The 57,671-nt window shown below is 49.7% G+C and carries 44 protein-coding genes and 1 tRNA gene (1 of these 45 running past the window's edge); 13 read left to right on the top strand and 32 right to left on the bottom strand.

From position 1 onward, the window contains the following. Together G441_RS0113160 and dinB are read right to left on the bottom strand one after the other, a co-directional pair. On the bottom strand, positions 1–610 hold the 5' portion of the coding sequence (locus tag G441_RS0113160; protein ID WP_026376787.1) for a M17 family metallopeptidase. It extends 938 nt beyond the left edge of the window; the window shows 610 of its 1,548 coding nt (coding positions 1–610); it begins with the start codon at positions 608–610; its stop codon lies beyond the left edge, outside the window. 44 nt (positions 611–654) lie between these two features. Continuing rightward, the gene (dinB, locus tag G441_RS0113155) at positions 655–1,731 is read right to left on the bottom strand and encodes a DNA polymerase IV (RefSeq protein ID WP_084407369.1); all 1,077 of its coding nucleotides are present in this window, start codon (positions 1,729–1,731) and stop codon (positions 655–657) included. 153 nt (positions 1,732–1,884) lie between these two features. Here dinB and G441_RS0113150 point away from each other — a divergent pair, with 153 nt between their 5' ends. Further along, the gene (locus tag G441_RS0113150) at positions 1,885–2,340 is read left to right on the top strand and encodes a hypothetical protein (RefSeq protein WP_026376785.1); all 456 of its coding nucleotides are present in this window, start codon (positions 1,885–1,887) and stop codon (positions 2,338–2,340) included. On the opposite strand, the gene nqrM is transcribed toward G441_RS0113150, so the two are convergent. The 13 genes from nqrM to G441_RS0113085 form a co-directional block, all read right to left on the bottom strand. Further along, entirely contained in the window at positions 2,341–2,574 is a 234-nt protein-coding gene (gene nqrM / locus G441_RS0113145; RefSeq protein ID WP_026376784.1) for a (Na+)-NQR maturation NqrM, read from the bottom strand. A gap of 10 nt (positions 2,575–2,584) precedes the next feature. After that, entirely contained in the window at positions 2,585–3,604 is a 1,020-nt protein-coding gene (locus G441_RS0113140) for an FAD:protein FMN transferase (RefSeq protein WP_026376783.1), read from the bottom strand. Positions 3,605–3,796: 192 nt separating this feature from the next. Further along, the gene (gene nqrF / locus G441_RS0113135; RefSeq protein WP_026376782.1) at positions 3,797–5,023 is read right to left on the bottom strand and encodes an NADH:ubiquinone reductase (Na(+)-transporting) subunit F; all 1,227 of its coding nucleotides are present in this window, start codon (positions 5,021–5,023) and stop codon (positions 3,797–3,799) included. Between the two features lie 25 nt (positions 5,024–5,048). Then, complete coding sequence (gene nqrE, locus G441_RS0113130) at positions 5,049–5,657, bottom strand: NADH:ubiquinone reductase (Na(+)-transporting) subunit E (RefSeq protein WP_026376781.1); 609 nt, start codon at positions 5,655–5,657, stop codon at positions 5,049–5,051. A gap of 5 nt (positions 5,658–5,662) precedes the next feature. After that, positions 5,663–6,295, bottom strand: a complete 633-nt coding sequence (locus tag G441_RS0113125; protein WP_026376780.1) for an NADH:ubiquinone reductase (Na(+)-transporting) subunit D — start codon at positions 6,293–6,295, stop codon at positions 5,663–5,665. Between the two features lie 12 nt (positions 6,296–6,307). Next, positions 6,308–7,069 carry a Na(+)-translocating NADH-quinone reductase subunit C gene (locus tag G441_RS0113120; protein WP_026376779.1) on the bottom strand — a complete coding sequence of 254 codons (762 nt, stop codon included), beginning with the start codon at positions 7,067–7,069 and terminating at the stop codon, positions 6,308–6,310. Beyond that, positions 7,059–8,267, bottom strand: coding sequence for an NADH:ubiquinone reductase (Na(+)-transporting) subunit B (locus G441_RS0113115; protein WP_026376778.1), 1,209 nt, complete (start codon positions 8,265–8,267; stop codon positions 7,059–7,061). Before G441_RS0113115 ends, G441_RS0113120 begins: the two co-directional genes overlap by 11 nt. Positions 8,268–8,271: 4 nt before the next feature. Further along, positions 8,272–9,612 carry a Na(+)-translocating NADH-quinone reductase subunit A gene (locus G441_RS0113110; protein ID WP_026376777.1) on the bottom strand — a complete coding sequence of 447 codons (1,341 nt, stop codon included), beginning with the start codon at positions 9,610–9,612 and terminating at the stop codon, positions 8,272–8,274. 408 nt (positions 9,613–10,020) lie between these two features. Further along, the gene (gene fabV / locus G441_RS0113105; protein WP_026376776.1) at positions 10,021–11,199 is read right to left on the bottom strand and encodes an enoyl-ACP reductase FabV; all 1,179 of its coding nucleotides are present in this window, start codon (positions 11,197–11,199) and stop codon (positions 10,021–10,023) included. A gap of 103 nt (positions 11,200–11,302) precedes the next feature. After that, a complete protein-coding gene (locus tag G441_RS0113100; protein ID WP_034475168.1) occupies positions 11,303–12,406 on the bottom strand; it encodes a TRAP transporter substrate-binding protein in 1,104 nt (367 codons plus the stop codon). A gap of 13 nt (positions 12,407–12,419) precedes the next feature. Then, entirely contained in the window at positions 12,420–13,787 is a 1,368-nt protein-coding gene (locus tag G441_RS0113095) for a TRAP transporter large permease (RefSeq protein WP_026376774.1), read from the bottom strand. Beyond that, positions 13,787–14,293, bottom strand: a complete 507-nt coding sequence (locus G441_RS18660; RefSeq protein ID WP_034475140.1) for a TRAP transporter small permease subunit — start codon at positions 14,291–14,293, stop codon at positions 13,787–13,789. The genes G441_RS0113095 and G441_RS18660 overlap by 1 nt, the downstream gene beginning before the upstream one ends. A gap of 135 nt (positions 14,294–14,428) precedes the next feature. Further along, positions 14,429–15,046, bottom strand: coding sequence for a BamJ family beta-barrel-assembly machinery protein (locus tag G441_RS0113085; protein ID WP_026376773.1), 618 nt, complete (start codon positions 15,044–15,046; stop codon positions 14,429–14,431). 182 nt (positions 15,047–15,228) lie between these two features. Between G441_RS0113085 and ppc the strand changes: the two genes are divergently transcribed. Together ppc and G441_RS0113075 are read left to right on the top strand one after the other, a co-directional pair. Further along, on the top strand, positions 15,229–17,847 hold the full coding sequence (ppc, locus tag G441_RS0113080) for a phosphoenolpyruvate carboxylase (RefSeq protein ID WP_026376772.1): 2,619 nt from the start codon (positions 15,229–15,231) through the stop codon (positions 17,845–17,847). Positions 17,848–17,933: 86 nt separating this feature from the next. Beyond that, positions 17,934–18,341: a hypothetical protein gene (locus G441_RS0113075; protein ID WP_026376771.1), complete on the top strand. Its 408-nt coding sequence runs from the start codon at positions 17,934–17,936 to the stop codon at positions 18,339–18,341. Positions 18,342–18,384: 43 nt separating this feature from the next. On the opposite strand, the gene mdh is transcribed toward G441_RS0113075, so the two are convergent. Then, complete coding sequence (gene mdh, locus G441_RS0113070) at positions 18,385–19,320, bottom strand: malate dehydrogenase (RefSeq protein ID WP_026376770.1); 936 nt, start codon at positions 19,318–19,320, stop codon at positions 18,385–18,387. 165 nt (positions 19,321–19,485) lie between these two features. Between mdh and argR the strand changes: the two genes are divergently transcribed. Then, entirely contained in the window at positions 19,486–19,950 is a 465-nt protein-coding gene (gene argR, locus G441_RS0113065) for a transcriptional regulator ArgR (protein ID WP_026376769.1), read from the top strand. 98 nt (positions 19,951–20,048) lie between these two features. Here the strand turns inward: argR and G441_RS0113060 are convergent, their stop codons facing one another. Further along, complete coding sequence (locus tag G441_RS0113060) at positions 20,049–23,177, bottom strand: TonB-dependent receptor (RefSeq protein ID WP_026376768.1); 3,129 nt, start codon at positions 23,175–23,177, stop codon at positions 20,049–20,051. 361 nt (positions 23,178–23,538) lie between these two features. Between G441_RS0113060 and udk the strand changes: the two genes are divergently transcribed. From udk to G441_RS0113045, 3 genes are all read left to right on the top strand, one after another. Beyond that, positions 23,539–24,162, top strand: a complete 624-nt coding sequence (gene udk / locus G441_RS0113055) for a uridine kinase (protein WP_026376767.1) — start codon at positions 23,539–23,541, stop codon at positions 24,160–24,162. Between the two features lie 36 nt (positions 24,163–24,198). Then, positions 24,199–25,410: a NupC/NupG family nucleoside CNT transporter gene (locus G441_RS0113050; protein WP_026376766.1), complete on the top strand. Its 1,212-nt coding sequence runs from the start codon at positions 24,199–24,201 to the stop codon at positions 25,408–25,410. A 110-nt stretch (positions 25,411–25,520) separates the two neighbouring features. Beyond that, positions 25,521–26,360 (top strand): isopenicillin N synthase family dioxygenase, encoded by an 840-nt coding sequence (locus G441_RS0113045; protein WP_026376765.1) that lies wholly within the window; start codon positions 25,521–25,523, stop codon positions 26,358–26,360. On the opposite strand, the gene G441_RS18655 is transcribed toward G441_RS0113045, so the two are convergent. Both G441_RS18655 and G441_RS0113035 read right to left on the bottom strand, forming a co-directional pair. Then, the gene (locus G441_RS18655) at positions 26,326–27,186 is read right to left on the bottom strand and encodes a M20/M25/M40 family metallo-hydrolase (RefSeq protein ID WP_169726084.1); all 861 of its coding nucleotides are present in this window, start codon (positions 27,184–27,186) and stop codon (positions 26,326–26,328) included. The two genes, G441_RS0113045 and G441_RS18655, sit on opposite strands and share 35 nt — an antisense overlap. Before the next feature lie 89 nt (positions 27,187–27,275). Next, on the bottom strand, positions 27,276–28,469 hold the full coding sequence (locus G441_RS0113035; RefSeq protein ID WP_026376764.1) for a transglutaminase-like domain-containing protein: 1,194 nt from the start codon (positions 28,467–28,469) through the stop codon (positions 27,276–27,278). Between the two features lie 212 nt (positions 28,470–28,681). On the opposite strand from G441_RS0113035, the gene G441_RS0113030 reads away from it, so the two are divergent. Next, the gene (locus G441_RS0113030) at positions 28,682–29,977 is read left to right on the top strand and encodes a M24 family metallopeptidase (protein WP_026376763.1); all 1,296 of its coding nucleotides are present in this window, start codon (positions 28,682–28,684) and stop codon (positions 29,975–29,977) included. A 334-nt stretch (positions 29,978–30,311) separates the two neighbouring features. Here G441_RS0113030 and G441_RS0113025 read toward each other — a convergent pair whose 3' ends face one another. Then, positions 30,312–31,277, bottom strand: a complete 966-nt coding sequence (locus G441_RS0113025; RefSeq protein WP_169726083.1) for a PAS domain-containing protein — start codon at positions 31,275–31,277, stop codon at positions 30,312–30,314. Between the two features lie 197 nt (positions 31,278–31,474). Further along, entirely contained in the window at positions 31,475–33,760 is a 2,286-nt protein-coding gene (gene katG, locus G441_RS0113020) for a catalase/peroxidase HPI (RefSeq protein WP_026376761.1), read from the bottom strand. A 293-nt stretch (positions 33,761–34,053) separates the two neighbouring features. Between katG and G441_RS0113015 the strand changes: the two genes are divergently transcribed. Continuing rightward, on the top strand, positions 34,054–35,052 hold the full coding sequence (locus G441_RS0113015; protein WP_026376760.1) for an aldo/keto reductase: 999 nt from the start codon (positions 34,054–34,056) through the stop codon (positions 35,050–35,052). A gap of 84 nt (positions 35,053–35,136) precedes the next feature. On the opposite strand, the gene putA is transcribed toward G441_RS0113015, so the two are convergent. The 7 genes from putA to G441_RS0112975 form a co-directional block, all read right to left on the bottom strand. Further along, the gene (gene putA, locus G441_RS0113010) at positions 35,137–38,940 is read right to left on the bottom strand and encodes a bifunctional proline dehydrogenase/L-glutamate gamma-semialdehyde dehydrogenase PutA (protein ID WP_026376759.1); all 3,804 of its coding nucleotides are present in this window, start codon (positions 38,938–38,940) and stop codon (positions 35,137–35,139) included. 382 nt (positions 38,941–39,322) lie between these two features. Further along, positions 39,323–39,859: a PEP-CTERM sorting domain-containing protein gene (locus G441_RS19935; RefSeq protein WP_240485141.1), complete on the bottom strand. Its 537-nt coding sequence runs from the start codon at positions 39,857–39,859 to the stop codon at positions 39,323–39,325. Between the two features lie 743 nt (positions 39,860–40,602). Beyond that, positions 40,603–40,689 (bottom strand) — tRNA-Leu (locus G441_RS0112995). Between the two features lie 143 nt (positions 40,690–40,832). After that, positions 40,833–41,510: a 3'-5' exonuclease gene (locus G441_RS0112990; RefSeq protein WP_034475135.1), complete on the bottom strand. Its 678-nt coding sequence runs from the start codon at positions 41,508–41,510 to the stop codon at positions 40,833–40,835. Next, the gene (locus G441_RS0112985; RefSeq protein WP_026376756.1) at positions 41,507–43,345 is read right to left on the bottom strand and encodes a DUF294 nucleotidyltransferase-like domain-containing protein; all 1,839 of its coding nucleotides are present in this window, start codon (positions 43,343–43,345) and stop codon (positions 41,507–41,509) included. The genes G441_RS0112990 and G441_RS0112985 overlap by 4 nt, the downstream gene beginning before the upstream one ends. Positions 43,346–43,423: 78 nt before the next feature. After that, positions 43,424–45,130 carry a sodium:solute symporter family protein gene (locus G441_RS0112980; protein ID WP_026376755.1) on the bottom strand — a complete coding sequence of 569 codons (1,707 nt, stop codon included), beginning with the start codon at positions 45,128–45,130 and terminating at the stop codon, positions 43,424–43,426. A gap of 4 nt (positions 45,131–45,134) precedes the next feature. Further along, entirely contained in the window at positions 45,135–45,401 is a 267-nt protein-coding gene (locus tag G441_RS0112975) for a DUF4212 domain-containing protein (RefSeq protein WP_026376754.1), read from the bottom strand. Positions 45,402–45,658: 257 nt separating this feature from the next. Here G441_RS0112975 and G441_RS0112965 point away from each other — a divergent pair, with 257 nt between their 5' ends. Then, positions 45,659–49,096, top strand: a complete 3,438-nt coding sequence (locus tag G441_RS0112965; protein WP_026376753.1) for a PAS domain-containing hybrid sensor histidine kinase/response regulator — start codon at positions 45,659–45,661, stop codon at positions 49,094–49,096. Positions 49,097–49,371: 275 nt separating this feature from the next. Here the strand turns inward: G441_RS0112965 and G441_RS0112960 are convergent, their stop codons facing one another. Beyond that, positions 49,372–50,019, bottom strand: coding sequence for a response regulator transcription factor (locus G441_RS0112960; RefSeq protein WP_026376752.1), 648 nt, complete (start codon positions 50,017–50,019; stop codon positions 49,372–49,374). A gap of 13 nt (positions 50,020–50,032) precedes the next feature. After that, positions 50,033–51,976, bottom strand: a complete 1,944-nt coding sequence (acs, locus tag G441_RS0112955; protein ID WP_026376751.1) for an acetate--CoA ligase — start codon at positions 51,974–51,976, stop codon at positions 50,033–50,035. A gap of 284 nt (positions 51,977–52,260) precedes the next feature. On the opposite strand from acs, the gene G441_RS0112950 reads away from it, so the two are divergent. Then, positions 52,261–53,433 carry a DcaP family trimeric outer membrane transporter gene (locus G441_RS0112950; RefSeq protein ID WP_026376750.1) on the top strand — a complete coding sequence of 391 codons (1,173 nt, stop codon included), beginning with the start codon at positions 52,261–52,263 and terminating at the stop codon, positions 53,431–53,433. A gap of 59 nt (positions 53,434–53,492) precedes the next feature. Here G441_RS0112950 and G441_RS0112945 read toward each other — a convergent pair whose 3' ends face one another. Further along, positions 53,493–54,545: an aldo/keto reductase gene (locus G441_RS0112945; RefSeq protein ID WP_026376749.1), complete on the bottom strand. Its 1,053-nt coding sequence runs from the start codon at positions 54,543–54,545 to the stop codon at positions 53,493–53,495. A gap of 69 nt (positions 54,546–54,614) precedes the next feature. Here G441_RS0112945 and G441_RS0112940 point away from each other — a divergent pair, with 69 nt between their 5' ends. Both G441_RS0112940 and G441_RS18650 read left to right on the top strand, forming a co-directional pair. Next, positions 54,615–55,484 carry a putative RNA methyltransferase gene (locus G441_RS0112940; protein WP_026376748.1) on the top strand — a complete coding sequence of 290 codons (870 nt, stop codon included), beginning with the start codon at positions 54,615–54,617 and terminating at the stop codon, positions 55,482–55,484. Continuing rightward, positions 55,481–56,293, top strand: a complete 813-nt coding sequence (locus G441_RS18650; protein ID WP_051275592.1) for an MBL fold metallo-hydrolase — start codon at positions 55,481–55,483, stop codon at positions 56,291–56,293. The genes G441_RS0112940 and G441_RS18650 overlap by 4 nt, the downstream gene beginning before the upstream one ends. 509 nt (positions 56,294–56,802) lie before the next feature. Here the strand turns inward: G441_RS18650 and tuf are convergent. Continuing rightward, positions 56,803–57,671 (bottom strand): elongation factor Tu (tuf, locus tag G441_RS0112930; RefSeq protein ID WP_026376747.1); only part of this gene is annotated, 869 nt, incomplete at its 5' end.

The raw sequence follows: 57,671 nt of genomic DNA, 5'->3' as shown, positions 1-57,671 counted from the left end.
CGGCAAACGCGGTTGCACAATAATCAGCAAATCCAGGCGGCGCCATTCGTTCAGGCTCAGTGCCGCATAAATCACGGGCTACCCTGCGCCCGGCCTCAAGCGCACTCAGCCAGTCCGTATCTACATTTCTCTCGCTGATAAGCCCTATCGCAACCACTGGCTCGGTTTTTTCTTCGCCAATAACTTCTCTTGCTTCCAGCGGCTGCCAAAGCGCCTGACAGGCGCCTAAATAAGCCACTTCGTCGGCGTACATATAGGCATCATCGCTATTATTGACCGACGTCATAATCAGGATGCGGGTTGCCCCGGCCTGTTTGGCCATATCGGCACCGTCACGGGCGGCATCATAGATGCGACGTACATCGTCCACGTCGTTGCTAAGATCGCCGCAGGGCGCGTGAATAATCCGTTTACATGATAGTGAAGGGGCCGCAAGCAGTAAGGTGTGCTGATTAAAGCGTGCATCTACGGCCTGATAGTCGGCAAACAGCGTATCCAGTTGAGGATGAATACCGGTGTCGCTGTCGCTGATCACAATCAGCGCATCCCAGGCATCATCCTGTAAGGCAACATCTAATGATGCGTAATGTGTAGGTATAGGGTATGACATAACTGTCTCGTTATTGTTTTAAGTGTTGTGTATTGTGCCCACGTTTAGCAGCTTGACTCAAGCTCTGGAAAAGGAAGTGACAGTTGTTCGGTGTCACGCTGGGTTGGCAACCCTACATGTAGCCCAATCAGACGAATACCTCTGTTGTTACGACGGGCCATCGCCTCGTCTAGTAGCTGCTGGAAGTAGTGCTTATCCAGCAATGGGAACCGGTGCTCAACAGTGGTCAACTGAAAGTCGCTAAACTTTAACTTTATCCCCTGAGTGTGGATACGCTGCGATGGCGAGGCTTTGCGTAGCCGCTCCTGAAGTTTGGGAAACAATGAGTCAATCATACTGAGGCATTCATCAGGTGTTTGAATGTCTTGCGATAGCGTTCGCTCTACCCCTACCGACTTACGCTCTCGGGTAAGGTTTAATGAGCGTGGGTCTATAGCATGGCTGCGGTCCCAGATGACCGGACCGAACTTACCAAAACGCTTCACTAGTTGATCGAATGGGTAGCGACGTACGTCGTCACAGGTAAATAAGCCAAGATGATTAAGCTTCTGCAGCGTCACTTTCCCAACGCCGGGGATCTTGCCAAGAGGAAGCTCACGTACAAATTCATCAAGGTGCTGTGGGGAAACCACGCACAAGCCATTAGGTTTATTTTCATCGCTGGCAATTTTTGCGACAAATTTACAGGGTGCTACACCCGCAGAAGCTGTAAGACCGGTCTCATTGAAAATCGCTTTACGGATATCGTTTGCGATCAGCGTGGCACTACCATGCATCATGTCGCTGTCTGAAACGTCCAGATAGGCTTCATCTAGAGAAAGGGGTTCGATTTTGTCGGTATAGCGTGCAAATATACCCCGAATTTGCTTAGAAATGTCTGCATAGACTGGCATTCGTCCTGGTACCAACACTAACTCAGGACACAGTCTTTTTGCATGAGCCGTCGGCATCGCAGAGCGAACACCGTACTTCCGTGCGATATAGTTACAGGTGGACACCACCCCCCTATATTCGGACCGTCCACCAATAGCGATAGGCACATTCCGATAGGCAGGATTGTCTCGCATTTCCACAGCGGCATAGAAGCAGTCCATGTCAATATGGATGAATTTACGGGCCATGTGACAGAATACTGTGTAAAGATACAGTTATCTTATCCCTATCGTTCAATAAATCAAGCAATGAAGCGGCCTGTCACTCCTTAAAACGCGTGTTTATTTTGCACTTTGTTAAATTTCTGTTAGCTTAAGCGAGTTAGAGACACTGGACCGATTATGCAGGTTCTCAATAAAAAGCAGCTTCAGGTGGAGCAAGTCAAAAATATTATCAGGCGACATCAATACGATGACGTTGATGCTATTTTTACAGAATGCTCTTCTGTAAACCTACCCGTCGAACGTGAGAACCTCCCACGATTTTGTCTGAAACTCAAAGAGATCGATGAAGCCAGTCGTGTGCCGAGAGGCAAGCTCAACCCTCAGAAGAGCGAGCATGTGGTGAGTAATGAGATGCACTTCAATGACAGTCTGGAACAGGCCAGTGCCATTGTGAGTGGTGAAGGTCTGGAGGCCGACGAACGTTCGAAGCATCTAGCCCACCGCATCATCCGTTTATCGGATATGCTGAGCACACTTCAGGAAAGACAGTCGCAGATTGTAGACAGAATTTCCCGTTTGAGTAAGGAAATGGGGGCCTTTGAGCCCCGCACCGTGAAATCCGACAAAGAGTAACTACAGGATCCTGTCCTGCTGCCACTCCTTCAACTTTTCTTGTCTCGCCTGCTCCCGTTCCAAACGAGCTTTTTTACGGTCACAAGGTTCAGGACAATCACAGGCTTTTTCAATGCCTAATGCGCCCAGACCGCCGCAGCTGCCAGAAATGGTTTTGCGCTGCACCAGATAGCCCACCGCCATGGCTGCGACCATGACCAGGAAAAATAAAAATGCCAGTAAAAACGTTTCCACCGTTTATCACCTAATTTAATACGTTAACCGTGCGCGTGAATGCGTCGCTAGTATACTCTTTAAAGTCATCGTTTTCGCGGGTAATCAGCAATATTGCCAGGTTATTTTGCTGCGCGATCTGCATCGCTTTCTCTTTCCCCATCACTATAAATGCTGTCGCCAATCCATCAGCCGTCATCGAAGACGGGTGCACGACGGTCACCGCAACCAGGTTGTGTTGAATAGGCTGCCCGCTTTGCGGATCTATAAGATGTGAATAACGCACACCGTCTTCTTCATAGTAATTGCGATAATCCCCTGACGTCGCAATGGCGTTGTTACCGACCGTGACCACTCTCTGAATCGCTCTTTCGTTCGTCACGGGCTTTTCAATGGCAATGCGCCAATCGTCTCCGTTAGTTTTGATGCCTGACAAACGCATTTCGCCACCAATCTCAACCAGATAATTGTTCTCTCCGCGGGACTCAAGCAGTTCTGCAATCTCATCTACAGCGTAGCCCTTGGCGATAGTCGACAAATCGACATACAGCGAAGGAATATGCTTCACAGCGCTTTCCGGACCAAGCTCAAGTGCATGTAATCCGGTCCTGGCCATCGCGTTATCTATCTCGACTGCCGTTGGCACCCGTTTAGGCCGTCCTTGCGGACCAAAGCCCCACAGATTAACTAACGGTCCGATGGTGACATCCAATGCGCCTTCGCTTAACTCTCCTAAGCGGATAGCCTCGCGCATCACGTCGAGCGTCTGCGCAGATAGCGGAAAGGGATCAGAGCTTTGGTGCTGATTAAATCGTGAGAGCTCGGAATCTGCCTGATAGGTCGACATCAGATCATTGATATGCACCAGCAATGCATCGATTTCAGCCTGCAACGCCTGCGGGTCAATGGTTCCAGCCGGATTAACCTTAACATTGTAGGTCGTGCCCATCGTTCGGCCTGTCAGATGCAGCTCCCCTGCAGGCTGTGGCACGCAGCCAACCAGCACGAAAAAGACCACACTCACGGTTACATATTGCCAAAATCGCTTCACATTCACTCTCTTTCATCACCTACAAAAAAAGGGCCGAAGCCCTTTTTGAAAATCTGGTTACGTATATTTCTAAGTGGTTAGTTGGCTCGCTGACAAGGCTTTACGTGTGTTTAAGCGCGGAGTGTACAAGCAGTACATGAGCACTTAAACACACATTATAACGCCGCCAGCGGGCCAAAGAGACCCTAAAAATTAGCCGCCGAAATCATCCAGCATAATATTGTCATCTTCTACACCCAAATCCTTGAGCATATTGATAACCGCGGCATTCATCATCGGTGGTCCACACATGTAGAACTCACAGTCTTCTGGTGCCGGGTGATCTTTCAGGTAGTTCTCTAGCAGTACCTGGTGAATAAACCCTGTGTAGCCTTCCCAGTTATCCTCTGGCTGAGGATCAGAAAGCGCGACGTACCAGTTGAAGTTTTCATTCTCTTCCTGCAGTTCGTTGAAGTCTTCTTCGTAGAACATTTCACGCAGTGAACGGGCACCGTACCAGAAGGTGATCTTACGATCGGTTTTGATACGACGGAGCTGGTCGAAGATGTGTGAACGCATAGGCGCCATACCTGCACCACCACCAACGAAAACCATCTCGGCATCGGTATCTTTCGCGAAAAATTCACCAAACGGACCAGAGATCGTCACCTTGTCACCTTCTTTCAGGCTCCAGATGTATGAAGACATCTTACCGGCTGGCAGGCTCAGGTTATTTGGCGGAGGCGTTGCGATCCGCACGTTGAGCATGATGATGCCTTCTTCTTCCGGATAGTTTGCCATTGAATAGGCTCGGATGGTTTCTTCATCCACTTTTGACTCAATGTCAAAGAATCCAAAGCGCTCCCAATCTGGCTTGTATTCATCGTCCATAATGAAGTCTTTATACTTCACATGGTGAGGCGGTGCCTCAATCTGAATATAACCACCGGCACGGAACGGTACGCTCTCGCCGTCTGGAATTCTCAGCTTCAGTTCTTTAATGAAGGTGGCTTTATTATCGTTAGAGATAACTTCGCAATCCCACTTCTTGATGCCGAACACCTCTTCAGGCAGCTCGATATCCATGTCCTGCTTGATAGCAACCTGACAGGATAAGCGACAACCCTGCTTCGCTTCACGTTTAGTAATGTGATCCAGCTCTGTTGGCAAGATTTCACCGCCACCAGATTTGATGTCAACGCGACACTGGCCGCATGAGCCGCCTCCACCGCACGCAGAGGATACGAAAATACCCGAGTCAGCCAATGCGCCAAGTAACTTACCACCTGGTGATGCCGTAATTGCTTTCTCTGGATTACCGTTAATAGTGATTTTAACGTCGCCACTTGGCACCAGTTTTGACTTGGCAAACATAATGATAAACACCAGCGCCAAAACGATGATGATAAACATGCCTACGCCAAGGTAAATGTCAGTCATTCTTTAACTCCTACCTTAACCAAATTTAAAGTGCGACACCGGAGAAGGACTGGAAGCCCAGCGCCATCAAACCAGCAATCATAAATACTGAACCCAAACCGCGTACGCCATCAGGCATGTCTGCATACTTGAGTTTCTCACGCACTGCAGCAAGCAATACGATTGCTATTGCCCAGCCTACACCTGAACCCACTCCATAGAAGATACTCTCGGAGAAGTTATAGTTACGCTGTACGGCAAACGCGACACCACCAAAGATGGCACAGTTCACCGTAATCAGCGGCAGGAAGATCCCCAATGCGTTGTAAAGTGCCGGGAAAAACTTATCCAGCGTCATTTCCAGAATCTGTACCAGTGCTGCGATAACACCGATAAACGTCAGGAAGCTCAGGAAGCTCAGATCTGACTCCGGAAAGCCTGCCCAACCGAGCGCACCAGGTGCTAATACGTTGGCATACACCAACTGGTTTACCGGAACCGAGATACCCAGTACCACGATTACTGCAACACCCAGACCCATCGCTGTTTTGACTTTCTTCGATACGGCCAGGAAGGTACACATACCAAAGAAGTAAAACAGTGCCATATTCTCCAGGAATACAGAACGAACAAAAATATTCAGAAAATGTTCCACGTGTCTTACTCCTTAGGCTCTACTTGCTCAGGGCGAATGGTACGGATATACCAAATCAAACCACCGATCAGGAAGAATGAGCTGAATGGCAAAATTAACAGGCCGTTACCCTGATACCAGCCACCGTTCTGCACCAAAGGCAGGATCTCAAATCCAAGGATGGTCCCGAAACCACCTAGTTCTTTGATGGTGCCGATAACGATCAATACGAATGAGTACCCTAAACCATTACCAATACCGTCCAGGAAGCTCATCATTGGCGGACTCTTCATCGCATAGGCTTCTGCGCGTCCCATTACGATACAGTTTGTAATGATCAGACCCACGAAAACAGATAGCTGTTTTGAGATTTCGTAGGAATAGGCTTTTAACACCTGGTCTACCACGATAACCAGCGAAGCGATAATGGTCATCTGAATGATGATCCGCACGCTCGACGGAATATGATTGCGAATCGTCGAGATAAACAGGTTGGAGAACGACACTACGAAGGTTAATGCCAGTGACATTACCAACGCGGTTTCCAGTTTGGTTGTTACCGCAAGTGCTGAGCAAATGCCCAATACATGCAATGCAATCGGGTTGCTGTCCAGAATCGGACCAAACAACACCTTTTTCATTTCTTTAGTATCTGCCATTGTTTGGTCCTTTTACGATTTCCACGGTTGCTTTTGCAGGTATGGCCCAAAGCCTTCCTGCCCTAACCAGTACTCCAATGTTGCTTGCACACCATTGCTAGTTAGCGTCGCACCAGACAGGGCATCTACCGTGTAAGGATTGCTTGCAGAAGCATTCTTGGTTACCTGGATGGCAACTTCGCCATCGTCATATAACTTTTTACCGTCCCACAGAGCCTGCCACTGAGGGTTCTGCACTTCGCCACCTAACCCGGGAGTCTCTTTGTGGTCGTAATAGACCAGTTCTCTGACCGTATTGCCATCTGAGTCTACTGCCAAGAAGGCGTACATCAGATTCCACAGTCCAGAGCCATGAACTGGCAAAATAATACGGCTGACTTCACCAGCATCATCTTTTATGAGATAAACGCTGGCGACATTTGCACGACGCTGGATGCCTGCAGAGTCAGGCTGAGGTTTGATGCTCTGCTCCGGATCGCGAGCTGCCCTGTACATATCGTAGTCAGCATCGCGTTCAACATATTGACCTGATTCCAGGTCGACAAAGCGCTGCTCAACAAACGTATTGTACTTTTCGCGGATCTGGTTAGGCGTAGCACCCGCATCCAGCATACCTGCAGCTTGCAGAATATTGGTCTGTTTATCGAGCAGAGCATTGGCGTTTTGCTGTGAACGCAGGCCAACGGCCGCTGTAGACACAACAATAGAGCACACCAAACATACCGCAACGACGATACCTACCGTTTTGCCTAGGGTTTCCTTCTTAGCCGACACGGGCGACCCTCCTCTTAATATTGCTCTGCGCAACGAAATAATCGAACAGCGGTGCCCAAAGGTTCGCGAACAGGATGGCCAGCATGATGCCCTCCGGGAACGCCGGATTGACCACACGAATCATCACTGTCATCAGACCGATGAGGAAGCCATAAGCCCACTTGCCTTGATTGGTAAATGACGCAGATACAGGATCGGTTGCCATAAAGAAGGCACCAAATGCCAGACCACCAATTACCATGTGCCAGTACCACGGCATAGCAAACATTGGGTTAGTATCGCTACCGATCATATTCAGCAGCAGACTGAAGAATGCTACGCCGAGGATCACACCAGCAACAATTCGCCACGACGCGATACCTAAATAGATAATGAACAAACCACCGATAAGAATGGCTAGCGTTGAGACTTCACCTGCAGAGCCTGGAATGTTACCCAGGAATGAGTTCATCCACAGGGTCATGTCCGAGTAATCCATGTTGCCGGCTGCAGCCTGACTCAGCCAGGTCGCACCCGAGTAACCATCGGCGGCTACCCACACCTGATCACCTGAAATTTGCGCAGGGTAAGCAAAGTAAAGGAACGCTCGTCCAGACAATGCTGGGTTGAGGAAGTTACGACCTGTGCCACCAAAGATCTCTTTAGCAATCACGACACCGAAGGTAATACCCAGGGCAACCTGCCATAACGGAATAGTCGCTGGCAGTGTCAGTGCAAATAACACCGACGTCACGAAGAAGCCTTCGTTTACCTCGTGCTTACGCACAGACGCGAACAAGACTTCCCAGAAACCACCAACAACGAACGTTGTGGCATAGATTGGTAACCAGAAACAAGCACCGTAAAGCATCAATGTGCCCCAGCCAATGCCTTCTACGCCAAGTTGACCGCCTAACGCCGTAAACAGGCCTGCCTGCCACATGTCAGGCAACGTACCAGCGCCAGCCAGAATCGCTTCGTGCGCCTGTGCGCCTATGTTGTACATACCGTAAAACATGGCTGGAAAAGTAGCCATCCACACCATGATCATGATGCGTTTCAGATCGATGCTGTCTTTCACATGGGTGGTAGATTTGTTGACCTTGCCAGGGGTATAAAAAATGGTTGCCGCTGCTTCATACAGCGCATACCACTTTTCGTATTTGCCACCCGGTTCAAAATCAGGTTCGATTTTTTCGAGATACGCTTTTAAGCCCATGATTTTACCCCTCTTGCTCAATCTTGGTCAGACACTCACGTAGCACTGGACCATAGTTATATTTGCCAGGACATACGTAAGTGCACAACGCCAAATCTTCTTCATCCAGCTCCAGACACCCTAAGGTCTGCGCGCTGTCGGTGTCGCCTGACAGGATATCTCGCAGCAATAGCGTTGGCAGGATATCCAGCGGCATGATGCGTTCATAGTTACCGATTGGCACCATTGAGCGATCAGAACCGTTGGTCGTTGTGGTCATATCAAATAGCTTTTTAGGGCTTAGGTGTCCCAGATAAGCGCGCGTCACCGAGTGCTTGTCAGAGCCAGGTGTCAGCCAGCCAAAGAATTTCTTCTCGCGACCTTCCAGCAGCACTGATACCTGGGTGTGGAAACGTCCCAGATAACCATGAACACCGTGAGCGTTGGTTCCGTTTAACACCGAACCCGACACAGTACGCACTTCGCCGTCTTTCAATTCACCTTCGGTCAATTGCTCTATGCTAGCGCCTAAGACAGTGCGCAACAGACGAGGATTTTTGGCCGCAGGGCCTGCAAGTGAGATAACACGGCGGTTATCGAGCTCACCGGTGGTGAACAACGCGCCGATCGCAATGACATCCTGCGCGCCGATGTGCCACACCTTCTTAGTTGCACCCACTGGGTCCAGATGATGAATATGAGTACCCACCAAACCTGCAGGGTGTGGACCGGCGAAGTCGTGGACTTCTGCGCCCGAGTCGCCTGTCGCAACCACTGCGTCAGGTGCTTTACAGACGAAAAGTTTGCCATCAGTCAGACGTTTCAGCACCTTCAGACCATTGATGAAGTCATCACCACGCTCGGCAATAATCATCGCAGGGTCCGCCGCTAACGGATTGGTATCCATTGCGTTCACAAATATGCTGTGCGGCTTACTGTCCAGCGCTGGCGCTTTGCTGTAAGGGCGGGTTCTTAATGCCACCCACATACCAGACTCAACGAGGTTATGTTGTACTTTGTCGCGATCCAGTGATGACAGCTCAGCAGCATCGAATTTATCGAAGGTGACCTGTTCGTCACCTGACACTTCAATTACGACTGATTGCAGAACACGTTTGGCACCACGATTTACCTCAACTACTTTTCCGGCAGCAGGCGCAGTGAATTTCACACCAGGGTTCTTTTTGTCTTCAAAAAGAATCTGGCCCTTTTTCACTGTGTCCTCTACCTGAACATGCATGGTAGGTCGCATACCAACGTACTCTTCACCGAGAACGGCAACACGGGTGACAGCAGCTCCATCGTGGATTTGCTGCTGCGGCGCTCCCGCTATGGGGAGGTCAAGACCTTTCTTGATTTTTATCATACGCTATTGCACTACTCTTAAAGACTAAGTCAGATCACGGCTGTACGCTCGGACGCTGTCTCGCATATGCTAAAAGACAGCTAAACGCTGTCTAAACACATAGCCGTGATATCACTCAAATTATAATTAATGCCCGCGAAAACATACTGATTGACCGCTTGTGATGCTGTGTTTCTCGGTCTTTATTATCGGAATTATGTCGAGTATGCCTGCCGGCGGCACAAAACGCGCTCACCTAACTTCGGGATTTTAGCATTAACCGCCAGCTCTGTTCCACGCCAAAGGACGCTAAACCCCTTTTTTTATTCATTATTTGCAAAATTTTTTACGACAGGGTGACAGCTGCACTTTACAGTGCAGGCCGAGAATAGGTCAGCTGACGGCATCGGCGCCGCCAGCTCAGGTTATTTACCAACCAACCTGTGGGTCAACGTCAGCGTCATAGTCGACACCGTCGATATCAAACCCGAATAGCTTAAGGAACTCATGGTGGTATCCGGCATAGTCGCTAAGCTCGTGGAAGTTTTCTTGTGTTACCTGGTCCCACAGCGCTTTAATCTTGGCCTGAGTGGCGTCGTTGGTCTCTTTACCATCCATACGCAATCTGCCGGCTTCATCCAACTCTGGCTGCTCGGCGAACAGTCTCGACGTAAACAAGCCGTGGATTTGCTCAATACACCCTTCGTGGGTGCCCTCCTGCTTCATTACTTTGTAGATGAGCGAGATATAAAGCGGCATGACCGGAATAGCCGAACTTGCCTGAGTGACCAGTGCTTTAAGTGATGAGACATAGGCTTCAGCGCGCTTGTCCTTGTGTTTAGTGCGGATAGCCTGTGCGGCTCTATCCAAATCCTCTTTCGCTTTACCGATGGTGGCATGACCGTAAATAGGCCAGGTCAGCTCTTTGCCAATATACGTGTAGGCAGTGGTTTTGCAGTCATCAGCAAGTACGCCAGCCTCACCGAGTGCGTCCATCCACAGTTCCCAGTCTTCGCCGCCCATGACTTTGACGGTGTTAAAGATCTCTTCATCGTTGGCAGGTTCAAGCTCTACCTCATGGACAAGATCTTTATCCGTATCATAGGTTTTCGTTTTATATGCCTGGCCTACTGGTTTCAGGGTAGATTTATACACTTCACCGGTTTCAGGATCGGTGCGGCGCGGGGCTGCCAGACTGTAGATCACCAAATCTACCTGCCCGAGATCCTGCTTGATGACGTCAATCACCTGCTGTTTCATCTCGGTCGAGAAAGCGTCCCCATTCAACGTCCTGGCATACAGACCTTGTTCCTGAGCTTGCTGATGGAACGCCGCTGTATTATACCAGCCTGCCGTCGCAGTCTTACGCTCTGTCGGTGCTTTTTCGAAACACACGCCCAGCGTGCTCGCACCATAGCCAAACGCACTGACAATTCGCGATGCCAGGCCATAGCCGGTTGAGCAGCCGAGTACCAGCACATTTTTCGGGCCGCTGTCGTAGCCACCTTGCTGTTTTACGTACTGAATTTGTTCTGATACTGACGCAGCACACCCCATTGGATGGGCATTGGTGCAGATAAAGCCTCGTACTTTCGGCTTGATAACCATAGGACTCTCAATTGTTTAGATAAATTGCCCTTATTGTAGTGAGCAGCTGCCAGATAACAACTCTGAGCAGCTGCCTGAAGGTCGGATGATGTAGACAACATCCCTAGCGATTTTTGAAATATTCCTGTTCGGAAAGTCGATGGTATTCTTTTACGCCGGTGTAAAACTTCATGTATGACTTGTAGATCTTGGCAAACATGGGGTCGGCTGCAGACTCTTCCGCCAGCACCTCTTCCGTTGCCACTCTGAGCGCTGCCATCACATCATCAGGCAAAGGCAGCACCTCTATCTGCGGGTTGTCGATAAGCTTTTGCATCGCCGTAAAATTGCGTGCGGTGTACTCGTTATGCATATCCTGATTCACTGCCCGTGTTGCCACTTCAACAATCGCCTTTAAGTCATCCGGCAAGCTGTTATAAGCCTCTTCATTGACGATGAACTCAAGCTGAGTGGCAGGCTCGTGCCAGCCGGAATAATAGTAATATTGCGCGGCTTTATCCAACCCAAACGCCACATCATTGTATGGTCCAACCCACTCTGTGGCGTCAATCGCACCGGTTTGCAGGGCGGTGAAGATTTCTCCGCCAGTCAGCGCCACTGGAAGTCCACCTACTTTTTCCAGTACTTCGCCACCGAGGCCAGGTATGCGCATTTTCAGGCCCTGTAAATCATCAACAGTATCAATACGCTTTTTAAACCATCCGGCCATTTGCACACCGGTATTGCCACCGGCAAAAGGGATAACGCCAAAAGGTTGATACAGCTCACGCCATAATTTCAGGCCATCTCCATAATGTAACCAGGCATTCATTTCCGTCGAGTTCATGCCAAATGGAATGGCGGAAAAGATTGGCGCTGCTGGCATTTTGCCTTTCCAGTAGTAAGAGCCAGCGTGGCCCATTTGTACCGTGCCTTGTGACACGGCATCGAATACTTCAAATCCGGGTACCAACTCGCCAGCGCCATACACTTTAACCTGCAAACGGCCATTGGACATGCGCTGAACCATTTCAGCGAAGACTTCAGGTCCACGACCTAGTCCGGGGAAATTTTTCGGCCACGAGGTGACCAGTTTCCATTTATAGGTTTGTTGAGCGACTGGCGCAGTGTCATCAGACGTGCTTTGTGGCTGACCGCCGCAGGCAGACACCAGCAGAATCATCACAGCGAGCGCAATGCGCGTCACAATACGAGAAAACGAAGTCATCATAATAAAACTCTCAACCATATAGCGTTGTAGGAAGCCATGTCACCAAGTTAGGCCATATTGCTAACGCAATCAATAACATGGCCTGGATGACGATAAACGGTATAACACCTTTATAGATATGTGAGGTATGCACCGATGATGGTGCAACACCGCGCAAATAAAACAGGGCAAAGCCGAATGGTGGGGTTAAAAATGAGGTTTGCAGGTTGACGGCAATCATAATGCCTAACCAAATTGGATCGACGCCCATCGCCAGCAGTACTGGGGCAACCAGCGGCACCACCACGAAGGTGATTTCGATAAAGTCGAGGATGAAACCGAGCAGGAAAATGACCACCATGACAACCAGCATGGCACCAAATACGCCACCCGGTAAATTCGCAAACAGCTCTGCGATCAACTCCTCGCCGCCATAGCCTCGAAATACCAGCGAAAATACCGAAGCACCAATAAGGATGAGGAACACCATGGATGTGACCTTCATGGTATTGCCCATTACATCCGAAAGGCGTGACCAATCCAGCTGCTTTCGACTTAACGCAATCAGAATAGCGCCCATCGCGCCCACTCCGGCTGCCTCCGTCGGAGTCGCGAAACCTGCCAGAATTGAGCCTAACACCACAATAATTAATAACAATGGCGGAGCCAGTGCGGTCAACAATGCTGATAATGCGATGTTATCGGCAGTATCTGCGCGCTCAGGAAATAGCGATGGTTTCACTTTCGAAAGAACAAGGACATACATCAGATAAAGGGCAACCAGTAGCATACCCGGCACAATGGCGCCGACAAAAAGATCGCCTACAGACACGGACTCAGGTGAAAAAATCCCCATACTCAGCTGTGCTTTTTGGTACGCACTCGACAGCACATCGCCCAGCAAAACCAATGCGATAGAAGGCGGAATAATCTGTCCCAGGGTACCGGTCGCACATATTGAACCCGTTGCTAAAGAGGGCGCATAGCCACGTTTTAGCATAGTGGGTAAAGATAATAAGCCCATAGTGACGACCGTCGCGCCAACGATGCCCGTACTTGCTGCAAGCAGCATACCCACAACGATAACCGATATGGCCAGTCCGGCGCGAAAACGACCGAACACCTGCGCCATGGCAGTGAGCAGGTCTTCTGCTACTCGCGACTTCTCCAGCATCACTCCCATAAATACAAATAGCGGCACGGCAATCAACGTCTGATTGGTGATGATGCCATACAGGCGACTGGGTAAAGCGTATAAATAAGCAGCTTCAAAATGCCCACTCAGAATACCGGCTCCGGCAAATAGCAGTGCGGTGCCGGCCAGAGACAGCGCAACAGGGTAGCCTGCCAGCAGCACAATGCATACGGCGGCGAACATGACCAGTGAGATGTATTCCATCAGCCCTGCTCCCCGTTGCTACGATACTGGATAGCTTGAGTAATGATTTCAGCAACACCCTGCAAAAACATGCTTATTGCAAATAATGGGATCAGACTTTTCAGGATGAAGACTAAAGGCAAACCTCCTGCTTCCTGCGAAGACTCCAGAAGCGACCATGATGTTGCCACATAATCCCAGCTAAGAAAGATAATCACGGCATTCAGTGGCAGTAAAAATAGTACGGTGCCTGCGATATTCACCAGCGCCTTGCGTTTGGCACTGAAACGGCGATAAAAGATATCCACTCGCACATGCTCATCCACTTTTAATGTATGCGCCGCACCTAGTAAAAACACCATGGCATGCAAATACATGACAGATTCCTGCATGGCGATCCAGCCTAGATTAAAGCCATAGCGGAGCACCACTATGGTAAACATGATCAACACCATCAACAGTGTGAACATACTGACGAGCTTCGACAGACCGTCATTGATCGAATGAATAATGGACGCGATGGGCATAGTAAGACACCGACCAGGACTTGGTTTTCTTGTTGTGGGCTGAATTATTCACAAAAACGTTACAATTGAAAACCGATTCCGGCCCACAGGTAATAAAAAGCCCCGACTTCGCGGGGCTTTCTAAACTCGCTTTGTTTACAATATGTCAAGCAACTCAACATCAAACACCAGCGTGCTGTAAGGACCAATGGCCGCGCCCGCGCCCTGCTCGCCATACGCAAGTTGGTGAGGCACATAGAGACGCCACTTTGAGCCAACAGGCATCATTTGCAGCGCTTCAGTCCAGCCCTTGATCACGCCGTTAACCGGAAATTCAGCAGGCTCTCCTCGCTGATAGGAACTATCGAACACCTGTCCATCAATCAGGGTACCATGATAGTGAGTACGTACTGTTGACGTCGCACCTGGTTTTTCACCATCACCAGCTTGTAATACTTCATATTGCAGGCCTGATTCCGTAACAGTCACTTCATCACGTTTGGCATTGTCCTGTAAAAATGCCATGCCCTGCTCGATTGTTTCTTTATGCTGCTCTGCTTTAGCAGCCTGCATGCGCTGGTGAATTTCATTAAACGCCGTGCGCAGTTCGTCATTGGTCACCTGCGGCGCCTGCCCGGTGAAGGCATCGGTAATACCGTCCAATACCGCGTCAATATCAAGCCCATCAAAAGGGTTTGAGGCCAGTTGCTGGCCCATTTGCATGCCGATGCCGTAGCTGGCCTGTTGCTCGATTGTGGAAAACTTTTTAGTCACTTCACTCTCATTTCTGTCGTTATGGTGGCCGGCGAGTATAGCACAGCCGCATCACTCCGTTTTAACTCTTTAGGAAACCCATTGAATGATTTATAGCAAACTGATTTAGACAAAGCGCGCCCTGATCCAGTAGCCTGTAGGATAAATTTCAGGACATCACATCTCTAAACGAGGAACATGCAATGGCAGACAACCTGGATGCTGAATTCAAAGAAACGGTTCGCTACTTGGGTACGGTGCTAGGAGAGACGATTAAGGCCCAGTTAGGTGAGGAATGGCTGCAAAAGATCGAAGATATCCGCTTGAACGGACGCGCGTCACACCAAGGCGATGATAACAGCGCCGCGCATCTTAAGGCTCTGTTTGCTGACATGTCAGATCAGGATCTGCTCACCGTTGGCAGGGCCTTTGCGCAGTTTCTTAATCTGGCCAATATCGCCGAGCAGGAATATAACAGCAGCACTGAAATCGATCAGTCGCTGGCTGATGTGCTTGACCACTTTGACCGGGCGCAGACCTCTGTTGAAGAAATCAAACAGGCCATTAATAAGTTGAATATCGATCTGGTGCTCACCGCCCACCCGACGGAGGTGACGCGTCGCACTCTGATCCACAAACATGGTGAGCTGGCGCGCTGCTTAAGAGAAGTCCACCAGGCAAACTTACAGCCCAACGACCGACAACGCCTGGAGTCACGTATCGCTGACTTGATCAGTCAGGCCTGGCATACCGAAGAGATCCGTTCAATACGCCCCACGCCAGTTGATGAGGCAACCTGGGGCTTCTCTGTTATCGAAAACTCTTTGTGGGATGCGGTCCCCGACTTCTTGAGAGAGTTGGACCAGCGTCTCAACAGTAAACACGGCATAAGCCTGCCCCTTGACGCCTCGCCAGTGCAGTTTAGTTCATGGATGGGTGGCGACCGTGATGGCAATCCGTTTGTGACCGCTGAGGTCACAGAACGAGTCCTCTATCTGGCCAGACGCCGCGCCGCCAAGCTGTTCGCGGTCGATATCGATAAGTTACAGATTGAACTGTCAATGTCAGATTGTAATAACAGTCTCAGAGAACAGGTCGGTGATGCCCGCGAACCCTATCGCGCGCTGTTGCGTCCTTTACTACAACGTATATTAGCGACCCGAGACGGAATTACTGAGATGCTGGCGGGTCAGCCAGTCGACCAGTCAAAATGGATAACCAGCAAACAGGAATTACTTGAGCCGTTAATGGCATGCTATCAGTCCCTGTGTGACTGCGGCATGTCAGTCACTGCCAACGGCGCATTGCTGGACACTATCCGCCGGGTACACTGTTTTGGTCCTACCTTACTAAAACTGGATATTCGTCAGGATTCGGGCCGTCATGCGGATGTATTCGGTGAACTGACCCGACACTTTGGCCTCGGTGACTACTGTCAGTGGAGTGAAGAAGACAAGCAGGCGTTTTTGCTGCGTGAACTGGCGTCAAAGCGTCCTCTGTTTCCACATAACTGGGCACCGTCTGCTGATGTAAAAGAAGTGCTAGACACCTGCAAAACCATTGCCCGACACAGTCAGGAAGGGTTTGGCATCTATATTATTTCGATGGCCAGCGAGCCGTCTGACGTGCTGGCTGTGCAGCTGTTATTGAAAGAAATGGATGTCAGTTGGCCAATGCCCGTCGCGCCACTGTTTGAAACGCTGGACGATCTGAATCACTCGCCAACGGTAATGCGCAAGCTACTCAACGTTGACTGGTATCGTGGCTACATCCAGGGACGTCAGTTTGTCATGATTGGCTACTCAGACTCTGCTAAAGATGCGGGTGCGCTGGCAGCTGGCTGGGCGCAATATGAAGCGCAGGAGGCACTGGTCGAACTCGCAGAGGAGTTCAACATCACTCTGACCTTGTTCCACGGACGCGGCGGCACCATAGGCCGGGGCGGTTTACCCGCGCACCAGGCCATACATTCTCAACCTCCAGGTTCCCTTGATGGCGGCTTCAGAGTCACCGAGCAGGGCGAGACTATTCGATATAAGTTTGGCATGCCGAAATTAGCCCGTCGTTCGCTGGGCATTTATGCCAGTGCGATTCTCGAAGCCATGCTGTTTCCGCCACCAGCACCTAAGCAAAGCTGGCGCGATGTGATTACTGACATGGCTGCTCACGGGCGTGATAACTACCGTGCGATTGTGCGTCACAACAAAGATTTCGTGCCCTATTTCCGGGTTGCCACCCCTGAACAGGAGCTTGGCAAATTACCGCTGGGCTCTCGACCGGCGAAACGCAAACCCACTGGCGGCATTGAGAGCCTGCGCGCCATCCCATGGATTTTTGCCTGGGCACAAACCCGGTTGGTTTTACCGTCGTGGCTGGGAGTGATGAGAGCAGTGAAAACCGTCAGCGCAGAGCAGGACGATAAAGTCATCACCGATATGCTGGATAACTGGCCATTCTTCCGTTCTCGTCTATCCATGCTGGACATGGTATTCCAGAAAGCGGCCCCAAGGATCAGCGCCGAATATGACAAAGAGCTGGTCCCGGCAGACCTCCAGCACTTTGGCGAAGCCCTGCGTACGGAACTCAGTGAGTCGATTGACGTGTTACTCACATTGACCGGCCAGACTGAAATTATGCAGGATGATCCCAGTGGTAAGGAGTCCATGAATATTCGTGCCGGCTACCTTCAACCGCTGCATTACTTGCAAATTGAGCTGTTGAAACGGATCCGTCAGCAGGAAGATCAGGCCCACGCGACGTTGGAGCGGGCAATGATGGTCACCATCGCAGGTATTGCTATTGGTATGCGTAATACAGGCTAAAAACGGTCACCATCAATGCAATGAATGCACACGTTACCGCGTGAATAAGTAATAATGTACGCAAAAGTTAATACGAGAGTAACGCGGTGGCCTGGTCATTTAGCGAACATGGAAAACTGCATGCATACGTCGACGACAATATTCTGGTCGTAGAAGGCGAAGGGCCATGGAACAGCGAACAGCTGGAAAAAACCACTCGCGATGCACGCAGCACGTTAGAAGCGCTGTATGGCAAACCGTGGGGCGTGATGACCGTGATGCGCGGTGACGCTGTTTACATCCCAGAAGCGGCAGAAAGCCTGGTTAAGCTGATCCGGCGCGAAAAACACAAGGGACGGCAGTGCACCGCTATCGTATTGAAGGACTGTGCAAAGCCGGTGTTTTGTCGTCAGCATCTGTCGGCGATCTACACTGAAGCAGAGGAGAACTTCGCGTTTTTTGAAACCGAAGACGAGGCAAAAAGCTGGCTCACCGAGCATATTCATTCAGCATAAAAAACCCGTCTCAAGGACGGGTTTTTCACACATATTTGGCGAATTAGCCGTTAGCGAAATCTACGCCCATCTGAATGTCACCACGCAGACCTTCCAGCATCGATTCTTTAGCTTCCTGTTCAAAGCTGCTCAGCTTGCCGTAAGGCAGAATTTCTTCCACGCCATCTTTACCCAGACGGACAGGGTGGGCGAAGAACGTTGCGTCGTCGCTGTTGACTTCAACGTAAGTGTACTCAACCACGTTGTCACCTTTCATTGCGGCAACCAGAGACAAACAGAAACGCGCTGCCGCCTGGCCCATTGACAGGGTCGCTGATCCGCCACCCGCTTTCGCTTCAACCACTTCGGTGCCAGCGTTTTGGATACGCTTGGTTAGCGCTGCGACTTCTTCGTCAGTGAAGCTCACGCCCTCTACCTGAGACAGTAGCGGCAGGATAGTGGTACCTGAGTGACCACCTATCACCGGTACGTGCACATTTTCGGTGCTCAAACCTTTCAGTTCAGCAACGAAGGTTTCTGCACGGATCACATCCAGCGTGGTCACACCGAACAGTTTGTTCTTGTTGTACACGCCCTTCGCTTTCAGCGTTTCCGCTGCGATTGCGACAGTCGTATTGACCGGGTTGGTAATAATACCGACGCATGCGTCTGGACAGTTATCAGCGATCGCCTCGACCAGGTTCTTTACAATGCCCGCATTCACATTGAACAGGTCAGAGCGGTCCATTCCAGGCTTGCGCGGCACACCCGCCGGGATCAGGACAATATTGCAGCCTTGCAACGCTGCAGCCAGGTCATCTTTACCAAACCCTTCAACTTTTACGTCGGTAGGGATATGGCTCAGATCCACAGCTACACCAGGTACCACAGGGGCAACATCATACAGGGCCAACTCGGAACCTGCTGGTAACTGGGTTTTCAGTAACAAAGACAGGGCCTGACCAATACCACCGGCAGCACCTAAGACGGCAACTTTCATAGTTATCTCCTGTTTGGATTCAAGAACAGATTGGGGCCGAAACAGTACTGTAAAAGTGGTAAAAACTCAATCACACCATGGTCTGTAAGTGATCTAAATAGTAGATAAATTGCCTGTGAACGGACAATACGGCAGAATTGTCGGTCTGACAGCTGTGGAGGCGGTATGGCCAACCAAAAACAAGAAGAACTGATCAAGGCATTCAAAACCATTCTCAACGCGGAAAGTTATGGCTCTCAAGGCGACATTGTTGATGCCCTGAAAGAGCAGGGACATGACAATATCAGTCAGTCCAAGGTCAGCCGTATGCTGAGCAAATTTGGCGCGGTAAGAACCCGCAACGCACGGGGTGACATGGTGTACTGCCTGCCGCCAGAATTAGGCATGCCAACGGCGAAAAGTCCATTAAAGCAGCTGGTACTGGATACCGTGCATAATAATGTGATGGTGATCATTCGTACTAGCCCCGGCGCTGCACAGCTTATCGCCCGCTTACTCGATTCACTGGGAAAACAGGACGGTGTATTGGGTACGATTGCCGGTGACGATACTATCTTTATTGCACCAGCCGACATTAATGAGATAGAGGCACTACGTAAACGCGTTGAAGCACTTTTCGAAAATGTGTGAGCGTTAAATAAAACTAGTCCATCTGTCTTGAAGTAAGTTCCAGACGTAAAAAAACCGGCTCAGTGTGAGCCGGTTTTTTTTCATATCAGATAGCCTGATTAGAATCTGTAACGAACACCCAGACGGATTTCGTACAGAGACGCATCAGATACAACAGACTCAAGTCCAGGCGTGATAAATTCGTTGTACACGAACTGGCCGTTGCCGTTGATTGACGCATCGACGATTGGCTGTGTACGTGGGAAGCTTGCTTCCTCTAGTACGCCCCAGTCATCGTTCAGGAAGTTGCCGAAGTTCTCGATCACGAAGAACGCTTCACCTTTATGACCGTCCATGAAGCCTTTGAACTCCTGGCTTACGCGCAGGTCGAACTTGGTCCACCAGTCGCTGTTCTTGCTGTTACGGGCCATAATTTCGCCGCGAGCAAGCCCTTGGTCTTCGATGAACTGGTTGAATGCAGCCAGATCGAAATCTTCACCATATACGACGTTTGCATCGTTAACTTCTGGGATATATACCAGGTTGTGGCTGATGAAGCCCACAGAACTACCAAAGCCTGGGTCACCGTCAAACGCAAAGCTGTACGGACGACCCTGGTTGGCACGGCCGAAAACAGTGATGCGCGTGTCGTAACCGTCGAAGAACTCGTGAGAGTAGCTCAGACGGAACGTAAAGCGGTGTGGGATCTCGTAGTTTGACGTCGCAGCGCCTGGGTTTTCTGCATCATATACAGCTGGGCTGATATAGTTAGAAAACGCTACAGAGCTGGTCATTGGGCTAACGTCGGTTGCATCTACGTAAGCATAAGACACGGACCAGTCTACACCGTTATCCATTGACTGCTGCAGAGCAAATGACACAGTAGTCGACTCACCAGAATCGCCCTTAACATTTGTCAGCATGAAGTCCTGTGAACGACCGTTTACGCTGTCATATACAGGACGACCGTCAGGTGCACTACCTACCAATAAGCGGGTTGCATCGCTGATAATGGCTGCGTCCTGCTTCTTGCTATACAGGTAATCCATCATCAGGATCATGTCGTTGTCAAAGGTGTAAGTGGCACCCAACGCATATTTCCACTCTGACGGGATTTCGAAGTTAGGATCCTGGAAGTTGATACCACCATTACGACCCTGACCATTTGCCACGGCATCAAACAGCTCTTGTGGGATGTCGTAGATTGGACGTCCCTGACCGGTGAATGCCATGTCGAATACTGAGGTACCAGAACGGTCCTGGTTTTCCAGCTGGATCACGCCGTTGTTTGAGTAGTTGTTTGAAATCCAAACGTTCGGGTTACCACCAGAGTAAAGACCGATACCACCACGGATTTCCCAGTTCTCATCATACTGCCAGTTAACACCTAAACGAGGCTGCAGCAGATCAAGACCGTCCAGGTTTTGCTGGTTAGAGAAACCATAAAGGTCTTCTACGATTGGGTTCAAAGGAGGAACATCATCACTTGAGTACCAGTCATAACGAAGACCGAAAGTGATAGTCATGTCCTGGTCAAGCCAGTAGTACTCATCCTGCACATATAATGTGCTGATGTCGTAAGAGAAGCTTGCTGCTGCATCATTCGGGTTATTTGAACCCGCCGCGTTTTCGTAAGTAATGCGGTTAGGTGTACCCGCTTCGAAATCGTCGATTGAGCTAAAGCGATACTCACCCTGTGCTTCCTGGATGAACAGGTTGAATACGTCCAGAGACTCATGCTCGAAACCAGCAGAGATAACGTGGTCACCAGCGATATACGTACCGGTCAGCTTGAGAGTATCTGTTGAATACTTAAGCTTGTTAGCATGACGAGAATCGTCCGCTCCAAGGTAAACTGTGGCGCGTGAGCCGTTGTTAGAGGTACGAATCTGCACTTCACCGAAGTCAGTGCCGCCCAGCGGATCGACGAATGCTTCAAAATCTGACGTACCGATACGCAGTTCAGTAGAGAAGTTATCTGTCCAGTCTGAGTACAGTGAACCAACGTATGACTCCCACTCACCGCGCTGACGGTAGTAGTGGTTGGAGAATTCAAACTCGTTTGAATCGCCATCTGATTCACGAACTGTGTCACCGTCGTTGTAGTTATACACTAACGCGAAGCGGTGATTATCGCTGATGTTCCAGTCGATTTTAGCCATGATCTTTTCGTCTTCAACCGGCAGGCTGGATACGAATGGGCCTGGATCGTAGCCATACAGGTCACGGGCGATCTGCTCGATACGGTCTAACTGAGCCTGAGACACACCTAGAACAGGTACTGCGGCATTAGAATCAGCAGCGCCACGATCGAATAGCTGTGAACCTTCCAGCTTTTCGTAGCTACCGAAGAAGAACAATTTGTCTTTCAGAATTGGGAAGCCGACGTTGAAACCGTAACGGTCTTCGTCAAAGTCACCGACGTTTACGTCGTTGCCTTGCAGCTTGTCACCACGCAGTGAGTCGCTGGTGTAGTCATAGAACACACTACCTTTCAGCTCGTTGGTACCAGATTTGGTTACCGCGTTGATGGTACAGGCAGTGAAACCACCGTACTGAACGTCGAAAGGTGCCAACTCTACAGCTACCTGGCTGATTGAGTCATAAGAGAATGGGATACGAACAGTCGGATAACCGTTGCTGTTCAGACCGAAGTTATCGTTGGTACGGATACCGTCAACCGTCAGGCTGTTGAAGCGAGAGTTTGAACCCGCACACTGAACCGCATCGTTGAAACCTTCGTCGATATAAACACGAGGGTCGATGGCGATAACGTCTTTGATGTCACGGTTAATCGCTGGTGCATACTCCAGGTCTTCCAGACCGAAGTTAGCAACTGGGCCATCGGCACCGTATGCTGAGTTAACCACAGAGCCGGTTACAACGATTTTCTCAACAGCGGCCTGAGACTCAAGACCGATATTCAAGGCCAGGTTTTCACCCAGCGTCAGGTAAACATCATTGACCGTCTTGCTACCGCGAGAGTCCGTTACCACTACAGTGTAAGGACCGCCGACCGACAGACCACGCAGGTTATAACGGCCAGTGTCGTTGGCAGTGATAACACGAGTGTTGCCAGTACGAGTGTCAGTGATGGTGATTGTGGCGCCAGCTGCCAGTTCGCCGGATGAGGTAATAACCGTACCGCCGATACCCGCAGTGGTTTCCTGTGCCAGAGCTGGGCCAGATAAGCCCACAGACACAGCAACCGCAATCGCAACGCGATTGAGTTTCGCTGATTTGAACATGTTGTATTTCCTAGTAGTTGTGTGTGTATATATTCTTATTGAGAAATATTGCAGTTTTATTACTGCTATTGCTCAAGTATTGACCAAGCAATCTCTGATGTCCACTGCCAAAACATGATGAAAAAACATGCTGTGTCGCTACAGCCCGCAGCCTACCTGGTCTAACCAGTCGTCGTACTTTTTTCACATGATTTGGCGCAGCAAAAACTATACACAAGCTTCTGTTTTGCCGGCGCGTACACTACACCAAAAACGGCGAAAAATCACTAAAGAGATCATTATCTGCGCACTTTTCACCTGACTTTTAGCTCGTTAATTAGTATCTTTGCGCACAGATTTAGCCAGCTCACATATTACTCGCATGCAATCGCCACTTATTATCGCCATTTCCGGCGCATCAGGGTCAGGAAAATCACTGTTTACAGAAAACCTGCTGAACATGTTTAGCATTGAAGGAAGACCGGTACAAATCCTGCGAGAAGACCATTATTACCGGGCACAAGACCACCTGCCAATGGAGGAACGTGAGCGTAATAACTACGATCATCCCAATGCTTTTGAGCATGAATTGCTGTGTGAGCACTTGCAACAGCTCAAATCAGGACAGGCGATTGACTATCCGTTTTATTGTTTCAAAACCCATACGCGCTTGCCCCACACTGAAAAACTTGAACCAGCACCGGTCATTATTCTCGAAGGCATAATGCTGTTGGCGACTCCTGAGCTTTTACCCTTGTATGATGTGAAAATATTCATCGATACGCCGTTGGATATCTGTCTGATGCGCAGAATGATGCGTGACGTAAAAGAACGTGGCCGTTCTCTGGAATCGGTAGCAATTCAGTATGAAAGTACGGTAAAGCCCATGTATCATCAGTTCATTGAGCCAAGCCGCTTTACCGCTGATGTCATTGTTACTCAGGGCGGCGAGAACTTAATTGCACTGGATGTAATACGCTCGCATATTCAACAAGCGTTGCTTTAATCTGCTCGCAGTTAGATCACAGGAATAAAAATAATAATGATCAGTCTTCTTGGAATTGCATTTCTTCTTGGCGTTGCCTTCTTACTTTCATCTCACAAACGTCATATCAAGTGGCGAACAGTGAGTGGTGCCTTCGCTATCCAGGCCTTGTTAGGTGCTTTCGTGTTGTACTTTGAGCCCGGCATTCAAATGCTACTGGCCATGACCGAATTCGTGGCCAACATCATTGCCTATGGTAATGAAGGGATCACGTTTTTGTTCGGCCCCATTGGTGACAAGTCGCTGGCGTTTATTTTTGCCTTTAACGTACTGCCCATCATTGTGTTCTTCTCGTCACTGATCACGGTGCTTTATCACCTTGGGGTGATGTCCTGGGTCATCCGTATCATTGGTGGTTTTCTACAACTGGTGTTGCGTACCAGTCGTCCGGAATCAATGTCAGCAGCAGCAAACATATTTGTTGGCCAGACTGAAGCCCCTCTGGTGGTAAAACCTTTTATCCCGCGTATGACCAGTTCAGAGCTGTTCGCGATTATGGTAGGCGGACTGGCGTCAATTGCCGGTTCAGTGATGGCAGGCTATGCAGGATTGGGCGTCGAGCTTAAGTACCTGCTAGCAGCAAGTTTCATGGCGGCCCCTGGCGGGTTGCTGATGGCCAAACTGATGATGCCGGAGACTGAACAGGCAAAGAATGAGCTGGAAGAAGTTAAATCAGACACTGAAAGCTACGCCAATATATTTGATGCTGCCGCGCACGGCGCCACTTCGGGCATGCAGCTTGCCTTCAACGTCGGCGCTATGCTATTGGCCTTTATTGCTCTGATCGCACTGTTAAATGGCATGATCGGCTGGGTCGGCGCCCTGTTTGGATTTGAAGACGTCACCTTCCAGCTGCTGCTGGGATACGTGTTCCAGCCGCTGGCATTTTTGATTGGCGTGCCGTGGCAGGAAGCCCAGCTGGCGGGCAGCTTCATTGGTCAGAAAGTGGTGGTTAACGAATTCGTCGCCTATCTGGACTTCATGAACTACAAAGAGCAGCTATCAGCACAAACTCAGGCAACTGTGACCTTCGCCCTGTGCGGCTTTGCCAACTTTTCGTCTATTGCCATTCTGATGGGCGGCATTGGCGTTCTGGCGCCTAACCGTCGTCAGGAAATTGCTCGCCTGGGACTGAAGGCTGTTCTGGCTGCGACGCTGGCCAACCTCATGAGTGCTGCGCTGGCCGGATTTTTCGTCAGTCTTGGATAAGCTTGACCTGCATCAACCTTGACAGCAGAAAGACATAAATAATGCGGCCCGCGCTTGGCGCGATGGGTTTAGTCACTATAATGTGCCGCAAAGCTAAGTAGAGAGATTTTATGAAACTAGAAGCAGTTGATTATCTGGCGCCTGACGCTGACAAAAAGTTTGTTGAGTCACTACGGGAAACCGGGTTTGGTGTATTGAAAAATCATCCTATCAAGCAACAGCAGGTCGATGATATCTACACCAGTTGGCAAGCTTTCTTCGACAGCGAAGAAAAACATGACTTTCTGTTTAATAAAGACACACAGGACGGCTTTTTCCCGATAGAAGTGTCTGAGGTCGCCAAAGGTTTTAAAAAGAAAGATATTAAAGAATACTTCCACTATTACCCGTGGGGAAAATGTCCGACTGCACTAAAACAGCAGCTTGCTGATTATTACCAAGCCGCAACTGGCCTGGCCGCAGAACTGCTCAATTGGGTTGAAGCCCATTCACCTGCTGAGGTTGCAGCTAACTATCGTGAACCTTTGTCGCATATGATCAAAGACAGCGAGCAAACGCTGCTGCGCGTTTTACACTACCCGCCGCTGACAGGTGACGAGGAGCCAGACGCGATTCGCGCCGCGGCCCATGAGGATATCAATCTGTTGACCGTCCTGCCGGCTGCCAACGAGCCGGGTCTACAGGTAAAAGGAAAAGACGGAAACTGGCTGGATGTGCCCTGCGACTTCGGAAATTTAATCGTGAATATCGGTGACATGTTACAGGAAGCCAGCGGTGGCTGGTTCCCGTCAACGACGCACCGCGTGATCAACCCACAAGGTATGGATGTGACGCGTTCACGTATATCACTGCCTCTGTTCCTGCATCCCCGACCTGATGTGGTGCTGTCAGACCGCTATACAGCAGACAGCTATCTCAAGGAACGTCTTCGCGAACTTGGCGTGGCGTAAACGTTATATTTGCCATTTTTCGCAGCAATATCAGGCTGGCCTCGGTGGCCGCCTGATAAAACGCCGGCGGGATAGACTCAGCCGAATCTTCATCAGTGTGATACGTCCCATGCTCTGCCACACCAACGAAAAGATAGGGTATGTCGTGGCGCAAGAATGCGCCGTGATCGCTTGCCTGCCGATAATTATTACGCCGATTCACATACCCTCGTCTAACGTCCCGATGACCTTTGATAATGCAAAGCGTTCCTAGTGCTTCTGTGTCATCAATCAATTGTTCAAAGGCGGGGTGACTGCCTGCACCAGAGATATACAGCTTATATCGATGCTTGCCTTGTCCAAGCATATCCAGATTGAGATTCGCCACTATCTGGTCAAGAGACACTGGCGGCGACTCAACGAACGCTTTCGCACCATACAGGCCCTTCTCCTCGGCATCGGTGGCCAGGAAAAGCACACTGTACGGCAAAGGCTGCTGCTTGATACTTGCTGCCAGAGCCAACATCGCGGCAACGCCCGATGCGTTATCGTCGGCGCCGTTGAACACCCGTCCCCCCTGCTTGCCGAGATGGTCATAATGGGCGGTAACGACAATAAACCTGCCAGAAAAACCATCACCGGGTACCACGCCTAGCACGTTGACTCCCGATATATCACTTCCCACCTTTGGGTAGTCGAATGGATGAAAGTAGTCATCCCTGGCGACAGGTTGCAGACCTATCTCTGTGAAGCGCGCAGCGACATACTGCCTGGCCATTGCAGCGCCCCGAGTTCCGGTTCGTCGTCCCTGCATCATATCATCAGCCAGGGCGTACAGGTCGCTCATCAGAGAGTCATCATTAATTAGACCACGAGGGCTGACATCCGCGCACTGTGAGTGCGCGGACAGGCTGACTATCATCAGGATAAAAACAATCAGGTACTTGATGCAGTACCCCTGTTTAGCTGGCTGAGCAGGTCGAGTTTGCCCTGATAGCGTTCCTGATCCTGATCCGTTTTGGCACGGCGCTTAGCGATTTCAATATAGTACCGACTGCGCTCTTCATCACCCAGCGCCATAAACGCTTTGGCCATTCCAAAGTAAATTTCGTGTCTGGAACTGTCCAGTGCTAACGCACGCCTGTAGTGACGAATTGCATCTTCAACATGGCCCGTATCGAGTTCTTGTTCGCCCAAAATAAAGTGGTAAAACGGATTATCATCCCGTTTGTGATGCACACGTTCTTTTATTTGATTGGCCAGCTGCATATCTCCCGTGTATTCATACAACATAGCCAAATTTTCCCAGGCGGTGAGATTATCCTCATCGATACTGATTGCCTGCTTGTAGGCTTTTTCAGCTAATTCATAATGTTCATTTAATCGGTACAGGAACCCGAGGTTTACAAACGGTGAGTCAAAGCTGGGATCGACTTTGATCGCTTCTCTGAAGTAGGCATAGGCTTTACTGTACGAGCCATCCAACAAGGCATCTGCGCCCTTATTGTTATAAAACATAGAGATAATGGTTTTCTTGCGAGCAATCTGTTTTGGGAAGTGATTGCGTGTGGTTTGCGGGTCAAAGTCGACCACCAGCCCCGTGTTTAGCAGGCGCACCATGTTAGGCTCATCCTGCGGATAAATAACCAGGTTAATGTGCCCGTTCAACAGACTGAACCCCTCGCGACGGGTCCAGTACTCGGGGATCTTGATGTCCTGAAAACGCACCTCAAAGCCCGCCTCCCTCGCCATGGCATAGGTCATAATTGACATGGATAAGCAGTTTGCAGCGCGATTATGGAATGTATCAGTGGCGGTGGTATTGGCCGCATTTTTGTACAGCAAGTTGAATTCTGATCGGTCAAAGATACTGTCGACCAGCGCTTCCATTCGCTCGGAAGGTTCGTCAATTTCGCGGATTACATCTTTGACAAATGCTTTGGCATCATCATCCAGCGCAAATATCTGTTCTGGCGTTTCCAGACGGTACAGCACGTAGTCTTTGAACGCCTTGTCATCTAATGTGTCGTGGGGTGCAGGCTGTTGTGCATTGACTACCTCGGTAGTACTTTGACAACCACCGAGTAACAACAGGCCAATTAACCCCATCACCGGGAATACATACTTCATATCACCCCCTATGCAACTGCTTTAAGCGTAGTGCCTGGCTGCAGGACTTGCCAGGCTGCTCATCACAAAAAAATGCCTATTCAACGAATAGCAGCACCCTCTGTTTTTGACGCAAAAATGACGAATTAATTCAATCTTCATTCACCACAAACCATCACTTGAATGTCGCTAAGCCGGCAATTAATCTGAGAAAAAAACACGTGCCAACTATTATGCTCAGAATCCTATTTATACTTTCATTACTCGTTAACTCCGCTGTCGCTTCTAACTGGAGTGACCCTTCACCCTGGTTTGACATCAGAAAACAGCGTATTCAACAACTTCTTCCTGACGCCATGCAGCGTGCCGACATTGATGCATGGTTAATCCTTTGTCGTGAAAATAACAATGATCCACTTGCTGACCATATCGGCTGCGAAAATGCAGGCTCATTGGCGGTGTTTATGTTTTTCTTCGCTGACAATGGGTTTGATTCCATCGCATTCAGCCCGATAGGCGAAGCGACAGCACTGGCGGAGATGGGCATCGTTAATAATGTGATATCGGTCCCCCGCGGAGAGTCAGCGCTGGATGTCGCGAGTCAATTTATTAAATCAGCGAAATTTACACGCATCGCCGTCAATACATCATCAACAAACGCGCAGGCAGATGGCTTGACTCACTCCCAGCACATCGCGCTCGAGCAAACACTGGGGGCTTCGCTGGCGAAACGTCTCGTCAGCTCAGAAGAACTGGTGTATCAGTGGCTCGCAATTAAGCTTCCGGAAGAAGTTGAGATTATGCGCCAAGCCGCCGAACTGACTGAAAAATGGCAGCGAGAGGCATACGCTACGGTTATTCCGGGTAAAACAACGGATGCCGATGTCGCCCAGTTTTTGAAAATGAAAATGGCAGAACATGGGGTCACTGATGCCTGGGCGCCGGACCAAAACCCCAACGTGAATTCCGGTCAGGATCGCGGACATTCTCACGCGACCGACAAAGTGATCATGCCCGGTGATGTGATCCAGACCGATTTTGGCATTCGCGTCCATCATCGCTGGGTCACTGATATCCAGCGATTCGCTTATGTACTAAAACCCGGTGAGACAGACCCGCCGGAGAATATTCAACACTATTGGCAAAGTGCAGTAGAAGGCAGAAACGCTGCTTTCGCGGCGATGCGCCCCGGCGTTAGAGGTGTCGACGTTGATTCAGCACAAAGAGCCGTTATGCAGCGTACAGGCTCTGAGCATGTGATGTGGAGTACCGGGCATCCCGTCGGCTATGTGGCTCATGATACGGGGCCCAACTTAGGCGGTTCTCAAAGCCCTGAAGTGCGGCCCGCTTCGCAGCGAAAACTACGCGCGGGAATGACCTTTGCCTTTGATGGCTTTCATAGCTGGCTGCGTGATGACGGCACGTTTAAAACGATATCGGTAGAAGACATGGTTGTGATCACCGACGATGGTGCAGAATTCCTGATCCCACCTCAACAATCACTAATTCTTATCCCCTCAAGTGAATGAAGTCACTACTTTTTTGTAGTTTGTCACATTTAAAGCCGAGCACCGGCATACTTTTATGTAGCTCATAATGTGCTGAGGCAGATACTACCCGCAACATTTAAAGCCTCCCAAAATATTTACCGGCCTCTCAATATACGACAATTTTCGAAGTGAAGTAGTAAGCTCGATACTTAAAGTGAAGCCGGTGCGGGTGACCTGCTTTTACTGAACAACATAGTCATGTTGACGCTTCAGTGTAATGCGCAGAAATCATATTCGTATACGATAGTTGTTCGAGAAAAGAGGTATTAACTATCAAGGAGGCGGTGAGTTACGTGTGTTACTTCACATCTACTTAACCCATTTTAAGGAAAACAATAATTTGTCGTGCACTTGCAATTATTGAAGCATCAAGGGAATGGATATCGTCTGAGGTTTGATCGACGAATATATTCACAAACCAGGTGCATAATTCTTCTACGAGTTCTCGGAGCGACTGCAGCGCAATGCCACTTATTTTTTTACTCTTAAGTTCATCAAACGCAACGGATAGTTTCTCTATAGCATCAGACACGTCTATAAACTCAATCAGAAAACTGATTTGTTTGGAAAACTCGTTTATTAGACTCACTATCTTTTGACATTCGGCAATATCATCCAAACTCTCTACATGAAGAATGATCAATGACTGTAATTCATACAGGGTATCTTCGATGGCAGCCAAGTCATCTTTATCAATCGGTGAGTCCAGAAGGTATTCTCTTGCACTGAGCGCAGGTCTATTTAACGTTGGAACGATGTCATTTACTGCGTCATCGAAGTCAAAGAAAATGTCATCACTGCTATTTTTTGAGACGCTTGACAATGAATTGGCTTCCAACCGAGCCATCTTTTTCTTAAGCGCTTTATTTTCTTTGGTAAGGTTATTGAGTATAGCCCAAGCATGACTTAAATCCCTTTGAACTGAAAAGAATCCAATAACCTGATTGGCGTCATTTTTAAATGGCGTAATGTTCCATCGCACAGGATAAGTGGTTTTATCTTTTCTATAATTGAAAGAGACACCGGTAAAGCCTTCGCCTTTCTGGAGGCTTTTTGCCAGTTGTCGAAGCGTACGCGGATTACTTCGCGGCCCTTGAAGTATTGAAGGGGATTGTCCTAGAAGTTCATCCTCGGAAAATCCCGTTATATGACAAAACGCGGGATTAACATAAACCGTCTTGTAGAATCCCTCCGCCTTGTTGTCGGTGGCAATAACAGGCAAGAATGATTCATCGAATAGCTCTTTCGCAAATGTTACCAGTTGGCCTACGGACTCCACGCTAACAAACTCCACATTAAAACCGATGTGCGGTAAATAGTATTTGGTTACCTATATTTCAAGTCATCAAAGTCTGCTTTCTAAATGTAATATAGACTCTTACAATCGTTTCTACACAGTGACAACTGATTGGCCACACAAAATAAGTAAAAAAGCCGCGAATGGATCGCGGCTTCTCGTTTGACCGACAGTAGCGGTTACAGCGAATGTTTGAGATCGAAACGGTCCAGCTGCATCACTTTCACCCATGCATCGACGAAGTCTTCAACAAACTTCTGCTTGGATGTGTCGTAAGCATATACTTCTGCCACCGCACGCAGCTCAGAGCTTGAACCCGCAATCAGGTCTACAGGCGTAGCTGTATACTTCTGCTCACCAGTCGCGCGGTCCACTCCAACATACATACCGTCAGTGCCTGACTTCTGCCATTTGGTGGACATGTCCAGCAGGTTAACGAAGTAATCGTTGCTTAGTACGCCTGGATTTTCAGTGAATACGCCGTGCGAGTTACCATCGTAGTTGGCACCCAGCACTCGCATACCACCCAGCAGTACTACCGTTTCTGGTACAGTCAGATGCAGTTGGTCAGCACGTTCAACCAGCATCTCAATCGGAGACTCATAGCTAGTTTCCATGTTGTAGTAGTTGCGGAACGCATCAGCTGACGGCTCAAGCAGTGAGAACGAGTTAACGTCGGTCATTTCCTGCGTTGCGTCAGTACGACCTGGTACGAACGGCACGTCAACATCGAAGCCAGCGTCAGCAGCAGCTTTTTCAACCGCAGCAGCACCTGCGAGAACAATCATATCGGCCATAGAGATCTTAGTAGAGCCCATGAAACGACCGTTGAAATCTTCCTGAATTTCTTTCAGCTTCGCCGTCACTTTGCTGACCACATCAGGATTGTTTACTTCCCAACTATTCTGTGGCGCAAGCATAATACGTGCACCGTTAGCACCGCCGCGCATGTCAGAGGCACGGAAGCTTGCCGCTGCAGACCACGCAGTGTGAACCAGCTCAGTTACGCTCAGACCTGAATCCAGCACTTCTTTCTTTAGGGTGGCGACGTCATCACTGTCGACCAGCTTAAAGTCAACTTCTGGCACAGGGTCCTGCCAGATCAGCATTTCATCCGGTACATCATTACCCAAATAACGGGCGCGAGGACCCATGTCACGGTGTGTCAGCTTGTACCATGCTTTACCGAATGCAATGCGATATTCTTCCGGGTCTGCAAGGAAGCGCTCGGCAATTGCCTTGTATGCTGGGTCATATTTGAGCGCCAGGTCAGCCGTGGTCATCACTGGAGGGTTTTTCTTACCTTCTACGTGTGCATCAGGTACTGACGTGTGTAGCTCTTTGTTTTTAGGCACCCATTGAATTGCGCCAGCCGGGCTGCGGGTCTGCTCCCACTCGTTGTTGAGCAGGTTAGACAGATACAAACTAGTCCAGCGAGTAGGTGCCTGTGTCCATGCACCTTCCAATCCACTTGTTACAGTATCTTCAGAGTGACCTTTACCACACTTATTAATCCACCCCAGACCTTGCTCTTCAATTGGCGCACCACCTGGCTCTTTACCCACGCACTCACCTGGCTTGTGCGCGCCGTGCATCTTACCAAAGGTGTGACCACCGGCAATCAGCGCTACCGTTTCTTCATCACTCATCGCCATACGGCCGAAGGCTACACGAATATTTTTGGCTGAGCCGACCGGATCAGGCACGCCTTTTGGACCTTCTGGGTTGACATAAATCAGACCCATGTGTGTGGCACCGAGTGGACGCTGTAATTTACCATCGCGTGTTTCACGATCGCTGGCCAGCATTTCCACTTCCGGACCCCAATAAACCAGATCTGGCTCCCAGTCATCTGCACGACCGAATGCAAAGCCATAGGTCTTAAAGCCCATGTCCTGCATACCGATATGCGCCCCCAGCATGATCAAGTCAGACCATGACAGTGCTTCACCGTATTTTTGCTTCACTGGCCAAAGCAAACGCTTGGCTTTATCAAGGTTACCGTTATCCGGCCAGCTGTTCAGCGGGTCGAAACGGATTTGACCACCGTCACCGCCACCGCGGCCATCAAGCGTACGGTAGGTACCTGAGCTGTGCCATGCCAGACGGATCATCAATGGGCCATAGTGCCCCCAGTCAGCCGGCCACCAGTCCTGAGACGTAGTCAGTGTTTCTTTAACATCAGCGTATACCGCCTCTACATCCAGGTTCTGGAACGCTTCAGAGTAATCAAAGTCAGCGCCGTACGGGTTTGAACGCGCGTCATGATCGCGCAGCGGCGACAGATCAATTTGATCAGGCCACCAGAATTTATTCGACTTAGGTTGGAATGCTTTCGCAGTACCAGAGCCCATCGCACCAGCGGGTTTCGTCATTTCTTTTTTGTGGCCGTGGTTATCAGCAACCGCACCGAATGACGCCAATGCGACAGCAACGGCAATTGCGGGTAGGGTTTTTCTTAACATTCTATTCTCCTTGGTTACACATAATGGCAACGTCGCAAATAGGGTAGACCGAAATTTCTAATTACGCGATATTCGTTTGAATGTAAAAATCGATTGATAAAATCAAAAAAACCTATGACCACTGCATCATCTCTTTTACATCACTCAATCTGTGTATGAAAAAGTCAACAGTTACGATCAAATGATGGAGTAAGTAGTGAAGTTACCTCGCACTGGTTATGTTTTACTTTTCATAATGGCATCTCAGACGTTTTACGTTACCCTGTAGGTTTTAGGCAAGTCAGGAGCATGGTATGGCGGTAACCTACAAACGCCTCGGAAAATCAGGTGTGCTGGTCAGTAATTTGTGCCTGGGCACGATGAACTTTGGCTGGCACACCAGCAAAAAAGACAGCTTTGCGATCATGGATCGCGCGCTGGAGCTGGGCATCAATTTCTTTGATACAGCTGACGTTTACGGCTGGGAAACCTACCACGGTTACACTGAAGAAATAATTGGAGAATGGATTGCGCAGGGTGGCCAGCGCCGTGAAAATATCATTCTCGCAACCAAGGTGTATAACCCTGCTCACAAAGATAAAAATGACACCGAACCGAATCGTTCAGGCACCAATCTTAGCAGCCTGAAAATACGTCGGCATCTTGAAGCCAGTCTGAAGCGACTGCAAACCGATGTGATTGATCTTTATCAGGTCCACCATATTGACCGTCAGTGTTCATGGGAAGAAGCCTGGGATGCCTTTAATGATGTGCAGACCCAGGGTAAAGCGATTTATATTGGCACCAGTAACTTTCCGGCATGGCAGATTGCCTCTGCGTGCGAAAAAGCCAAACAGCGCCATCGACAGGGGCTAGTCAGTGAACAAAGTGTCTATAACCTGAATAATCGCCATGTTGAACTTGAGGTGCTGCCAGCCTGTGAAAACTATGGTCTTGGCTTTATTCCATACAGCCCTGTGGCCGGGGGATTACTGGCTGGGGCTCTGGAGAAAGAAAAACAGGGACGACGCGGTGGAGAATGGTTAAAAGACGCAGTAATCGAAGAAAGGCAGCGCATTGCCGACTATGAAGATCTGTGTCGCGAAATCGGCGCAGACCCTGCCATTGTCGCCATGGCGTGGTTATTCCACAACCCTATTGTCACTGCGCCTATCATTGGTCCAAGAACCATGAAGCATTTAGAAGACGCCGTCGCAGCGACCGAATTAAGGTTGGATGAGGAAGCATTGGCAAGGCTCGACAAACTGTTCCCTGGTCCTGGCGGCCCTGCACCGGAGGCGTACGCCTGGTAATAAGCCGATGTAAGGCATACCCTATAAAAAATCCGATGCCCTTACGGTGCATCGGATTTTTTTATCAGCATCGAGCTGTACTTATTATTCGTCGTCCTCAGACAGGGTCATCAGCGTCGTGTTACCGCCTGACGCAGTAGTATCGATACTGACGGTTTTTTCCACCATCAAACGTGTAATAAGCGTATCCGGATACTCGGCAGCAATCACAGGTAGAATAGGGCCGTCGCGCTCAGCCAGCTGCTGACAGAAGTAACCAAGACGAGCACAGTTACTGTCTACCACCGTACCGGATACGCCGTCGTGGTGTAACAGGGCGTTGAGTTTGTCATGTTTGACCACCTGCAACACGCCTTCTGCCACGCCGCACTGGATCAGCTTTTCTTCGATAGCCTTGGCTTCTTCGAAGAACTTGTCTGATACCGCGCTAATAACCGTATTACCTACAGCCATGGACGATACGATCGCCATCAACCAATAACTAAACGTGGTGTCCTGGTCTGCGTAACACACGACGATGCCGCGCGGCTCGTGATACAGGAGGTTCGATTCACCCGTTGGACCAGGCAGTACGGTAACCTTTCTCAACATCTTCTCAATGCGGTTTAGCTGGGCGCGTGAATCAGCCAGCGATTTGGACAAGTCATCCGCCAGTTCATCGACAATCTCAACGGTGGCAATTTTTGCCAGCAGCTGTCGCATTAATGACACACGGTCATTGAGCGCAGTCGTGCGCCAGATTCGAGTGACTCGCTGTGACTTATCCATGATTTCGTCAATATGCGACTGCGCCATATCCATCTCGACCATGTCGATGTTGGATTTGGTCTGATAGCCAATCTCATCCTCGTCAGGCGTGTGCTTCTCTTTCAATAAGCGGCTTAAGTAGTTTGGTCCACCTGCTTTTGGCCCTGTGCCGGACAATCCACGTCCACCAAAGGGCTGCACACCCACGATAGCGCCAATCATGTTGCGGTTGACGTAGATGTTACCGGCATTGATGCGGCGCGACAGATCTTCTGCGCGATCTTCAATGCGGGTATGAATGCCGGCCGTCAGTCCGTACCCGGTATTGTTAATTTGTTCCACTACATCATCTAGCTCAGAGGCTTTAAAGCGGATCACGTGTACAACCGGACCAAACACTTCTTTTTCGAGCACATCGAGGCTTTCAATCTCATACAGACGTGGTGCAAACAGATTATGTTTGTCGTTCGGCATGCTTGAATATTGGCACTCATACAGCAGCTTACCTTTGTCCTTAAGAAATTCGACGTGAGCGTTCAATGTATCCAGTGCTTTTTTATCGATGACCGGACCAACATCTGTGGACAAGTATTGCGGGTCACCAACGCTTAACTCGTGCATGGCGCCTGTGACCATCTCAATGACGTCGTCAGCAATGTCTTCCTGCAGGAACAATACACGCAGGGCGGAACAGCGCTGGCCTGCACTCTGGAAACCAGACCGGATAACATCGTCACATACCTGCTCAGGCAAAGCAGTGGAATCGACGATCATACAGTTTTGCCCGCCCGTCTCGGCAATCAGTGGCACCTGCTGTCCACCGCGCTTTGCCAGCAATCGGGAAATCAAGGTTCCCGTCGCGGTTGAGCCGGTAAACATTACCGCCTGGATACGCTCATCGGTAACCACATGTTCGCCCACTTCTTTACCGGGTGACAGAATCAGCTGCACCACATTCTCTGGCATACCCACAGCCTTCATTAACGTCAGTGCACGCATAGCGATCAAACTGGTTTGTTCGGCCGGTTTAGCAACAACGGTATTACCCGTTACTGCGGCTGCCACCACCTGTCCGAGGAATATAGCCAGCGGGAAGTTCCATGGACTGATACACAGCACAACGCCGCGAGGTTCCAGCCGCTGGTCCTGCGTGACTTCTTCCGCACGCGCCGCATAATAACGGCAAAAATCAACCGCTTCGCGCACTTCATCAACACTGTCCGCCGTCAGCTTGCCCGCTTCTTTAATACACAGCGCAATAAGCTCATCACGGTGCCTTTCCAGAATATCTGCAACACGTCGAAGGAAATTAGCGCGTTCCGTCACGGGTAGTGTTGACCACTCTGCAAACGCTTTTTCAGCATTATCGACGATGGTACGCATCTGTTCGGGGGTATGATATTCCAGCTCCCCTACCACTTCGTCATGATTAGCCGGGTTGCGCACATACACTTTGCCATCTTCGGTTTTATCCAGCGTCCTGACATTGTCTTTTGCCCAGTTATCAAGGCTCTCTTTGAGTGGCAGCAGCTGATTAATATCGGTTACATCCAACCCTTTCGAGTTAGCACGCTCGTCACCATAAATGTCTTTAGGCAAGGTAATGTTGGTATTGCGTTTGATACGCAGCTCTTGCAGTTTTTCTACCGGATCGGGTAGCAATTCTTCAACAGGTTTGTTGTCATCAACAATAGCGTTAACAAACGACGAGTTCGCGCCATTTTCAAGCAGTCGGCGCACCAGGTAAGCAAGCAGATCTTCGTGTTGTCCCACCGGCGCATACACGCGGCATTGCACGCCTTCTTCTTCGACAACCTGGTCGTACAGTGACTCACCCATGCCGTGCAAGCGCTGGAACTCAAAACTGTCCTTATCACCATTGGCCATTTCCAGAATGTTGGCAACGGTGTAGGCATTATGCGTAGCAAACTGCGGGAAAATCACATCCCTTGCTGCCATCAGCTTTATTGCACAAGCTTTGTAGCAGACATCAGTCGTGGCTTTGCGCGTGAAAACCGGAAAATCGTCCAGGCCGTCTACTTGAGTATCTTTAATTTCACTGTCCCAGTATGCGCCTTTTACCAAGCGCACCATCAATTTACGGCCTACGCGACGCGCCAGTGCTTCAAGCCAGTCGATCAGGAAAATCGCACGCTTTTGATAGGCTTGAACGGCCAGACCAAAGCCTTCCCAACCGGCCAAATCTTCATCGGCATATACGGTTTCGATGACATCAAGAGAAATGTCGAGACGGTTTGCTTCTTCGGCGTCAACAGTGAAGCCAATATCGTACTCTTTGGCCGCCAGTGCTAATTCTTTCAGGCGTGGTACCAGCTCATTCATCACCCGATCACGATGGGTAAATTCAAAACGAGGATGAATGGCAGACAGCTTTACAGAGATACCTGCACTTTTAACCGGACCTTTGCCTTTTGCCGCTTTGCCTAATGCATGTATCGCCGTCATATACGCATTGAAATAGCGATCGGCATCCTGCATTGTACGCGCGCCCTCGCCGAGCATGTCATAGCTGTAAACATACCCTTTTGTCTCTGTATCTTTTGCTCGCTCTATCGCTTCATCGATGGTGGTGCCCATCACAAACTGCTTGCCCATTATTTTCATGGCGTAATGGACAGACGAACGGATAACCGGCTCACCAAGGCGACCAATGGTGCGCTTCAAGATACCAAAATGTTCTTCTTTACTGCGATCGGAATAGTTGACCACTTTACCGGTCAGTAGCAGGCCCCAGCTTGAGGCATTGACGAACAACGAATCACTCTGACCGAGGTGATGGCTCCACTCGCCCTTGGTCAGCTTATCTCTGATCAGCGCATCCTGAGTCGCTTTGTCTGGCACACGGAGCAGGGCTTCGGCCAGACACATCAGTACTACCCCTTCTTCTGAGGAGAGAGAGTACTCGTTCAGCAGAGCATCAACGCCGCCTTTTCCTTCTTCCAATTCACGAATTTTTAATACCATCCGACGTGCGCGGTCCCAGGCCCGCGAACGCGCTGAGTAGCCTACTTCGGCGAGAGGCAGGATATGCTCGATGACCTGCTCTTCTTCAATACGGTAAAAATCGCGAATTTGCTGGCGCAGTGCGCAGGTTGTTGAAAGATCGGTGTTGACTAGCATTGACTCTCCAACTGAAAAAAGTGCTTGTAACGACAAGCAAACCATATATCGACAACAGCCAAGCCTTGCGGCAAGACTGGATCCATATAATTCAAACCAGTGTGTTCATTCTGAACCAAGATTAATAGTGCCAGGCTCATACACACAACAGACACGATCTGTATCATTCCTGTACAGATGGTTCAACCGAAGTCGGACAATCGAAACCTGAGAAGTGTTTTCTATTGTTAACGTTGGCGGCGCGGAAAATACATGAGTGTTTGTGAAAATTCAATCACTGTGAGTGGGGTTTTGAGTCGTTATCTAAAACTCAGATAAAAGTGCTCATTAGTGCGTAAGAAAGGGAGCATAAACGCTCCCTTATAAGAATTAGGCCACGAGCTTATTTTGCGAAGCGGCGAGCCCCGAGTCCTATTAACCCCAGCGCCAAGATTGCAAGTGAAGATGGCTCAGGCACGCGAACAGTTAGATTATCAAGCGCTCCATAATTAAGTCCGGAGTCGGATTTCCCGATGAATCGTAACTGAGTTTCGGTGAGTACTGATGGGTCGTATACGACACTTAACGTGTAGCTGCCTGACACATTCCTTAGGATTCTCCCATCATCGATATTTTGCCAGTCAACGCCATCAAAATACTGAACATCAAACCAACGGGTATTCCAACGATCCCTGTTGCCAACAGTTGCATAATCGAAATCGATAAATAATGTATCAGTCCAACCTATAAGTGCGAACGTTAGCGTTTCAATGATCCCAGGATTACTCCCTATTCCTATGTGAAGTGCCGTTGAGCCGTTTAACGGATCATCAGAGAGAAGCGTATTCCCAGAGAAAGACCATCCTCGGTCTTCCAGTACTGACTGCTCAGTATCAAAGTCTTCCGTAAAAATAAGTGTTGAATGAGCAGAATGGCTCATAACTATGCAAAATAAAAATGTCACTATCCACGAGGGATGCGTTTTCAGTAACTTCATTACTACCTCTACTACAAAAGTTTACTCAAAATTATTTTTATTATTTTTTAAACGCATTCTGCGGTGAGGAATAAGCAAAAAATAAACCAGTTTTATTTTTTTCAAGGCGCTCAGAGAGTTATTAGACTTTAGTCTAAGTGACTCCAACGAAACTGTAAAAAAAGCCGACACCAGAGTGACTATTTTTCAAGCAATAAAGAGAGTTAGATTACTTCGTATTGAGTTTAAAAGAATGAGCTTTATGCTCACTCAAGCCTCAACTATATGAACGGTAAAGACCTTGTGTTTGAAAAGGCGCGAACAGATAGCGTTAATTAGCAATCCGTCCCTGGTGGACTATACCAGGCTGACCTTCCTGGTCAGCCGCTCGTTCCAATCCGAGTGAGGTTAACTCACTCGGATTCTTCTTCGAAGACCGGAGCCTCACCCTATGGGCGGGACCGCCTCGGACGCATAAAAGAAAAGGCCTCGTCGATGACGAGGCGCAAATAGATAGCGTTAATTAGCAATCCGTCCCTGGTGGGTCATACCAGGCTGACCTTCCTGGTCAGCCGTTCGTTCCTATCCGAGTGAGGTTAACTCACTCGGATTCTTCTTCGAAGACCGGAGCCTCACCCCATGGGCGGTACCCGCCTCGGACGCATAAAAGAAAAGGCCTCGTCGTTGACGAGGCCTTTTCTTTTGTATGGTGCCCAGGGGCGGACTTGAACCGCCACGCCCTTTCGAGCACTAGCACCTGAAGCTAGCGTGTCTACCAATTTCACCACCTGGGCAGAATTCTTTCAGCGCCACTCTGTGACTAGCTGCTATTCTGTGCAAATCAAGCGCTGCTTGACTTGGGACGCGAAAGATACGTGTTGTCCGGGCGCTTGTCAATACATTATAGCGGGGTCTAATTAAGTTTTTTTGCAGTTGCTTAACTATTCAGCTGATGCACGTTAATAGCGCCGCTGTGCATCAGATCGGCGAGGGTTATTTGTCCCTTTGCATCAAGTTGATAAAGTTGAGCAAACAGCAGCTCCAGCGTAGCGACGGCATCGTCCAGCGCGTTGTGAGCGGGCGCCAGTGGCAAATCATGTCGCTGTCTGCACACTGTCAAAGTGGCGCTGTTGGGCGGCATCATCTGATGCTGCTTTTGCAACTGGTATACCGCCAGTTTTAACGTATCTATGGTCACGACAGGCGGCATTGTCAGACCAAATTGTCTGATAAGTCGGAACAACACCCCCATGTCCAACGTCACGTTATGTAACACCCATACATGGTTATGAGCCTCCTGTATTAGCATTTGTAATGCGTCCTTAACGTCTTCTCCAAGCGCAATGGTCTCGGCGGTCAGACCATGAATAACCGGACTTTGGTTCAGGCTTTCAGTGGTGCAAATAACAGAATAATGACAACTGGCTAGATCGAGGCAGTTGCCCTGCCCCTTTACCCAGCCAATTGAGGTAATGTTTGATGTACTGATGTCCAGAGAAGTGAGTTCCAGATCAATACCAATGAGCGGGAGCTCTTTTATTTTTATGTCCTGCCATTGTACAGGAATGGCCGAAGCCGGATTGAGCCATTGCTGAATTCGTGACAGTAGACTCAATTTACTCCCCCACTGAACTTCATCACTGCCGCCTGCTGCGCTCTTTCAATAGCTTTGAATGCCGCTTTTAACTGGTGTTTTTCGATCGATGACAGATCACTGACGCGCACATAATTATCGGTTACGCTATTTTGCAACTGATGTCGCCAGCGCAGTCGGTTTAGAAACAACCAGATGTCGCGCAGATTGTCAGCATCACGAGGACTTAACCCTGCATTCTCGGGCAGGTTAGCAAGACGGGCCAGCGTTGCGGGCATTTTTAATTCGTTCGCCAGGGCATATAAACGCACAAGGTTATTAATTATCGCCACCGCCTGCTTCTTAATATCAATACTATCTTGTACATCACGGCCTTTGGCATATACAAACTTCTGAAACATGGAGAGCGGAACACTGGCTTCATTGGCATGGCGGGCCAAAGCAGCGAGAAACATGTTCTGTTTTAGCAGCGGTGCACGGGCTGACTGCATTCGATTAAACAGCGACATATCACCCGCAACCGCGCGCGCATCGAGGAAGATATTAAAGTGCATAATGGCTTCTTTGGTAGGCTGTCTGACCCAGCGCTTTGCTTCTGCGATAGCGTCATCAATGCTCAGGCGCAAATCCGGATTGGACGCCATAATGTTGCCGTCACAAAGCTTGATGCCACATTTTCCGAGGCCCTGACAAACATATTCGGACATCTGCCTGAAGTACTCAGCCTGTTGCTCATCTGGTTTATCAGCCAACAGCAACGCATTGTCCTGATCAGAGCCCATGGTCTGGTCTTCTCTGGCCTGTGAACCGTACACTATCCAGCAATACGACATTGGCGCACTGCCATGCTGTTGCTGAAAAAATGTGATCAGTCTGCGGGTCATTATATCCGTAGCCTGCGACAGCACTTTGCCAGCAATATCGAAATCTCCAAGTCGCTTGGCATGGGTGGCAAGATAATGAGGCATTTGCCACGAACAGCGGGTAAGTTCGTACAGGTTTTGTGCTTTCGATAGCTCGCCAATAATAAATAGCACATTGCTTTTCTGGTGACGCACAATGTCAGAGGCCGTTATCATGCCTAGCGGACGTCGGGACATCTCATCAATGACGGGAAGGTGATGTATGTTGCGTTCACTCATAATGGATAACGCATTAAACATGGTGCGATTATGTCGTATGCGGGCAGGGTCGCGAGTCATGATAGTACTGACTGGCTTGCCCATATCCGCTCCAAGTGCAACCACGCGATTACGCAAATCTCTGTCAGTGACAATGCCCACCAGCTCGCCCTTTTCGGTGATAAGGAGGGATGAAACACCTCGCTCAGACATGACAGAGGCTGCCTGTTGAATTGTGACGTTGTGCTCGGCCGATACCGCATCCCCGCTTATGACTTCAGCCAGCGGTTTGTATAACCACATTGAATTGGAATCTGATACCGCCTGATTTTGCAATTCCTCTTCTCTGGCCCCTTTGAAAAACTGGCTAAAACTGGCGGAATGCTTGATTAATGTCGTGAAAGTTTCACCGTCGATACAGTACACCAGCCCCGGGCTGTCTACGCTTAATTCGATGGGGTAATCGATGCGGTCCAATAGGCCACTGAAACCAAAGTAGTCGCCCTCGCTTACATGTCGCTGTGCCCCATCAGAGTCTTTCACTGAATATTGGCCGCTATGGATTAAAAACAATCTTCCCTGCTGTTCAGCCAACAATTCCTGTTTATTTTCCTCAGTTAAATAAATCACCCGCGTGTGCTGCGCCGCACTAATACGGTGTTTTTCATCCACACCATCAAACGGCGCTGAACTTCGCAGGAACTCCAGGGCTTGTTGTGGGGCTACAGCATTCATGCGGGGTGATCTCCTTTACTTCGCCTTAACCGAAAAGCCCGGCAAACGCCGGGCCTTGACATCTTACAGTTTGCATCCCTAGTGGGCAGACGCTTCGCCAGCACCTTTAGGATAGCGGATATCTTCTACCAGCTGCTGGATTTCTTCTGGTGCCTCTCCGGTAGCGCGATATACCACGTACGCAACACCAAAGTTAACCAACATACCCAGCGTACCAATCCCTTCTGGCGAGATCCCAAACCACCAGTTGGCGGGCACATTCGCGGCAGGATTGACGAACTTGAAGTAAATGATATACGCGGCAGTAAAGGCGATACCTGAGACCATACCGGCTATTGCACCCTGCTTGTTCATCTTCTTCATAAAGATACCCATAATAATGGCCGGGAAGAAGGAGGACGCTGCCAGACCGAAGGCGAATGCCACTACCTGCGCGACAAATCCGGGCGGGTTAATACCGAAGTAGCCTGCGATACCAATCGCAACTGCTGCGGCCAATCGCGCATAAAACAGCTCCTGCTTATCGGTAATATTGGGCGCCAGATTTCGTTTCAACAGGTCGTGAGAGACTGATGTTGATATGACCAGTAACAGACCCGCTGAGGTTGATAGCGCCGCGGCAACACCACCGGCCGCTACCAGGGCAATCACCCAGGCTGGCAGGTTAGCAATCTCAGGGTTAGCCAGTACCATGATGTCACGGTCAACTTTCATCTCATTGCGCTCATCACCCGAGTAGAACATCTTGCCGTCACCGTTTTTGTCATCCCAGCTGATCAATCCGGTTTTCTCCCAGTTTTTGATCCAGGTGGGGGCTGATGCATATGGAGTGCCCTGCTGCTCAACGCCGTTGATGGTTTCAATCATATTGACCCGGGCAAATGCAGCCAGCGAAGGCGCAGTAGTGTACAGACCAGCAATAAAGATCAACGCCCAGCCAGCACTCTTACGCGCATCGCGTACTTTTGGCACCGTAAAGAAACGCACGATTACGTGAGGCAAACCAGCTGTTCCCACCATTAACGCGGCGGTAATAAAGAACACGTCAATCATGCTCTTACTGCCGTTGGTGTACTCATTAAACCCGAGTTCCACCGATAGCCCGTCGAGTTTCTCTAACAAGTACATCCCCGATCCGTCGGCGAGCGTGGCGCCAAAGCCTGTCTGTGGCAGCACGTGACCTGTTACCATAATGGAAATAAATACAGCAGGGACGATATACGCAAAGATCAATACACAGTACTGCGCAACCTGCGTGTAAGTGATCCCTTTCATGCCACCCAATACCGTATAGAAGAACACGATAGCCATACCAATCACGACGCCAGTGACGATATCCACTTCAAGGAAGCGGCTGAAAACCACACCAACACCACGCATCTGACCCGCCACATAGGTGAAGCACACGAATATGGCACATACAACAGCCACGGTACGGGCCGTCTGTGAGTAATAACGATCACCGATAAAATCAGGTACGGTGAATTTACCGAACTTACGCAGGTAAGGTGCCAAACACAGCGCAAGTAGTACGTAACCACCTGTCCAGCCCATCAGATACACTGCACCGTCGTAGCCCATAAACGAGATAAGACCGGCCATAGAAATGAAAGAAGCTGCAGACATCCAGTCGGCTGCGGTGGCCATACCGTTGGCAATCGGATTTACTCCACCACCGGCGACATAGAAGTCGTTAGTCGAGCCAGCACGCGCCCATACCGCGATACCGATGTAGAGAAGAAATGTCGCGCCGACGACCAGGAATGTCATCATTTGTAAGTCCATGTGATTACTCCTCGTCTACGCCGTATTTTTTATCCAGTGCATTCATCTTTGCCATGTAGACAAAAATCAGCACCACGAATACATATATGGAGCCCTGCTGAGCGAACCAGAATCCGAGCTTGAAGCCGAAAAATTGAATTGAATTCAACACGTCGACCAGCAGGATCCCTGCGCCAAAGGACACGGCAAACCATACCGCCAATAGGGTCAGCACCAGCGAGATGTTCTCTCGCCAATACGCAACCTTGTCTTCCTCGTTCTTAAATGCCATCTTTCGTTCCTCGTTCAGGTATCTGTGATGTAACGTTTTTTACATTTCCCTAACGCCGGCATTTTGCCCCTTTAGCAGACCAGCGATATGCAACGTGATGTAGTAAAAATTTCCCAAAATCGCCGCATAATCAGGGAGGTTGGATATACTGTAGACGTGCACGGTATAACTAGGAATGAGACCATGGTCGTACATCCCTACGACCTTGGTCTGACTGTGATAGAGTCGAGGTTGTAAACAAGTTGTTAGGATTTAACATGGCGTTCGGCTGGGTCTTTTTAGCCCTTCTCTATCTGTTTGGTTTGTTTTGGATTGCTCGCTGGGGAGATAAAAACTCGCACTCAGCGCGCTGGCTGACCAGTCACCCAGCCATTTATTCACTGGCACTGGCGATCTACTGTACAGCCTGGACATTTTTTGGTGCGGTAGGGTCATCCGTGCAAGACCCTTGGGGCTACCTGCCCATTCTGCTGGGGCCTGCCATTATCTACCTATTTGGCTATCGCTTTTTATACAAACTACTGCTGGTCAGTAAAAAGCAGCACATCAATACTATTGCCGATTTTATCGCTTCGCGTTATGGCAAGCGCCAGGCTGTTGCACTGCTGGTGACGCTTATCGCGCTGCTTGCAACCGTGCCCTATATCGCGCTGCAGCTGAAAGCCATTGGTTCGGCATTTCAACTGGTTTCAGAACAGGCCCACGGCGACCTTATTGTTGTGCTGGCAACCCTTTTTATTGCCATTTTCGCGATCTATTTCGGCACGCAGCAAACCGATGTCACCCAGTATCGACGCGGGTTGATGCTGGCCATTGCGTTCGAATCGACGGTGAAACTCTGTGCGCTGGTATTAGTTGCCGCCGTGGCATTTTTTACCTGGCACAGCATGAATGACCAGCCGATCATGGCCACCTACACGACGCCCGAGGCCATATCTACTTTGCAGACAGTGCCTTTCTGGGCGCAGACCTTGATGGCAGGACTTGCGGTAATCTGCCTGCCACGTCAGTTTCATGTTGGGTTTGTTGACAACGTCAACCCAGAGCACTTAAAAACAGCTCGCTGGCTCTTTCCCCTGTACTTGTTCATCACAGCATCAGTGATCCCGATTATTGCCGTGGTTGGGTCGGGCTTATTCGCCGGCACATCGATAGAGCCAGATAACTATGTCCTCAGTGTCGCCATTTTCTCAGAGTCGGCATTGCTGAAAATGCTGGTATTTCTCGGTGGTCTATCGGCGGCGACCGCCATGATCATCGTTGCCACACTGACCCTAAGTACAATGCTCACCAACGACGTGGTGTTGCCTAAGTTGCTGGCACTCAAACAGCATGAACATAAGACAGCAAGCTACACCAGAAAAATTCTGATCATCCGGCGGGTGATTATCGGCCTGATACTTATGCTCGCTCTGTTGTATCAGCACCAGATGGCGAATAGCCGGACGTTGGCATCGATAGGCCTGATCGCGTTTTCTTTGGTTATTCAACTGATCCCCGCTATCGTCGGCGGGCTTTACTGGAAATGTGGCCATGCCCACGGCGTGTATGCGGGGTTATTGGTAGGCTTGATAAGCTGGGTGTTGTTTTCGATTCTGCCCATGCTCGGCGAGGGCGTGACCTTGCAGGCCCAGACCGATATTCTGACGCAGGGTGCCATCATCAGTCTTGTCGCTAATGCGGTAGCGTACATAGTATTTTCCTTATGGGCACAGGCCCGATTGATAGACAGGATCCAGGCCGAAGCCTTCGTTTATCCTGCCGAAACCCGCAGCAACGCCATTAAAAAGCACAATGAGAGTGTCACAGTGGGCGACCTGTTGACCCTGCTTACGACCTTTATGGGCAGCAGTCGCTGTGAACAAATCATCGAAGAGTTTGAACTTCGTACAGATAAAAAGCTGCAGGATAACGAACATCCTGACCAACAATTTCTGGCATTCTGTGAACGTGCATTAGGCGGTGTTATCGGTGCGTCCAGTGCTAAAGCGCTGATTGATAGCGTGATCCGCGGCAAAAAATTAGATTTTGCCGAGGTGATCAACTTTTTCGACGACACCACACAGGCCATGCAGTTCAACATGACCGCGCTGTTAACCTCGCTGGAAAATATCGATCAGGGGATCAGTGTGATCGATAAAAACCTCAAGCTGGTCGCCTGGAACAAACGTTACGCATCGCTTTTCAATTATCCGCCAGAACTGTTGCAGGTAGGCACACCGATAGAAAAACTGGTGCGCTACAATGCTGCTCGGGGAGAGTGTGGGCCCGGTGAGCTTGAAGAAATTGTACAAAAGCGACTAGATCACCTGCAAAAAAGCAACCCGCATCGTTTTACTCGTCAGCGCAGTGACGGCAAGGTGATTGAGATGACGGGTAACCCTTTACCGGGCGGTGGATTCGTCACTACGTTTAATGACATTACCGGCCATATAGAAATCCAGCAGGCACTGGAAGAATCCAACATTGACCTTGAACACCGAATCAAAAAACGTACCGAAGAAGTGCACTCCATCAACGCTGAGCTGCGTTTAGAAATTGAACGACGGGCCGAGGCAGAAAAAGAGCTGATAAGAGCTCGGCAAGCTGCTGAAGAAGCCAATGCCAGTAAGACACGGTTTTTAGCTTTGGCAAGCCATGACATATTGCAACCTCTCAATGCGGCCAAACTCTATACCACGGCGCTTCAAGAAGCCGAGTTGAGTGACAACAACAAACAGATCCTGCGTAAACTTAACGACAGCGTGTCATCGACGGAAGCGCTGATTGCCACCTTGCTTGATATCTCCCGGCTCGACCAGGGAGAGATGCGTCCCAATATCGAATCGCTCGACCTGAGTGCCGTGCTTGGCCCGCTTATTGATGAATTCAGCATGCAGGCACAGGACAAAGGGTTGCAACTCAACGCTCGGTTACGCCACTACTGGATCAAAGCGGACAGAACCTTTGTGTACCGCATCGTACAAAACCTGCTGTCAAATGCACTGAAGTACACGGCAGAAGGAAAAATTCTGCTGACCGCGCGCAAAGTGAATGAGACGATCATCGTTCAGGTTCGCGATACTGGTATTGGCATTGCTCCGGAACAACAAAAAAAGGTATTTGCCGACTTTTATCGCGCTGAACAAGGTATGGCTCATGGTGTCGGGCTGGGGCTAGGGGTCGTTACCAGACTTGCTGGTCAACTGGGGTGCAAAGTGGAAGTGGACTCTGTTCCCGGCAGAGGCAGCTGCTTTTCTGTTTCATTACCGGCGTGTCCAGCGGGGCTAAGTGCCGCACCGCAGAAGCGTAAAAGTGATGCAGCATTTGATGGCCTTCGTGCCCTTTGTGTCGACGATCAGCGGGAAAATCTGGATGCCATGCAAACCTTACTGGAAAAATGGCACATTGATGTGACTGTCACTGACAACTGGGATGAGGCCCTGTCGCTCGCAGCTTCAAGCGATCCACAGGTGTTGTTGATAGATTATCAGCTAAGTGAACAGCATAACGGTCTAGACCTGATTGACACGATTCGAAAACGGCTGGATAGCGGGATTCCAGCGGCACTGGTCACTGCCAACCGCGAAGAAGAACTGATAGAAAAATGTAAAGCACAATCTGTGAACTACCTGAATAAGCCGGTAAAACCCGCAAAGCTGAGGGCATTGTTGCAAAGTATGACGCGACAGGTGAAGAAGTTGCCGACGAAATAGATGCCCGCCCAAGAGCACCGCGGGCATGACAACGCCCCTTTTCGTTGTACCCGCCAACTCTTTCATCTTACCCGCGAAGGCGGGTATCTAATTGAATCATTTGTTGAAAGATGCCCGCCCAAGAGCATTGCGGGCATGACGACGCCCATTTCTGTCGTGCCCGCGAAGGCGGGTATCTAATCGACTCATTTGTTGAAAGATGCCCGCCTAGGAGCGCCGCGGGCATGACAGATCCTCGCAAATACGGGCATGACGGGTTAGGTAGCAGGCGGTGGTCAGCTCGCTTCAGGCGGCTCTAGCTGCAGTTGAGACGCGATCAATACCGCCTGGGTACGATTGTTGATCCCCAGCTTTCTGAAAATCGCAGTAACGTGGGCTTTTACTGTCGCCTCTGCAATATCCAGATTGTATCCAATTTGTTTATTCAGCAAACCATCGCGCATGTAACAAAGAACTTTGTATTGTGATGGTGTTAGGCTGGCAACTTGATCGGCCAGCTCAGAAAAGGCATCGTCAACCTCTTCAATTTTGTCTGACAGCCCCTCGGGCAGCCAAACATCACCGTCCATTATCGCATTAATGGCTTTGGCGATATCATCTGCGCCTGTGGTTTTAGGAATAAACCCTAATGCACCTACACCAACGATTTTGGAAATGATAGTAGGATCTTCGGTGCCGGACACCACCGCCACAGGCACATCAGGATACAGCTTGCGAATATGCAACAAACCAAACAGGTCATTGCTGCCCGGCATATGTAAATCCAGCAGAAGCAAGTCGACATCGTGCTTTTCAAGCTGGGAAACGGTCTGATTCAGATCGCCCGCCTCAAGCAAAGTAAGATCGGGCAAGGAGAGCGACAACGCGCCTCGTAATGCATCACGATATAGAGGATGATCGTCAGCAATCAGCAGCGTTGTCATTTATTCTCCGTATTTATTTATTCAAACGCTCCTCGATGAGTGTATCAACGACGGAAGGATCTGCCAACGTTGAGGTATCGCCTAACTGCTGATGTTCATTGGCCGCGATTTTACGCAAGATGCGACGCATAATTTTCCCTGAGCGTGTTTTGGGTAATCCCTTGGTCCACTGGATCAGATCGGGGGTAGCAATCGGACTAAGCTCCTTTCGCACCCAGGCTTTCAGCTCCGCGGTTAGACTACCGTCCGCGACTACGCCTTCATTGGCAGTCACATAGACATAAATCCCCTGACCTTTGATATCGTGTGGATACCCGACCACTGCTGCCTCCGCTACCAACTCATGAGCGACCAGAGCAGACTCGATTTCTGCCGTGCCAAGGCGATGGCCAGAGACATTCAATACGTCATCAACCCGTCCCGTTATCCAGTAATAGCCATCTTCATCGCGACGGGCACCGTCACCGGTAAAATACACGCCGTTATAGGCACTGAAATACGTGTCAATAAAGCGGTTGTGATCGCCATATACTGTGCGCGCCTGACTCGGCCAGCTGTCCTTGATCACCAGGTTTCCTTCTGTAGCCCCCTGCAGTTCGTTACCATCAGCGTCAAATAGTGCAGGCTGTACGCCAAAGAAAGGGCGTGTGGCTGAGCCCGGTTTCAGCGTTGTACAACCCGGCAGTGGCGTGATCATTACCCCACCGGTTTCAGTCTGCCACCAGGTATCGGCAATCGGGCAGACATTGGTGCCAAACTCACGGTGATACCATTCCCATGCCTCTGGATTGATTGGCTCACCCACAGAGCCGAGCACATTCAATGACGATACATCGCAGCCCGATACCGGCTCTGAGCCGTGTGCCATTAACGCCCGAATAGCAGTAGGCGCGGTGTATAAAATATTGACCTTATATTTTTCGACAATTTGTGCCATGCGTTTGATGGAAGGGTAAATAGGAACGCCTTCGAAAAACACCTGGGTTGCACCATTGGCCAGTGGCCCATATGCCATATAGCTATGCCCGGTGATCCAGCCAACGTCTGCTGAACACCAGTAAATATCGCCATCCTGGTAATCAAACACATATTTAAAGGTCATCGCCGTATACAACAGGTACCCACCTGTTGTATGCACCACGCCTTTTGGCGCGCCGGTCGACCCCGATGTGTATAAGATAAAAAGCGGGTCTTCGGCGTTCATGATTTCAGGCTCACACTGGCCAGAACAATCTTCGATAAGCTCGTCCCACCACACATCAACGTCGTTGTTAAACTCAACATCGCCGCCCGTTACCTTGTGCACAACGACATGTGTAATAGAAGGGCAGGCACCGTCAGCCAAAGCAATATCGACGTTCTTTTTCAACGGAACGTTTTTCCCCGCACGTCTTCCCTCATCACAGGTGATCACCACTTTAGCGTCACAGTTGTTGATGCGGTCGGCGATTGCATTGGGCGAAAACCCCCCGAAGATCACTGAATGCACCGCACCGATTCGCGCACAGGCCTGCATAGCATAGGCTGCCTGCGGCACCATCGGCATATATATCGCAACGCGATCGCCCTTTTTAACGCCTAGCTTTTTTAACCCGTTGGCCAGCTTACATACTTCATAATGCAGTTGCTGATAGGTGATCTGTTCACTGTGCTCAGGATTGTCCCCTTCCCAAAAAATCGCTGTTTGTTTCGCTCGCGTTTTAAGGTGCCGATCAATACAGTTGTAACTGGCATTCAACGCGCCATCTTCAAACCACTTGATAGTCAGATTGTCGCGCGCGAAAGAGGTGTTCTTTATCCTACTGGGTGTTTTAAACCAGTCCAGTTGGTACAGCTGCTCACCCCAGAACCCTTCCGGATCGTTCACGGATTGCTGATACATCTTTTGATAACCATCTTCACTGAGATGGCTGCGCTGTCTGGCGGCTTCTGGAACCGTATACTGTTTAACTTCCATCTTGTGTCTCCACCTGTTGTGGCGCTTGTCCGTGTTTATCGACAAGGCACGAGATAATCAATCAACTACCCCGACACTCTAGCCCGAAAGACAAGAACTAAAATGAGACTTTGGTCGTACCGTGATGCCTTTCAAAAAGCCAATAAAAGTAAACTTTTCAACAACTAAGACTTTGGTCTTATAGACCATGAGCTTATTGGCAATTCGGCTAAGCTAGTCCACATTGACACCGTCTCGTTAACATTTTTAACACTTTATTCACGTACACATTGATGGATGGAATTATGATTTTCAGAGCAAAAAAAGCCGCACTCGCTGTGTCCCTGCTACTCGGAACAGGCGCTGTTGCAAGCACTGGGCTACAGGCCGCGACCCTGGGCGACACTAAAATATCATTAAGCGGGTATATCAAAGTTGATGCGATGTACTCTGATTTCAGCGAAGGCAATTTACCGTCTGGAAACATTGGCAGAGACTTCTACATTCCTAGTCTGACGCCGGTAAGCGGTGACGAGGAAGGAGCGGTATTCGATGCCCACGCCCGTCAATCTCGTTTTCGCTTTACATCCTCCACCTCTACTGAAACAGGCGAAGACGTGGTAGGCGTGCTGGAATTTGACATGCTGGTCACCCCTAATGGCGATGAGCGCATTAGTAACTCCTATACACCGAGAATAAGACATGCCTTCATCAAATATGACAAGTGGCTTGTGGGTCAGACGTGGACAACGCTGATGGATGTCGGTGCATTGCCAGATTCAGTCGACTTTATCGGTAACACTGACGGCACTATCTTCGGTCGTCATGTGATGCTGCGATACGCCAGCAATGGATTCGAAATTGCATTGGAAAATCCGGAAACAACGGTAACCCCAAATGGCGGCGGTGGCCGCATTGTCACAGATGATAATTCAGTACCAGATTTGATTGCTGCCTACACCATGAAGCGTGACTGGGGCCATGTAAAAGTGGCCGGTATTATGCGTCAGCTGGCCTACGATAATGGCACCAGCATTGACAGTACTGAAAGTGGCTTTGGTTTAGCCCTGTCAGGTAAGTTTAAGGTCGGTCAGCATGATGATATCCGATTTACCTTTAACACCGGCTCTGGTCTGGGTCGCTATGTCGCATTGAATGCATCCAATGGTGCAGTGCTAGACAATAACGGTGAATTAGACGCGATTGATACTACCGCATACTCAGTGTCTTACCGCCACGTGTGGAACGATAAAGCCCGCAGCAGTATCATCTATTCCGCGTTTGATGCAGACAATGATGTTGCATTGACGGGAGCAGCCGTTACGGACTCAACCAAAAGTGTAAGAGTCAACTACAAGCATTCATGGACCAAGGCGATTACCGTCGGTGCCGAATATACTTATGCAGAGCGTGAGACTGCTGGGGGACTCGAAGGTGATATGAATCGCCTGCAGTTTATGGCCCAGTACGCGTTCTAACTGACCTTGCACTTCGATAACGAGGCCGCTGATATTTGGCGGCCTTTATGATTCCGGCATTAAAACGGCATCGGATACTGTTTCAAAACCTCGGTGATTGCTTTGAGTTGCTCATCAGTTAAGCGTACTGAAAACGCCGCAATGTTCTCCTCAAGCTGTGCCATCGATGTGGCACCGATTATGGTTGAGGTGACACCATCCACCTGCCTGCACCATGCCAGCGCCAGAGTGGTGGGTGACATATCAAATTCACTGGCCAGCTGCACATAGCGTCGCACGGCGTCATTACTGATATCAGTATCTCTGAACAGTCCCTGTCGCTGCACCAGTGTCCAGCGAGTGCCTTCTGGTCTCGCGCCATCCAGATACTTACCGCTTAACGCGCCACCGGCAAGCGGAGACCACGGCAGATAAGCAATGTTTTCGTAAACACAGTTTTCGATCAGATAGGGCCAGTCTTTGGCATGCAGCAGACTAAACTCATTTTGAATGGATACCGGTTTTGCCAGGCCATGCTGTTCAGCCAGTCGAACATACTGGCTTATTCCCCAGGGCGTATCGTCAGACAGCCCCCAGTAGCGGATTTTTCCTGCCTTAATTGCATTATCGAGCGCAGTCAGAATATCCAGCATTTGTGCTGTCTGCTTTTCTGCGTCCTGCTTGGTAAAGCTGATCATGCCCGGCCAGTGCTTGGAGAAGTGCGGGGTGAATCGGTTTGGCCAATGCAGCTGGTACAAATCGATCACGTCAGTCTGCAGGCGCTTTAGTGAATCCTCTAATGCCAACGCTACCGTTGCGCCGCTTATAGGGCTGCCCTGACGTATGTATTTCAGCCCACTGCCGGCAATTTTACTGGCGATGATGAGGTCTTTTCGTTTCTCGGGATGCCGCGCCAGCCAGTTGCCGATAATTCGCTCGGTGTCACCATAGGTATCTGCATTCGGCGGCACGGGATACATTTCTGCACAGTCGATAAAGTTAATACCATTAGCAAGCGCATAAGCAATTTGCTCATCGGCATCTTGCTGGGTATTCTGGATCCCCCAGGTCATACTACCCAGACATATTTCTGAAACCTTGATCGGCGCGCTGCCAAGCTGATGATATTGCATAGGGTTTTCCACTTTGTGCGTGTTAGTCTTTACCATAGTGTAGCGGCAATCACAGTTCCGCCCAACGTCATGAAAATAGTACCTTTTGAAAAATTCGCCTGCCCGCTTGATGCCCTGCCTCTACAGCAGCATCACAATCGCTTTACCTGCTCCGACGGGCACAGCTTTGATATCGCCAAACAGGGCTATGTACACCTTTTGCCAATTCAGGATAAACGTTCTAAAGCACCGGGCGACAGCAAAGACATGGTGCAGGCTCGCAGCCGATTGCTGAATTCAGGGTTGTATAAAAGCGTTAGCGACAAAGTGAATACGCTTGTCACCCACTATTTGGATTCGAGTGAACACGCAGATTTGCTCGTATTAGATGCGGGCTGTGGGGAAGGTTACTACCTGACTCAACTACAACGGTCACTAACCGCCTCACACTGTTCATCACTAGTGTCACTGGCCGGTATCGATATTTCCAAACCTGCAGTGCTCCAGGCTGCCAAGCGTGAAAAAAATGATATTGCCTGGGCAGTGGCGACAAATCGTAATTTGCCTGTGATGGAGAACAGTCTTGATCTCATACTGTGTATGTTTGGCTTTCCGGTATTCGCAGAGTTTGCCAGCAAATTAAAGGCTGGCGGTGCCGTGCTGCTGGCAGAGGCCGGCCCAGACCACCTTATTGAGATCCGCAGACTCATCTATGATGAGATCAGACCCCATACGTTTCCCGCACATACACAAGCGGGTGAGCAGGGGTTGACCCTGGCGAACCAAGAGTCCTTGTCCTATGTTTCCGAGCCGCTTGATAATATGCAGCTTCGGGATCTGGTCAGCATGACGCCGCATTTCTTCAAATCAAAGCGGGAAAAACGTGAGCAATTGCTGGCCATGTCTAATATTCGTCTGACCATAGACGTCCACTTTCGATTATTTAAAAAGTCCAGATGAAAACACTCACCGTTACTCTTTTCTTGCTGTTGACAGTTAACACTACGCGCAGCATCGCCCATCAGCAGGGCCAACATAGTGATGTACACTACCTTGGGAACGAAGGCGTGATCGCGTCACATGGCGAGATAAAAGTGATGTTTGATCCTTTTTTTCATAATACCTTCGGAATTTATCAGGCTGTACCGGAGCGGCTACGGCAGGCGGTATTTGCGCAAACGCCGCCCTATAATGATATTGACGCCATTGTTATCAGCCACGCCCATGAAGATCATTTCAGCGCAGACGACGTGTTGGCCTATTTAGCACAACATCATGATGTCAGTTTGATTGCGCCACAGCAGGCCATAGAGCAGTTGGTCACAGACCCACGCTTTCAGGTCATGAAAGACAGAATTTACCCCATATCACTCGCATTCGGTGACACCCCTATCTCATTGTCGGTGGGAGAGCTTGCCATAGAAGCAGTGCGGATCCCTCATGCAGGCTGGCCATCGCGAGCTGATGTCGAAAATCTGGTTTTTCGTATTGGGTTAACTCAGGAGCTGACGGTGATGCATTTAGGCGACGCCGACCCAGACGTTGACCACTACCTACCTGTTAAAGAGCACTGGCAGAAAAAAAGGACAGACATAGCTTTCCCGCCTTACTGGTTTTATTACAACTTGGAAGGTAATGCGATTCTGGATGAATACATGAATATTGAAAACCATGTCGGTGTACACGTGCCGACCGAGCCACCAAAGTGGTTACTGAATAGTGGTAAGGCGTTCTTTTCAGAGCCGGGTACAAGTATAGAGATTGAGTAAAATTGAGGAGATTCCGGACATTTGCTGCGCAAATTCCGGAATGACGGTGATAGTTAGACATTCCCCGCGCAGAACAACCTCGTCATTCCAGTGAGCTCGACACCACGTCATTCCCGCATGCTATTGGCGGGAATCTCCAAAAACAAAAAATGCCGCATCTGCGGCCTTTTCATTTTCTTGGCGTCAAAAATTATTATTCGATAATTTTTGTATATGACCCACATGGACGTGGGAATGCCGAAAAAGCAGGAGCAGTTTTCGGCCAACACCGGCGCCAACAGTGAAGTTCATTCAACTTTACTACCAGCTTGATAACGTGAGCTTTAACCCATCCGTGGTATCTCACCCAGCCGGTACTTCCTGTACCGTCGTGCTTCACTCTCGGAGTGACGTTAAGTCACTCCTCACTCGCTTCGCTCACCGTTCATTACCCTTCGCCGGAAGCCCTGTAGCTGCGGGCATAAAAAAAGGCCACCGAAGTGACCTTTTTCAAGTACGGAAAGTGTAGATTATTCGATAATCTTAGATACTACGCCCGCACCTACAGTTCTTCCGCCTTCGCGGATTGCGAAGCGCAGACCTTCGTCCATCGCGATTGGTGCAATCAGCTCAACAACAAACTTCAGGTTGTCGCCTGGCATTACCATTTCTACGCCTTCTGGCAGCTCTACCGCACCTGTTACGTCAGTTGTACGGAAGTAGAACTGAGGACGATAGCCTTTGAAGAATGGCGTGTGACGGCCACCTTCGTCTTTGCTCAGTACGTAAACTTCTGCTTCGAACTTGGTGTGTGGCGTGATTGAACCTGGCTTCGCCAGTACTTGTCCACGCTCTACTTCGTCACGCTTAGTACCACGCAACAGAACACCTACGTTCTCACCTGCACGACCTTCGTCAAGCAGCTTGCGGAACATCTCTACACCAGTACAAGTGGTCTTCGTGGTCTCTTTGATACCAACGATTTCTACTTCTTCACCTACCTTGACGATACCCTGCTCTACACGACCAGTTACTACCGTACCACGGCCTGAGATTGAGAATACATCTTCGATTGGCAGAATGAACGGCTTGTCGATTGCACGCTCTGGCTCTGGAATGTATGAATCCAGTGCTTCACCCAGCTCGATGATTTTCTTTTCCCATTCTGCGTCACCTTCCAGTGCTTTCAGAGCTGAGCCCTGAATGACTGGCAGGTCGTCACCTGGGAATTCATATTCTGAAAGCAGTTCACGTACTTCCATTTCTACCAGCTCAAGCAGCTCTTCATCATCTACCATGTCACACTTGTTCATGAATACGATGATGTAAGGTACGCCTACCTGGCGACCCAGCAGGATGTGCTCACGTGTCTGAGGCATTGGGCCGTCAGTCGCTGCTA

The sequence above is a fragment of the Aestuariibacter salexigens DSM 15300 genome (genome assembly GCF_000429145.1).
GTDB classification, from domain to species: Bacteria; Pseudomonadota; Gammaproteobacteria; order Enterobacterales; family Alteromonadaceae; genus Aestuariibacter; species Aestuariibacter salexigens.
Note: the sequence above shows the minus strand (reverse complement) of the source record. Positions and strands in the feature narration are given on the sequence as shown.

What these genes read in the sequence shown, in the direction of transcription:
- G441_RS0112985 (WP_026376756.1), bottom strand. Translation starts at nt 43,345, where the DNA reads ATGAATGCTGTAGCCCCACAACAAGCCCTGGAGTTCCTGCGAAGTTCA.
- G441_RS0113060 (WP_026376768.1), bottom strand. Translation starts at nt 23,177, where the DNA reads ATGTTCAAATCAGCGAAACTCAATCGCGTTGCGATTGCGGTTGCTGTG.
- G441_RS0113050 (WP_026376766.1), top strand. Translation starts at nt 24,199, where the DNA reads ATGATCAGTCTTCTTGGAATTGCATTTCTTCTTGGCGTTGCCTTCTTA.
- argR (WP_026376769.1), top strand. Translation starts at nt 19,486, where the DNA reads ATGGCCAACCAAAAACAAGAAGAACTGATCAAGGCATTCAAAACCATT.
- putA (WP_026376759.1), bottom strand. Translation starts at nt 38,940, where the DNA reads ATGCTAGTCAACACCGATCTTTCAACAACCTGCGCACTGCGCCAGCAA.
- G441_RS0113015 (WP_026376760.1), top strand. Translation starts at nt 34,054, where the DNA reads ATGGCGGTAACCTACAAACGCCTCGGAAAATCAGGTGTGCTGGTCAGT.
- G441_RS0113110 (WP_026376777.1), bottom strand. Translation starts at nt 9,612, where the DNA reads ATGATAAAAATCAAGAAAGGTCTTGACCTCCCCATAGCGGGAGCGCCG.
- dinB (WP_084407369.1), bottom strand. Translation starts at nt 1,731, where the DNA reads ATGGCCCGTAAATTCATCCATATTGACATGGACTGCTTCTATGCCGCT.
- fabV (WP_026376776.1), bottom strand. Translation starts at nt 11,199, where the DNA reads ATGGTTATCAAGCCGAAAGTACGAGGCTTTATCTGCACCAATGCCCAT.
- G441_RS0112940 (WP_026376748.1), top strand. Translation starts at nt 54,615, where the DNA reads ATGAAAATAGTACCTTTTGAAAAATTCGCCTGCCCGCTTGATGCCCTG.
- nqrF (WP_026376782.1), bottom strand. Translation starts at nt 5,023, where the DNA reads ATGACTGACATTTACCTTGGCGTAGGCATGTTTATCATCATCGTTTTG.
- G441_RS0113125 (WP_026376780.1), bottom strand. Translation starts at nt 6,295, where the DNA reads ATGGCAGATACTAAAGAAATGAAAAAGGTGTTGTTTGGTCCGATTCTG.
- G441_RS0112965 (WP_026376753.1), top strand. Translation starts at nt 45,659, where the DNA reads ATGGCGTTCGGCTGGGTCTTTTTAGCCCTTCTCTATCTGTTTGGTTTG.
- G441_RS0113035 (WP_026376764.1), bottom strand. Translation starts at nt 28,469, where the DNA reads ATGAAGTATGTATTCCCGGTGATGGGGTTAATTGGCCTGTTGTTACTC.
- G441_RS0112975 (WP_026376754.1), bottom strand. Translation starts at nt 45,401, where the DNA reads ATGGCATTTAAGAACGAGGAAGACAAGGTTGCGTATTGGCGAGAGAAC.
- udk (WP_026376767.1), top strand. Translation starts at nt 23,539, where the DNA reads ATGCAATCGCCACTTATTATCGCCATTTCCGGCGCATCAGGGTCAGGA.
- G441_RS19935 (WP_240485141.1), bottom strand. Translation starts at nt 39,859, where the DNA reads ATGAGCCATTCTGCTCATTCAACACTTATTTTTACGGAAGACTTTGAT.
- G441_RS0113030 (WP_026376763.1), top strand. Translation starts at nt 28,682, where the DNA reads ATGCTCAGAATCCTATTTATACTTTCATTACTCGTTAACTCCGCTGTC.
- ppc (WP_026376772.1), top strand. Translation starts at nt 15,229, where the DNA reads ATGGCAGACAACCTGGATGCTGAATTCAAAGAAACGGTTCGCTACTTG.
- G441_RS0113150 (WP_026376785.1), top strand. Translation starts at nt 1,885, where the DNA reads ATGCAGGTTCTCAATAAAAAGCAGCTTCAGGTGGAGCAAGTCAAAAAT.
- G441_RS0113100 (WP_034475168.1), bottom strand. Translation starts at nt 12,406, where the DNA reads ATGACTTCGTTTTCTCGTATTGTGACGCGCATTGCGCTCGCTGTGATG.
- G441_RS0113095 (WP_026376774.1), bottom strand. Translation starts at nt 13,787, where the DNA reads ATGGAATACATCTCACTGGTCATGTTCGCCGCCGTATGCATTGTGCTG.
- G441_RS18650 (WP_051275592.1), top strand. Translation starts at nt 55,481, where the DNA reads ATGAAAACACTCACCGTTACTCTTTTCTTGCTGTTGACAGTTAACACT.
- mdh (WP_026376770.1), bottom strand. Translation starts at nt 19,320, where the DNA reads ATGAAAGTTGCCGTCTTAGGTGCTGCCGGTGGTATTGGTCAGGCCCTG.
- G441_RS0112960 (WP_026376752.1), bottom strand. Translation starts at nt 50,019, where the DNA reads ATGACAACGCTGCTGATTGCTGACGATCATCCTCTATATCGTGATGCA.
- G441_RS18655 (WP_169726084.1), bottom strand. Translation starts at nt 27,186, where the DNA reads ATGAGCGACCTGTACGCCCTGGCTGATGATATGATGCAGGGACGACGA.
- G441_RS18660 (WP_034475140.1), bottom strand. Translation starts at nt 14,293, where the DNA reads ATGCCCATCGCGTCCATTATTCATTCGATCAATGACGGTCTGTCGAAG.
- G441_RS0113115 (WP_026376778.1), bottom strand. Translation starts at nt 8,267, where the DNA reads ATGGGCTTAAAAGCGTATCTCGAAAAAATCGAACCTGATTTTGAACCG.
- G441_RS0112945 (WP_026376749.1), bottom strand. Translation starts at nt 54,545, where the DNA reads ATGCAATATCATCAGCTTGGCAGCGCGCCGATCAAGGTTTCAGAAATA.
- acs (WP_026376751.1), bottom strand. Translation starts at nt 51,976, where the DNA reads ATGGAAGTTAAACAGTATACGGTTCCAGAAGCCGCCAGACAGCGCAGC.
- G441_RS0113045 (WP_026376765.1), top strand. Translation starts at nt 25,521, where the DNA reads ATGAAACTAGAAGCAGTTGATTATCTGGCGCCTGACGCTGACAAAAAG.
- G441_RS0112950 (WP_026376750.1), top strand. Translation starts at nt 52,261, where the DNA reads ATGATTTTCAGAGCAAAAAAAGCCGCACTCGCTGTGTCCCTGCTACTC.
- G441_RS0112980 (WP_026376755.1), bottom strand. Translation starts at nt 45,130, where the DNA reads ATGGACTTACAAATGATGACATTCCTGGTCGTCGGCGCGACATTTCTT.
- katG (WP_026376761.1), bottom strand. Translation starts at nt 33,760, where the DNA reads ATGTTAAGAAAAACCCTACCCGCAATTGCCGTTGCTGTCGCATTGGCG.